The organism is Bacillus sp. JK62 (assembly GCF_053663455.1).
Genome location: NZ_JBSJQA010000002.1, coordinates 56,766 through 112,985, shown reverse-complemented (window position 1 = coordinate 112,985; position 56,220 = coordinate 56,766). Strand labels below are relative to the sequence as shown.

Below are 56,220 nucleotides of genomic sequence, written 5' to 3'. Positions count from 1 at the left end.
CTCCCGCAAAAATTTGAATAAACCGAGTATTTAAAAAATGGACTGCTCTCAACAATTCTAATTCGTTATCTACAGGAAACGGTGTTTTATCTAAGACATTATGAAGTTCTTTTCTCAAATATCCATGGCTCTCATTGAACCATAATTCATTAATCCGTTTAACTATAGGCCATTCATTATCAATTTTATAAAGGAATAAAAGAGTGCTTCGCTTGAAATGTTCTATATTCTCCCCCATAACAAAAACACCATTTTTAAAAAAGGGACTGAAAACGTCACTCTTCGATTCAGTATATATACGTATCTTATCTGTTAAAAGCTCACCTGAAACTTCCACTATAAAATCAGGCAATTGACCTGGATCAAGAGGATTGACATTTTTTAATTTAATAGAATACCCTGCATTTTTCTGGTCTAAATATACATTTCCATATATAGAAATTTTGCAATTTCCACATCTGATTCTAACTGGATATTTATCTAGCCAACCCAGCTGAACCTTTATACGAGTAATACTTTTACATACATTACACTGATAGTCTCCTGTAACAACCATAAACTTCACCACTCTTTAATATATGCCTACCATCTCTCTTAGACAATCAGTTAAACTTTAAACATAAGCGTTTTATTGATTTTTCTTATTTTATGTTTCGATAATGCTTTTTTGGCTTCACATATTATTATCGGTTAAAAACTAATTTATTTGGTACTATTTACGAAAATTGCCGAAAGATTTTTTCGGTGTTCGAATAAAAAAATGATCGTATTCGTATATATTCTTTCTAAACCGATTCCGTACTCAACCGTTACCAGCCAATCTTTTATCCCGGGAATTACCGGGAGCAGTTTACAGAGAAATATAAAAAAGGGACCCCGCTCATCAGCAGTGCCGCTTCCTTTACCATAATACTATATCTAAAACAAAATGGTGTGCCGTTATCCTGCCAAGTTTGTGCCAAAATTAATTCGAGTTGCTACTGTCTTTCATAATGATCGGCGCAAAAATCGCACCAGTAACCTTCAAACATCCATTTACCTTCATGGTTTATACTTATACGTTGTCCACATTTAAAGCACTCCTTGATTTCGTGTTCCGCAAAACAAATCGCACAGGCTCCAGGATCTACTCCTAACCTATTGTCTGCAGCTACCGACTGTTCTGAGCATTCGTCGCATACCCAATCTAAAACTATTTGGGGAGCCCCATTCTTAACTGTATCGTACTCATACCAATAAATGTCGTTTCTGATCATTTCCTTTCTAGCTTCTTCAGCCCTTTCTTGAACTATTACATAATAATCAGTGCCTTCAATATAACTAAAATAAAACTCATGATAATTGGCTAAGACATTTTCTAACTCCACACTAAGTTCTAAATCAATAAAGCGTCCGATGTAATGTAACAGAAACAGCATATTTTCTTCTTTTTCTTGTCCAAATGCAAACTCATAATGAACTGCTGAATCTCTAAGTAGCTTTAAAATGTCGTAAGCACTCTGCTCATCATCAGTTATTGGGTTTTGTAATACTGCTTTTATTCTTCTGTATGCGTTCCCCACGTGAACTGTGGCTCTATAGCCTGTATCATAATCCTCCTTTTTATTATTATTTGATGCAAAAATTGCTTCTTCTCCTTCAACTTGTCGAAGTTTTTCTAATACAAATAAATCTAATGAATTTATTAGATTGATAATAGATTGCTTCATATCTGAAATTGAAAGCCTTTCCTCATATTCCTGTAAATGATGTAATCCGTGCTGTAAATAATCTATTGCATTATCTAGCAAGCCTAGGTTTCCCATTTAAAGAAGCCCCCTAATAAATTATGATTTGAATTATAACATGAGACGTCAGTTCCGAATTACCCATATGTTATATACTGTGCAACTGCCCGAAGCGCCGTCAGCCCTCGCCACCCTTGTTTTCAAGCAATATGACTAAAATGAATTCCACATATGCTTTTTGAAGGGAATCAATAAAAATATGCAAAAAAAAGGCTCATCTTGTTTATGAGATGAGCCTGCTTATATCTTGAATTTCTTCATAGCGTTGTTCATGGCATCCTGATTGATTCCAATGAATCGAAGGGTTGTCCGTCCTGCAGCATGGCAACATCTTTTGTTTGCTTGTAAAAATGGTACCCGAATATTTTCCTCAGCGTGTGCGTACCTATATCATCCAAACCAACGTACTCAGCGGCAGCCACCGACGGGACACCCCGCTCTAATTCCCTGTTCGTTCTGTTATCTAGAATAAAAAAAGCACCCGATCCGGGTGCTTCATACATTAAAATCATCGTCCTTCCTTCTTCAATCACACCATACTCAGCTGCGGTTCAAATAATTCATAGTGAATCGATTCCGGCGGTGTATTGAATTCAGAAATCAGCTTTTTCATTTCTTTAATGAACGACGGTGATCCGCACAGGTAAAAATCAGCATCTTTATCTGTCATCACTTCTTCTAACAGCTGTTTGTCAATCCGGCCTTCCCGAAAACGAATGTTTTCTGAACGGTCTTGTTCGGACGGTTCGCTGTAAATAAAGACGGTGTCAGCGGATGAGTGTTCCGCGGCTTCTTCAGCTTCATGCCGCAGCGCATGATACTCTCCGCTCCTTGCCGCATGGATAAAGAGAACGTTTCGCTGCGGCTGGGTTTTGGCAACCGTCTTTAACATGCTGATCATCGGGGTAATTCCGACACCGGCACTGATCAGAACCAGATTCTTTTTGGAATCAGGGTCTAATACGAAATCCCCGGCCGGAGCGCTGATCTCAATTGAATCCTTTTCGTGTAATTGGTCATGCAGATATGAAGAAACAATTCCGTCTTTTTTCACGGAAATCCGGTAATAATCCTTACCGGATACATCCGACAAACTGTACTGGCGGATATGCGTATAACCCGTGTCCGGAATGTATACTTTTACACTGATATACTGTCCCGCTTTGAATTCGGGGAGAACTTGTCCGTCTTCCGGTTTTAAATAAAACGACGTTATCTCTTTGCTTTCTTTTACCTTTTTATCAATTTTAAACGCCTTATCGTCTTTCCAGCCGCCTTTTTGCGTTTCCGCTTGTTCATACATGTCCTTCTCAATTCCGATAAAAGCGTCTGCAATGACGCCGTATGCTTTTTCCCATGCCTGAATGACCTCAGGAGCAGCCCCGTCTTTTAGCACATCCTTTATCGCGATTAACAAGTACTTTCCAACGATTGGATAATGCTCGGGCTTAACACCGATACTCCGGTGCTTATGGCTGATTTGTTTGACGACGGGGACTATGTTTTCCAGCCGGTCAATATTGGCTGCGGCCGCAATCACAGCATTCGACAAGGCCGTACGCTGTGTTTTTTTCTTTTGATTCGTCTGATTAAAGATATTCAGCAGCTCAGGGTGATGCTGAAACAGCAGGTCATAAAATCGGCCTGTGATTTCTTCACCATGCTCTTCTAAGACCGGCACTGTGCTTTTAATGATTTCAATCGTTTTTTCATCGAGCATTCTGAAATCCCCCTAAAGATGTATGCATCTCGATTGACCTGAGAAAAGAATCGTTTTTGAATTCTTTTTTATAGATTTCCCCGTTCAAAAAGGGTTAGCCATTCCAATTTGAGACGGCTTCAGGAAAAACCAGAAAAACGAAATTGCAGCTGAAAAATTGTGGACTTGCCATGGTGTACTTGTCCGATGCAAAATCCTCCTTTTCAGCATTTAATAAAGTACGGGAGGTGAGATGAATGGGTAAAAAATCGAAAGTGTATTACTGTGACCCTAAGTATATTGTGACTGACAAGTATACTGACAAAGAAGTGGTTTACGTCCATCCCATCAAACACATTAACAGAGAACATATCCGTTATGTTCCCCGCCACGTTTATCAGGAAGAAACAATTCACGAAGTCATTGATCCGGGCGATCCGGGGAAATGCGGGTGTAAAAAGGATAAAAAAAGACGCAAAAAGTAATTGGTTCGATTTCTTGCCTTATCTCAAGTTAAACACGTAAGTTTCAGCAGACCTCCGTACCTTTTGGCTCCTCTTTTTCAGAGGGGTCTTTTTTTCATGCCGTATCTTCAAGCAAATACGTTGTGAGGCGGCAATCCGCCTGATATTCTTGTCATATACAAATTCACAGGAGGCATGATGTATGAGCAAAAAAATCGCAGTTCTGATGACAGATCAATTTGAGGATATTGAATATACAAGCCCGGCGGAAGCATTTAAAGAAGCGGGACACAGTGTGGTGACAATAGATTTGGAAGCAGGGAAAGAAGTGACGGGCAAGCACGGTGAGAAAGTAAAGATCGATCAAGCGATCTCAGACGCAGACCCAAAGGAATTCGATGCGTTATTGATTCCCGGAGGCTTTTCACCGGATCTTCTGCGCGGAGATGACCGCCCGGGTGAATTCACTAAAGCATTCGTGGAAAATCAGAAACCCGTTTTCGCGATCTGCCACGGCCCGCAGCTGCTGATTGATACCGACCTTCTTAAAGGAAAAGATATCACTGGATTCCGCAGCATCCGCAAAGACTTAATCAATGCCGGCGCACATTATAAAGATGAAGAAGTCGTCGTGAGCCATAACATCGTAACGAGCAGAACGCCTGACGATTTGGAAGCCTTTAATCGTGAATCATTGAACCTGCTGAAATAAGCGAATAAAAATGCACAGACCCGTTCAGTCTGTGCATTTTTTTATGGATTTATAAAGAAACACCAATCGTTAGACCTATTCTCTTCCCCATCCATAATAAGTAAAATAAAGAGTGGGTTTTTCAACACTCGACGGGAGGTTCACTGATGTGGATGATCATTTTGCTGCTTATCATTTTAATCGGTTTTACCGGTAATATCGTCTCGCTTTTGAGAGCGCAAAAACACGCATCTCAAAGAATAATCGAGCTTTTAGAAAAGCAAGGCCGAAAATAATCTGTTAGCGCTGTGTTACCCATAATAGTAATAATAATTCCGGCAGATTTCCTGAAATATGATTTGATGCCCTTTCTCGTTCGGATGAAGACCTTCTGACATGCACATGCTTCGGAAAGCGGGATTATACGGGTCGATGAGATCTGTATCAAACAGGTCGGCATACGGTACAGAGAGGAGTGTGCAGGCTTCTTTTTGGGCTTTCACATAGTCAGCCAGCTTCAGGCCCAGTTTATTTTTATCAGTATCACGGCGGACGATTTTTCCTTTTGATATTTTTGCTTGTCTCGTTGGGGTCACCACAATGATGCTCGCGCCTTTATTTCCGCTTCGCAGCTGCTGAATCACTTGACAGAAGCCTCCGTAAAATGTGGTGATATCCTTTTCATCTGTGCCGATGGGAATGTGGTTGCACCAATCATCATCTGTTCCCTGGACAATAATGACATCATGTCCCTTTGTTTTAAGCGCTTGCTGATAAATGTTATCGCTTCCGTTGTTGCTCATATTAACGCCGCTGACAGAGAGATTGGTTATTTCAGCGTCTGTCCGGTCTTTCAGAATGTCACCAAAGCCGTATTCCGCACGCAGCCCCCGGGCGACGCTGTCACCTAAGATCGCGATCTTTGAAGCCTTCCGCAGCCTGCTTATGCTGATGAAGTCAACGCTGATATGCCCGCTGTCCGTGATATGCAAAAGCTTGCTGCTTATGTTTTGCGAAGAGACTGTCTTTCCTTCAGAGTTATAAAAGTCCTCATTCAGCTTCATTCGGCGTCATCCCTTCCTTTTTATCCTCCGGCATCTTTTTTTGACACGAAAAACGGACACGAACAAACAGCGCCATGTTGTCAGTTCAGTGTCCGCAGATGATGATACCGGATCTTTTATGCAGTTCTCTTGCCATTATAGCAGATCTCCGTTACTTGTAATAGAGTCTGCAGTCAGCATTTAAAACAGCGCTTGCGGGTACGTTTTTGATGGGACCGTCTGCTGCGTGAACGGTGTGTCCGGTGATGGCTCCGTCTTCTGCTGCGGGAGCGGTGTGTCCGGTGATGGCTCCGTCTTCTGCTGCGGGAGCGGTGTGTCCGGTGATGACTCCGTCTTCTGCTGCGTGAACGGTGTGTCCGTTTTCTGCTGCGGGAACGGCCCGAACATTTTTTGGAAACCGGTTCTTGGTATAAATACTCCCCTAAACCTTCTCTTTCCGCAACGGCAACTCCATGTTCAATTTCTTTAACAGAAATAGCGTTCAATTCTGTTCACCTCCCTTTTTCTTTACAACATAACGTATGAAATGTATCCCTCACGTGTATAAGCTTCTCTCTCATATGAGCGAGAAATGGACATTTATACAACAAAAAGACCCGTGGGAACGGGCCTTTTGCAGGCATTTTGCCGGGAACAAACGCAAACATAAGATCGATTTATTTCTTCCTCTCGCTCTCCGGCTCGGGGTGAATCATTACCTGTGCTTGTTTGAATTCATCCGTAATATCTCTTTCAATGCGGTCACACAGGTCGTGCACGTCTTTAATCGTCACGTGAGAGGCTACGACCAGGTGAAAATCAATATACTCTTGCGGGCCGGAGCGTCTTGTACGAAAATCGTGAATTTCAATAAATTCCTGTTGAAATGTTTCGATAATTTTTAAAATTGTTTTTTCTTCCTCTTCCGACAAACGGGTATCAATCAGCGGCGGGAATGCTTCTTTCATTAATTTAAACGCTTCATATATGATATACACCGCCAGCACCATACCTATAATGGGATCAAGTATGTACCACTCCGTTAAGGTAACGACCAAAAGGCTTGCCGCTACGCCTAATGATGTGTACACGTCAGTCAGTAAATGCAGGGCATTTGATTTCATTGCCACGGAATTAACCTTTTCGGCTTCTCTTTTTACGAACTTCGAAACGATCAAATTAATGAGAGCCCCAGCAAGCATCACAACAATTCCCAATACGGGCAGATGAACCGGCGCCGGGTTCACCAGTTTTTGAATGCATTCATATATCATCCAAATCCCTGCCGCAAAAATCAGAATCGTCTCGATGGTCCCCGACAGATTCTCGACTTTTCCATGACCGTACGGATGCCCTGTATCAGCCGGCTTTTTTGAAATCCTGACGGAGATAAAGGCGATGAAGGCGGCGATCAAATCTAAAAAAGAATGAATGGCTTCAGAAAGTATCGCGACAGATCCGGTTATTATCCCCACCACTATTTTGAGCATGACGACCAGGGAATTGCTTATAACCGATAAAAAAGCGATTTTAGAGGTGTTTTCCACCGTGATCCTCCTCTTTTTGACTTCTTGTATTTATCGTATCAAACGGCATTCGTGTGGGTCTACGGCAACGTTTTTCACAAAAGCCATACATGTAACTCATCATAAACTAAGTTGGAAAGCGACAAAACAGGCGAACCTTTCTTTCAGCACTCAAGTCCCATTGACAAGATATAACCGCTTACATTATAGTAGTTTCATGAATAACCACTACGGAGGATGTTTATGGACGATGTTCTGAAAGAATTACAGAAGTTTGGATTTTCTCAATATGAATGTAAAGCATATATCGGCTTGTTGAAACACTCGCCTGTTACCGGATATGAAATCAGCAAAAGGTCAGGCGTCCCCCGCTCAATGATCTATGAGGTATTGGGGAAATTAGTTGATAAAGGCGCTGTCCATATTGTACCGTCTGATCCGGTTACATATGCCCCGCTGGCCGGAAAGGAATTAATCGACCGGCTCCGGCACGATTTCGAGAGCTCATTCGGCTACCTTGAGGAAAAGTTATTGGCGCTGGAAAGCGAGCAGGAGATGAATGTCATCCGCCGCATCAGCACGAATGATCATGTCATCAATGAGATGAAGGATATGATTGAAAAAGCCGAGGAAGAGTTGTGGCTGTCTGTCTGGGAACAGCAGATTCCCTTTATTCAAGAAGCCGCTAATAAACGCGCCGCCGAACAATTGCCCGTCTTTTCGATTGTGTTCGGCCCTCCGGAAGTGAAGCTCGGAAATACGACAAATCATAATATGTCTCCTGAAGTGGCGGAGAAACGGATGGGCGGAAGATTAACGATAGCTGCCCGAGATAATAAAGAAGTCTTAATCGCCAATTTTTCTCCGCAGACGAATGCCTGGGCCATTAAATCAGAAGATCCCGCTCTCGTTCTCGTGGCCATGGAATATATGAGGCACGATCTGATGTTCGCAGAGCTTGTGAAAGAAGTCGGGGCTGAAAAAGTTGAAGGCCTGATGAAACAAAACCATTCGTTATTTCATGTCGTCACCGGAAATCGGTTCATATAAATGTGAACCGTATTTTCTTTGATTTTTTCATTAGTCGTTATCATTATAATCTCTATGAAAGGAGTATAAAAAATGATTAACACAGAAGTGCAAAAAACCGCCGTTTCCCGGGAAATGAACGATACGTTTTTACAGGGGGTGCGGGATTGTGTGCCTACGCTGCTGGGCTATATGAGCATCGGTTTTGCTTTCGGCATCGTCGGCGTTGCCTCTCATCTAAGCATTCTTGAAATCTGTTTGTTATCCTTGTGTGTCTATGCCGGCGCCGCCCAATTTATTATTTGCTCGCTCCTTGTTTCCGGGAGTCCGATTTCCGCCATTATTTTAACGACGTTTATCGTCAATCTGCGGCACCTTCTGCTGAGCCTGACCATCGCGCCGTATTTCACGAAATACTCTCTGGCGAAAAATATCGGCTTCGGGGCTCTGCTTACTGACGAATCTTTCGGAGTAGCGGTGAACAAAGCGGCTCAGAACGGCAGGTTACACGATAAGTGGATGAACGGCCTCAATATAACCGCTTACATGTGCTGGGTTATTTCCTGCGTGATGGGCGGGCTTCTCGGGCAATGGATATCTGATCCTTACGCGCTCGGCCTGGACTTTGCTTTGCCCGCTATGTTCGCGGCGCTGCTTGTGCTGCAATTGCAGTCATCCGCTTCGGAAAAGCTGAAGCACAGCCTCTCCTTAATTCTCTATATGATCATTTTTATGGTCTTGTTATCGTATTTCGTCCCGTCACACATCGCGGTCATCGTCTCAACCGTGATTGTGGCAACGATCGGGGTGGTGACGGACAAATGAGCATCAGCACACAAATGATCTGGATTATACTCGGCTGCATGATTGTTACACTTGTGCCGCGCATTGTTCCGTTTATATTTGTCCGGAACATTCAGATGCCTGAATTGGCTTTAAAATGGCTCTCCTTTATTCCGCTTTGCATTTTGACTGCTCTGGTAACGGAAAGCATGATTGTGAAAACAAACAGCGCTTTGACCTTTGATTGGAAAGCAATGATCGTTCTCATCCCGACATTGCTTTGTGCGATGCTGACAAAAAGCTTATCCATCACGGTCATCACAGGAGTCGTGCTGATGGCCGCCGTCAGGCTGATATGGTGACAATCAAAAGCCTCCATTCCGCAGAATGGAGGCTTTACCTTTATGATATCGGATTTTCTTCTTCCGTCTCTGATTCCTCGGCTTCGGCTTCGGCGTTTATGCTTTGCTGCTGTTCCCAATGATCCCGTTGCAATCTTTCTTTGGCGATGGTAAACATAAAATTCACGGCGCAGCACCCCTTCCCTGTTTTGCTTATACCATGTACTGTACTCATTTCCCCGTGCAGTATTCACAAAACATAAAAAAGCAGCCTGCCGCATGGAGCGGCCGGACTGCTTTTTATTTTTAGTACGTGATCAGGAAGTATTTTTTCTTTCCGCGGCGCAGTACGGTAAATTGATCTTCAATGCGGTCTTCCGCAGTCAGAAGATGCCCGATGTCCGTCTGGCGCTCGCCGTTAATGTAAACAGCTCCGTTTTGAATGTCTTCGCGGGCCTGCCGTTTTGAAGGCGATAATTTAGATTCCACTAGCACGTCTACTAAAGACAGTTCTTCAGAGCGGTCTTTTTCAAACGAAGGTACATCTTTAAATCCTACCTTGACGTCTTGAGCAGAAAGCTCTTTAATATTGCCGCTGAACAGCGCCTGGGAGATATGAACGGCCTGCTCAAGCGCTTCGCGGCCGTGTACAAGAACCGTCACCTCTTCAGCGAGACGTTTCTGCGCTTCTCTTTTCTCAGGAGCCGTCTCCGTTTTTTCAGCATAAGCTTCAATTTCCTCTTTTGACAAGAAAGTAAAGTATTTTAAGTATTTGACGACGTCGCGGTCATCTGTATTGATCCAGAACTGGTAGAATTCGTACGGCGATGTTTTTTCTTTATCAAGCCAAATGGCGCCGCCTTCCGTTTTGCCGAATTTCGTGCCGTCAGCTTTTGTGACGAGCGGAATGGTAAGACCGAAAGCTTTCGCCCCTTCTTCTTCTGATTTTCTGATCAGTTCAAGACCGGCCGTGATGTTGCCCCACTGGTCACTGCCTCCGATTTGGAGTTTGCAGTTCTTTTCTCTGTACAGATTCAGAAAATCGTAGGATTGCAGGATCATGTAGCTGAATTCCGTGTAAGAAATTCCGGTTTCAATTCTTGAGCTTACAGTATCTTTCGCAAGCATGTAGTTAATTCCGAAGTTCTTTCCGACGTCGCGGAGAAATTCAATGATGCTCAGCTTTCCGATCCAATCAAAGTTGTTCGCTATGACAGCGGGATTTTCTCCCGCCTCGAAATCTAAAAATCGGGAAAGCTGATTTTTAATTTTTTGCGACCATTCGACAACGATATCCTGAGTATTTAACGTACGCTCCGCTTTTTTGCCGCTCGGATCGCCGATCAGTCCCGTCGCGCCGCCTACAAGCGCAATCGGATGGTGGCCTGCAAGCTGGAAACGGCGCAGTGTCAATATCGGCAGAAGGTGTCCGATGTGCAGGCTGTCAGCCGTCGGGTCAAACCCTGAGTATAAACGGATTTTTTCTTCGTTCAGCTGTTTATTCAGTCCTTCTTCATCCGTCATTTGCTGGATTAAGCCGCGGAATGATAAATCCTCTAATAAGTTAGTCATTTTGTCTGCTCCTTTGTTTATGAAAATAAAAAACGCCCCTTCGTTTAAAACGAAGGGACGATATAATCGCGGTACCACCCTACTAATAAAAGCATAAAAAAGCTTTTATCACTCTTTTTGATAACGGACCGTGTCCGTTCTTTCACTACTGAAAGCCTTGGAATGACTTTGTTCGCAAAAGCGGTTCATGAGTGTATTCGGCATATCTTATGTGCTGATTTTCACCGGCCATCAGCTCTCTGGAACAATCAGATATCCTACTTGTCTCAATCAAAACCTTTTCGTATGAAGCTTACTCATTTTTAACATAAATAAAATACGATGTCAACGCCGTCTTTAATCTTCCATTGTGGACAGGTCGCCTGCCGGCAGGTTCAGCTCCCACGCCTTCAGCACACGTCTCATGATTTTTCCGCTCCGTGTTTTCGGAAGTTTATCTTTGAATTCAATTTCCCGCGGTGCGGCATGCGCGGCAAGCCCCTGTTTTACAAAGAGGCGAATGTCCTCCTTCAGCTGATCGGATGGCTCATGCCCTTCTCTGAGCGCGATAAACGCTTTAATAATTTCTCCCCGGACAGGGTCCGGCTTTCCGATGACCCCGGCTTCGGCAATCGCCGGATGTTCAACAAGTTTGCTTTCGACTTCAAACGGGCCGACGCGCTCGCCGGATGTCATAATGACATCATCGACTCTGCCTTGGAACCAGAAATAACCGTCTTCATCCATATAAGCAGAATCTCCGGAAACATACCAGCCGCCCGGCATGAAATAAGAATCATATTTCTCTTTGTTGTTCCAAATGGAATCCATCATCGACGGCCAGCCCTTTTTAATGGCGAGATTTCCCATCCGATACGGCGGAAGCTCATTTCCCTGATTGTCAACGATCGCCGCTTCCACTCCCGGAATCGGTTTCCCCATTGAACCCGGCTTGATCTCCATGCAAGGATAATTGCAGATGAGCTGTCCGCCCGTTTCTGTCATCCACCACGTGTCGTGGATGCGCTTGCCGAATACTTTATGTCCCCACTTGATGACCTCGGGGTTCAGAGGTTCTCCGACACTCAGGACGTGACGGAGTGAAGTAAGGTCAAATTTGGATGCCATTTCATCTCCGGCGCCCATAAGCATTCTGAAAGCCGTCGGAGCGCTGTACCAGACGCTGACACCGAGCTTCTCGATCGTGCCGTACCAGTTTTCCGGACTGAATCTGCCGCCGACGATCACGTTCGCCGCTCCGTTCAGCCAGGGCGCAAATATCCCGTACACCGTCCCGGTCACCCAGCCCGGGTCCGCAGTGCACCAGTAAATATCGTCTTCTTTAAGATCAAGCACCCACTTGCCGGTCTGGTATTGCTGAATCATGGCTTCATGAACGTGGAGCACACCTTTGGGCGTTCCGGTAGATCCTGATGTGTAGTGAAGCAGGTAGCCGTCTCTTCTGTCCATCCATTCAATATCAAGTCTCGTGCTTTCTCCCTCAGCCGCTTTATCATAATGGATGATTTTATCTCCCGCTTCTTTGCTGCCGCCGACAATGAAAATATGCTCGAGGTCGGGCAGGCTGTCCGCCGGAATCCGTTCGGCCAGTTCAGGTGTCGTCACGACAACCTTTGCCTGGCTGTTCAACAGGCGGTCTTTGACGGCGCCTTCCATAAACGCTTCAAATAAAGGGCCGGCGATCGCACCGATTTTAATTGCGCCGAGCATGATAAAGTAAAGCTCCGGCGAACGCGGCATGAAAATAAAAACGCGGTCCCCTTTTTCCACGTTTCCATACCGTCTCAGTACATTTCCCGCCCGATTCGATTCCTCCATCATTTCTTTAAATGTGTATTTTTCATCCCGGTTTGCGTCCTTGTAATACAGCGCTACTTTGTTTTTTCGAAATGATTCGGCATGACGGTCAATCGCTTCGTACGCCGCATTCAGCTTCCCCGTCTGATGCCAGGAAAACTCCGCTTCGACCTCTTTCCAATCGAAGCTGCGGTACGTTTCCTCATAATTTCGCAGATGATAATTCCCCTTTTCCGCCGGCAACGCTTTCAAATTCATGCAACATCCCCCTTTGCTTATCTATAGACTAATTATAGTAGATGTTCACAGTTTTCTCAATTTTTAAAATATAAATTACAACACTATTGAAAACGCTTTATATTTTGTTATGCTTAAGAGAGATGTGTTTTTATTAAGAACCGACAGGCGGTGAATCAGTGAAACATCATAAAACGTACCATTCTTCATCAATTCAGACAGCAGCCGGCCCTCTATTGGTAGAAGGGCCCGTTCCTCCAAAGGACCTAGCACAGTATGAGTTTCATGAAGGCCTGACAGCCTTTCGCCTTCCTCATGAACAGCACAAAGCGTTAATCGAGATCGCCGGGCTTCCTGAAGGTCGGATCATTATCGCCAGGGACGGACAGACGATTATCGGCTATGTGACGTATTTATATCCTGATCCGCTTGAACGGTGGTCTGACGGAAATATGGAAGACCTCCTTGAACTCGGTGCGATCGAGGTCGCTCCCGGCTACAGGGGCTGTTCTGTCGGAAAAACGTTGCTGACAGTCAGCATGATGGATGAACAGATGGAACGGTACATCATCATGACGACGGAATATTACTGGCATTGGGATTTAAAAGGAATGAAAAAAGATGTGTGGGAATACAGAAAGATCATGGAAAAGATGATGAATGCCGGGGGTCTTGTCTGGTTTGCAACGGATGAACCGGAAATCAGCTCTCATCCTGCCAATTGTCTGATGGCCCGCATCGGCAGGCACGTCAGTCAGGAGTCAATTGAACAGTTCGACAGGCTTCGTTTTTATCAGCGATTTATGTATTGACTGACATACAAAGGGGATAAAAAGATGATTGCAGAACAAATCATGAAACGGGACGTCATCACCGTCTCAAAACACGACTCCATTGAAACAGCCGTCCGTAAAATGAAGGTATATCATATCCGCCATCTCCCTGTCATCGACGACGAGCTGCACGTCACCGGTATTGTCACAGACAGAGACATTAAACAGGCCGGCCCCGGCAGCTTTGAACAAAAGGAACGCGGCGCGTTTCTGACAAACAAAGTGGAGACCATTATGAAGCGGGATGTCATCTGCGCCCATCCGCTTGACTTTGTGGAAGAAATATCCGCCTCCTTTTATGAGCACGGCATCGGCTGTCTGCCGATTACGGTAAACCATAAGCTGACGGGCATTTTAACGAAAACCGACGTGCTCCGGACTTTCGTCAGCCTGACAGGCGCGGCCCAGCCGGGATCCCAGGTGGAAATCCTGGTGACGGATATGACAAAAAGCCTTGCTGATCTCAGCTGCATGTGCCGTGATCTTCAGCTTCAAATCCTGAGTGTGCTCGTCTATCCCCATGATTCCGCCGGGTCGAACATTCTCGTCTTCCGGGTGAAGACGATGAATCCGCTCCCTTTTATCCGTGCCGTTCATGAAGCCGGATACAATGTCTTATGGCCGAAGCATTTGAGGGATCAGCCATGAAAGACAGCGTTTTTGTTTACTCGCCTTCTTATCAGACGTATCAATTTCATCAGGATCATCCGTTCAATCAGCAGCGCGTGCTTTTAACATACGATCTGCTTCAGGCGGCGGACGCGTTTGACGAAGGAGACATCGTCATTCCGCGCACGGCCTCTAAAGAAGAGCTGGCTCTCGTTCATACAGAGGATTATATACAGGCGGTGGAACTTGCGGGTGCGGGCCGGCTCCCTGCCGCAGAAGGAGAAAGCTACGGTCTCGGAACGGAAGACACCCCCGTTTTTGCCGGCATGCATGAAGCTGCGTCGCTTCTGGTGGGCGGCACCTTAACGGCGGCTGATTACGTCATGACGGGACAAGCTAGGCACGCCTGCAATTTAGGAGGCGGCCTTCACCACGGCTTCCGCGGCAGGGCGTCAGGCTTTTGTATCTATAATGACAGCGCCGTGGCCATCCAATACATCCAGAAGAACTACGGGGCAAAAGTGTTATACATTGATACAGACGCCCACCACGGCGACGGCGTTCAATTTACGTTTTACGACAGGTCTGATGTCTGCACTGTTTCTTTTCACGAGACCGGGCGTTATTTATTTCCCGGGACGGGGCAGGTACTGGAAAAAGGAAGCGGGCAAGGCTACGGCTATTCTTTTAACATTCCGCTGGACGCTTTCACAGAGGACGATTCCTTTCTCCACGCTTACAAAACGGCCGCCTCAGAAATCGCGGCTTTTTTTAAGCCGGATGTCATACTTACCCAAAACGGTGCGGACGCCCATTATTACGACCCGTTGACACACCTGTCCAATACAATCTCCATTTATCAGGAGATCCCGCGGCTCGCTCATTCATTAGCCCATCAATATTGCAGCGGCAGATGGATCGCGGTCGGCGGCGGCGGATACGATATTTGGAGAGTCGTCCCGAGAGCATGGAGCCGCATTTGGCTTGAGATGAAAGGGATTGATCCCGGGGAGCGCATACCGCAGAAATGGATTGATAAATGGCAGAAGCACTCCCCCTGCACGTTGCCCGCTTTTTGGAGTGATCCTGAACAATTATATCCTCCGATTCCCCGTAAAGAAGAAATTTCAGAAAAAAATGCCCAAACCGTGGAAAAAGCTCTTTTTGCCATCCGGTCTGAGCAGCGGTATAAAACAAAATAAAAAACGACCTTATGAGGAGGTCGTTTTTTTGATCACAATTTCTACACGGCGGTTTTCTTTCATATGTCCGGGACTTTTGTTGTCCTTCACAGGTTTCGTATCCGCATACCCGGCAGAGATAAACCGTTTGGCGGAAAAGTCTTCATTCGCGGTAAAATACCGGATCACACTCGCCGCTCTTGCAGACGACAGCTCCCAGTTCGACGGGAATTGATAGGTGGAAATCCGGCGGCTGTCCGTATGGCCTTCTACCTGTATGTCATTCGGAATTGTTTTTAAAAGCACCGCGATCTGATGCAGAACCGGCTCGGCGTTTTTCAGCACATCCGCTTTTCCCGTCTGAAACAGAACGGCCTCCTGCAGCACAAGAACCACTCCGCGCTCATCGCGCTTCGCCGTCAATTTGGAACTCAAATGATGCGCTTTTATGTATGTCTTCACGTTTTGTAACAGCAAATCCTGTTCTTTATTTTCGTTTGCTTTGTCTGATGACGCCGGTTCACCCCCGCCGCCGTTTGTATGAATCGATGAAACGGCAGATTGAAATTTTTCCGCGTCTATTTGCGACATCGAAAAAAGCAAGATAAAGAACACGAGAATGAGCGTGATCAAGTCAGCGAACGTCACCATCCATCTTGGTGAACCGCCGGAATGTTCCGGTTTGTTTCTTCTTTCAAAACGCTCTTTTCTAAGCTTCATGGACAGCGCCCTTTTTCTTGTTCGCAGGCTGTCCTTTACGCCAGTCTTCTCTTGAGCTGAAGACGACGAGCTGACTTTCGAGGTTGCGGGGATTTTTGCCCGATTGGATGCCGACAACCCCTTCGATCATGACCTGTTTGATGAAAATTTCACTTTCCGTTTTTTCTTCAAGTTTTGCCGCGATTGGAATAAACACCAAATTGGCAAGCAGCGCTCCGTACAGCGTCGTCAATAGCGCAACGGCCATGTTCGGTCCGAGGGTATGCGGGTCATTTAAATTTTTGAGCATAAGAACGAGTCCGACGAGCGTCCCGATCATTCCCCAGGCGGGTGCGAAATCACCGGCTTTTTCAAAAACGCGTCTTCCTTTTCTGTGTCTTTCTTCCATTGCGGCGATCTCAGAATCCATCACCAGCCGGATCGTTTCCTCGTCCCAGCCGTCAATCGCAAGCAAAAGCCCTTTTTTTAAAAACGGATCCTTGATCTCCCGCGCCTGGTCATCCAGAGACAGCAGCCCCTGCCTGCGCGCCTGCTCCGAAAGGCTGACAAATACTCTGACAAGCTCTTTCACATTGTCATCCTGACGGGAGAATACCTGTTTCAGAACAGAAGGGGTTTTCTTTAAATCCCTCGGCGGAAAGCTGATAAAGACCGCCGCGGCAAGGCCGCCTGTGACGATTAAAAAAGAAGTCAGATCCAAAAATGAACTGATTCCCGCCAGTCCCGTCCCTGACAGAATACCGATTGCGACAATAATACAGCCTAACATAAAGCCAACGGGCGTCAGATAATCAAAACGTTTCATATCTTCTCCTTACTCAAGTAAAAAAGCAAGATTCCACCCCTCAGAGTGAAGCTTGCTTTTCCGTTTTTTTATGACTTGGTTGATTGTCTTAATTCGATGCGGTGAGGCAATTCGACGATATGCTCTTCAACCGGCTCTTTGTTCATCAGTTTTGTCAAAAGTCTCATCGCCACGGCGCCGATGTCGTACGTAGGCTGCACGACTGTTGAAAGCTGAGGGCGGACCATCAGGCTCAATCTCGTATTGTCAAAACCGATAATATCAAGATCATCAGGTATCGAAAGACCTTGATCTTGGGCCGCATGGATAATGCCGAGGGCCATTTCATCCGTCGCAGAAAGAATCGCCGTCGGTTTCCGGTCAAGGCCCATCAAGCTTTGAAGCGCCTCCATACCGGAATCATAAGTGTAATCGCCTTCCGCTACGAATTGCTCGTTAAACGGAATCGCCGCTTCTTCAAGCGCCCGTTTGTACCCTTGCAGTTTTTTCGAGCGGTTGATCGGCTCTTGCATCGGTCCGGAGACGAAAGCAATATCGCGATGCCCTTTATCAATGAAAAGCTTAACGGCATCATAAATCGCCTGTTCATAATCAATGGCGACAGAAGGCGTCTCGCCCTGTTCTTCCACTGATGCCGCCAAGACGATCGGCACAGGAGAGCGCTTAAATTCTTCGACATGCTCGTCCGTAATGTTGCCGCCCATAAATACGATACCGTCCACTTGTTTGCCGAGCATCGTATTTAACAGATGCAGTTCTTTCTCAAGATTTTGATCCGAGTTGCTTAAAATAATATTATATTTGTACATCGTCGCGATATCTTCAATTCCACGCGCAAGTTCCGAGTAGAAAATGCTTGAGATATCAGGGATGATGACGCCGACCGTTGTCGTTTTTTTGCTTGCAAGCCCTCTTGCCACCGCGTTCGGACGGTAGCCGAGCCGGTCAATGGCTTCCAATACTTTTTTTCTGGTCGTCGGTTTTACATTCGGGTTGCCGTTCACGACGCGGGAAACAGTCGCCATACTGACATTTGCTTCTCTGGCCACATCGTATATCGTAATGTTGCTCACTGAAACCACTCCTTTTACTGGATACACTTATCCTTATCTATAGCATAAACACTTTATGTAAAGAAATGTCGTACGATTTCGCATTCTGTCGTTTATGATTGTAAGCGTAAGTCAGTAGTGTACATTATTTTTCATTATTCATCAAATTTAAATATCTCTCATGAAATTATACACGTTTTTCCCAGTGATGAAAACGTTCACTTTCATTTTATAATTAAATAAAATGAAGATACGAAAAAAAGCCGCGCGAGGCGGCCTTTAAAGAGCAGAACGTTGTATTATGCTTTTACTTTCAGCATCGGCTTTAATTCGTTCAGCCATTTCTCGAATTCAGGGATATCCATCTGCTGCGCAGAGTCTGACAGGGCAACGGAAGGATCAGGGTGAACTTCGGCCATCACGCCGTCAGCGCCGATCGCAAGCGCCGCTTTTGCTGTCGGAAGCAGGAGATCGCGGCGGCCTGTTGAGTGTGTGACGTCAACAAACACCGGCAAGTGAGTTTCCTGTTTCAAAATCGGCACGGCAGAAATGTCGAGCGTGTTTCTCGTTGCCGTTTCGTACGTTCTGATTCCGCGTTCACAAAGAATGATTTGGTCGTTTCCTTGTGACATGATGTATTCAGCTGCATTGATAAATTCTGAAATTGTTGCGGCAAGACCGCGTTTTAACAATACCGGCTTTTTAACGGAGCCGGCGGCTTTCAGCAATTCAAAGTTTTGCATGTTCCGCGCGCCGATCTGAATGACGTCAATGTAATCAATCGCTTGCTCAATGTGGGCGGGCGTTACGATTTCACTGATCACCGCGAGGTCATATTCATCAGCGACGCGTTTGAGAATTTGCAGGCCTTCTACACCGAGACCTTGGAAATCATACGGACTTGTGCGGGGTTTAAACGCGCCCCCGCGCAGGATTTTAATGCCTTGTTTTTTCGCTGCGGCCGCGACTTCGGCAACCTGCTCATAGCTTTCTACGGCACAAGGTCCGACGATGAATCTCTGATCGCCGTCACCGATTTTTTCGCCTTTAATGTCAACGATCGTATCTTCTGCTTTTTTCTTCCGGGAGACGAGCAACGCTTTGCTGTGATCCTCTTCTTGAAGTTCAAGTCCGGCTTTGAAAATTTCTTTGAAAATATGCTGGATCGTTGAGTTTTCAAATGGGCCGTCATTGCTTTCAATAATGCGGTTAAGCATTGTACGCTCTCTGACAGGGTCAAATCGGTTGACACCCTGTGCTTCCTTTGCTTTACCGATTTCTTTTACAACGGCTCCGCGTTCATTGATTAATTTAAGGATTTCTAAGTTTAGTGCGTCTGCCTGCTGTCTTAGGCTCTCTAATTCCTTGTTGCTCATCTTTTTCATCCCTTCTATGCTATGTTTTATTTTAATGGTTAACATGCATCTTACTACAGTTATGCGAAAATAGGAATATGAAATAATAAATTTTTTCACATTCGACTTTATCACCAAAACGCTTTTAAGCTTTTATGCGTTGAAGCAGTATATATTGATATCCTACATGATCCGGCTGAAATGATCAATAGTTTTTTTCAAAAAAAAACCGCCGGTATCAACCGGCGGCCAGCAATTATGAAAGGTGCTGCTCTATTGCGTTTTTTGTGATTTGTGAATGAGACGCGTGCCATTTCACTTCGCCGTTTGTAATGACGAATACTTGCGGGCTTTCATGTTTCACGCCGTATGTCTCGGCGATATAGTTTGAAAGCGGCCGGCTGTCCTGCACATGCAGGTAATAAGAAGGTACTTCTGAATGCTCCGATGCAAAGACGTCAAACTCCTGAAACGCGGCTTGGCTGATCGGGCAGGTTGTGCTGTGTTTCAAAAACACGAGCGTGTTTTCTTTCTCAGCGGCATTTTTGAACTCTTCTTCAGATGATATCAGCTGTTTTGTCATGTCGGTTATCTCTCCTTATTGAAGGTCAGCGATTTGCCTGACCGGCTTTTTCCCCGGCGTCTTCCGCTTCGGCCTTGATGCTTTGGGCCGTGTCCTGCATTTCGCTTCTCGTCTCTTCGGCTTTCTCGGTTAGTGTGCTCTTAGAACGGTCTTTTAAATCCTTCACTTTATTCATAATCTGGCCTGACTGATCAGCTACCAGCTGGGTGATATTAGATGTTTTGTCCTTGGCGATGCTGACATATTGAGAGCCTTTTTCTTTCGCGTCAGCCGTCATTCTGTCCGTCTTATCCTTTAACGCAGAAGCCTGACTGCCGAGATCGTCGCGCAGCTCCTTACCTGATTTAGGCGCCAGAAACAACGCCGTTGTCGCGCCGATAATTCCCCCGATCAGCGTTCCGATTAAAAAATCCTTACTATTGATTCCATCTTTGCTCATTATGATTCCTCCTTAGTGGATTTTTCTTATGATTAAAGCGATGTTTTTTTCTTTTGCTTCCACTTGTCCCATATTTCCATAGCGGCCTGGCTCCAGGTGACAACCTGACTGATCTTATCCTGATTCTCTCTTACAGAGGCCGTAACGGAACCTGCTGCCTGCTTTATGGATGTATTAAACTGCTGGACGGAAGTTCCCACTTCCTGAACAGCATGGACAACCGTATTTAATTTCTCTGATTTTTCCTGAATGTCTTCCGCGAGACGGTTTGTCTTATGTAACAGCTCGGCTGTCTCTGCGGTAATGCCTTTCATCTGCCCTTCAAGGCCGTCTAAAGTCGAGGCTACGTTTGTTAAAGTCATCTGCACGGACTTTAATGTTTTGGACAGATAGATGACGAGGATGAGAAATGCAACGGCAATGAGTGCGACGCTTAAGTAAAGAATGATGATCATCTAATACCTCCTTATAATGCAGGATATAGTGGTATATACCCAATTCTTAAAATGATAAACATATATGAAAGGTCTGTATGTATACTATTTCTCCGTTTATCGGTAAATCCCTTTTGCAGCACGCGCAAAAAAGCAGTGAGAGCCCCACTGCTTTTTTGTTACGCTATGACGTTTTCATAGGCTCTCATATATTTTTGAATGTCTCCGGCGCCCATGAAGATCAGCACTGCGCCTTCATGCGCTTTCAACACGGATGTGTCATTTTCTTCAATGAGTTCTGCGTTATCGATTTTTTCCTGAAGATCCGTGATCGTGAGCTTGCCGACGTTCTCGCGGGCAGAGCCGAAAATGTCGCACAGATACACGCGGTCGGCCGCGCTTAAGCTTTCTGCGAATTCATCCAGGAATGATTGCGTCCGTGTAAACGTATGCGGCTGAAATACCGCGATGATTTCACGTTCGGGATATTTTTGGCGCGCCGCCTCAATCGTGACTTTGATTTCAGTCGGATGGTGGGCGTAGTCGTCGATCAGTACCTGGCTGCCGATCACTTTTTCATTGAATCTGCGTTTGACGCCGCCGAATGATTCAAGTCCGAGCTTAATCATGTTCACGTCTATCTCTTCATAGTGGCAGAGCGCAATGACCGCTAAGGAATTGAGGACATTGTGATGGCCGTATGCCGGGATGTAGAACGTATCGTAAAACGTATTGCGGACAAAGACGTCAAATGTCGTGCCTTCCGTATTTTTTACGATGTTTCTCGCTTGAAAATCGTTTTCTTCTCCCGTGCCGTAATAAACGACTGGCACATTGGCGTGAATTTTCGGCAGGTACTCGTCATCACCGCAGGCAATGATGCCTTTGTTGACTTGAAGCGCCATGTTTTGGAAAGCATCAAACACATCGTCAATGTTGGCGAAATAATCAGGGTGGTCAAAATCAATATTCGTCATAATCGCATAATCAGGCTGATAGCTTAAGAAATGACGGCGGTACTCGCAAGCTTCAAATACAAAGTATTCGCTGCTTTCATTTCCTCTGCCCGTCCCGTCCCCGATAAGAAACGAAGTCGGCTTCGCCTGCTGCATCACGTGTGCCAAGAGGCCCGTTGTGGACGTCTTGCCGTGTGCGCCCGTTACCGCGACACTTGTGTATTTTTTCATATATTCAGCTAAAAATTTATGATATCTGATGACAGGAATCCCTTCATCGAGCGCCTTTGCGATTTCCGGATGAGAATCAGGAAATGCGTTTCCGGCGATTACCGTTAAGCCGGGTTTGATGTTATCGGCGCTGAACGGATAGATCGGGATATTTCTTTTTTCAAGGGCAGCCTGAGTGAAAATCTGCTTCTCGATATCCGATCCCTGCACCTGATACCCTGTATCATGCAGGATTTGAGCAAGCGGGCTCATACCTGTCCCTTTTATTCCAACAAAATGATAAACAGTCATAATCGTACCTCCAACAAACGTCTATCTGTTCCCCAGTATATGACGCTCATTTCATTTTGCGACCGCAGCGGGCGAAAAGCCCGCACAGCGGCGCTTCCATTTATTTTTACGTTATCGTCAGTATCTGTAACTTTCTTTTTGATTAAACCTGCCGCATGATATTTCAGCGCGTGACAGTGATGCAGTTTTGATGGTCCATCCACTATCATACCATGTTTGTGAGAAAAATGAACGATATTCTTATTCTTGAGAAATGTCAGCGGCCGTAATCAGCACTTCACGCGGTTTGCTGCCCTTCGCTTCTGAGATCATGCCTTCGGCTTCCATCATGTCAATCAGCCTCGCGGCGCGGTTATAACCGATTCTGAACCTTCTTTGAAGGCTTGAGGTGCTGGCGCTGTTTTGCTCCACGACGAATTGGCACGCCTCAGGAAACAGTTCGTCTTCTTCCTTAAGGGCGGTTCCCTGCCTGATCAGTTCTTCCTGTTCAAACAAATAAGAAGGCGGCAGCTGCTTTCTGACATGAGAGACGACGCGGTCAATCTCTCTGTCGGATACAAAGTTGCCCTGCAGGCGCACCGGTTTTCCGGTACCGTTTTCCCAGTACAGCATGTCGCCTTTTCCGAGCAGCTTTTCCGCTCCCGCCATGTCGATGATCGTTCTGGAATCTACCTGGCTTGAGACGGAGAATGCAATCCTCGTCGGTATGTTCGCCTTGATCATTCCGGTAATGACATCGACAGACGGACGCTGTGTCGCGACAAGCAGATGAATGCCGCAGGCTCTCGCTTTCTGCGCGATTCTGGCAATGCTTTCTTCCACATCGTTCGGCGCGACCATCATTAAATCGGCAAGCTCATCAATGACCACTACGAGGTACGGGAGCTTTTCGCCTGTCTTATGATCGGCCGTTAATTCATTAAAGCGGCCGATATCTCTCACACCCGAATGGGCAAACAGTTCATACCGCCGTTCCATCTCTTCCACAACCCATTTTAACGCGGCGGTCGCGGCTTTGGCGTCCGTGATGACGGGGCTGACCAAATGCGGAATTTGGTTATAAGGCGCAAGCTCGACCATTTTCGGATCAATCAGAAGCATTTTGACATCACTCGGATCCGCCTTATAAAGCAGACTGACCAAAATGGTATTGATGCAGACGCTTTTTCCCGATCCTGTCGCACCCGCTATCAACCCGTGCGGCATCTTTTTCAAATCAATGACGACCGGGTTTCCGGAAATATCGACACCGAGCGCGGCTGTAAGCGGAGACGGATTCGTCCTGAAAGCGGCGCTTCTGATCATCTGCCTTAAATCGACGACTTTGCTTACGCGGTTCGGAACTTCAATGCCGATCGTGTTTTTACCGGGGATCGGCGCCTCAATCCGAATATCCTTGGCAGACAGGCTCAGTTTAATATCATCTGCTAAGTTTGTAATTTTGTTTACTTTCACTCCGGGCTCAGGATGCACTTCAAAACGTGTGACGGACGGGCCTTGTGTGACATGAACGACTTGGGCGCGCACATTAAAGTTTTTCAGCGTAACGTTTAGAAGCTCGCGCTGTTCTTCAATCCACGATTGGTCGTCATGTCTTTGCGCCGGCGGTACGTCCAGAAGCGACAGATTCGGAAAGACATAGCTCGCTCCGCCCTCTGGCGTCTTCGTCTGCTTGTGTTTATCGCTTTTAAGCATCATGACGTTAAACGGAACATTGCGCTCTTTCGGCCGCTCCGCTTTTCTCACAGTCTGAGGCTGTCCGGGATGCTCCGTTTTTTCCTCGGCAGGCCGGGACGGGGCATCAGCCGTCTCAATGCTTACAGGTTCAGGCGCGGGGTCTGAATGCCGGTCTGCTTCATTGTACTCAGGCTGAGAGTCTGCTTCCTGTTTCGCGTCGGTTTCAGCTGATTCGGGCTTGTCTTCAGACTGCGGCTGAACTTCCTCATCGTATCCGGGTTCTGTGTATGTATACACCGGTTCTTCTGCGGTTTCAAAAGGCGGTGCTTTTTCCGGCTCAGGCTCCTGATATTCCTCTGTGTTTTCAGCCGTTCGGGATGCTTCATACTCAGGCTCTTTAATAGGCTGCGGTCGGGTTTGTTCATGCTCTTGTTCTTCTGTAAAGCCGGCAGGCTCCGCGCTTTCGGTGTGCTCCCGCTCTTCAGCCTGCTGTGGTTCTGGTGCTGCAAACACTTGCTCTTTTGCATTCTCAGCCTCGGTGTGAAGCTCCTCTTTTTTAACGGCCTGGATTTCTTCCGTTTCTTGTTTCGCAAACGGGTCTGGCCGGTCATTCGTCTGTTTTGTTATGCCGGATGTTGTGAAGACGGGCTCTTTTTCCGTTTCCTGACCGGATTTTGGCGGAACAAATTGCTCCTCTGACAGCAATGTTACGTTCTCTTCACGCCGCTTTTCGGAAATAGGCGCTTTTTTTATGCTGTGCTGAGATTGAAAGCCGTAAACCGGTGAAGGAATGGATGACGGTTTAAAGGGCTTTTTCACGGCATCAGGCTCTTTATGTGTATGCTGTTTCCGCTCGGTTTGCTCCTTCCCGGCGGCATAACCCCGGGACGGCTGGCGGCGTTCGTGCCTTTCCCGCTGTCTTTGGTTTTGCTCCGTTCGCTTATAGCCGTCCGGAACGACCGGGAAGCGGAAATTCCCTTTCGGATATTCGTAATATATTTTAGGATCTTCCATGCGCGTTAATTTGCCTTCTGGCTGATCCGGTATGTGCTGTTTCGGGATTTGGGCATGCGTGTTCGGTTCACGTTCATGCTCTTCTTCTTTTTCACCTAAAAATAAGTCAAAAAATTTATTCAGCCAACTCATGTTTAATCACTCTCTAACTCCCTTTTTAGTAGTCTGGGACGATATTTAGTATACCATTGCCGGGCGGCTCAGAAAAGATTAAGCTCCCAACTGAAGAAAGCCGTTAAGCAGGCCTGCTTAACGGCTTTCTCTCACATCATTCGATTCTGTGCGCTTATTTATGGGAGTTAGAATTGAAATGCTTCGCCGGCCTCGCGGCTGTCTTCAAGAACAAGAATCCCTTTTTCCGCCGGCGCATCCGGCAAAGCGAGTTCTTTCGCGGAGCAGATCATGCCGCTTGACGGAACGCCTCTTAATTCAGCGTCTTTAATCACAAGTCCGCTCGGCATTACCGCGCCGACTTTAGCGACGACGACTTTTTGCCCTTTGTCCACGTTCGGCGCGCCGCAAACGATTTGAAGGGTTTCCTCTCCGACATTCACTTGGCAGATATTCAGTTTATCCGCATTCGGATGTTTTTCTTTCGATTCAACGTGACCGACAACAAATTTCGGAGAAAGGTCAACCGTCAGCGTTTCTGAAACGCCGTTTCTGTTCAGTATTTCATTCACATCCTGAACGAATGTCTCAGACAAAGCGACGGGGCCGTTGTCCTCAATCTGTAAGTAAGAAGACACGTTAAAAATGTTAAAGCCCGTCGTTTCTTTTGTTTCTTTGTTAAAGATTCTGACGACATCGCCTTCTCTTTCATAGCCGATTTCTTCGCGTGCTGCATCTTTAAGAGAGATCAGAAGCGTATCTCCCACACCTTCTTTATTGTAAAAAGCGTTCATAAGAAAAATCCTTTCTAATCCTTTTTCGGCCGGCTTTTCGCCATGATAAACACAGGTTCCAGTCTGCCTTCATTATACAGAAATGAAAGGGCCGTAATCGGCACTGTGCCGCTTGCAAAGAAGCTCATGGACATTTGCCCTAAAATATCATACCCCGATTCATTTCGAATGTCAGCAAGTATTAATACATCTTGATGCGGGACGGAAATCGCCAATTCGCCTTCGGCGGCCTGCTTGTATTCATGAAGAATTGAATCATTGAGAATCCGGCTGGCGTCATAGCCGTCATTCGCCCTGAAAAAATAAAAATAATTGTCCGCAACCGTATCCTGTTTCACGACCGAAGGAAGAGAGCGGAGATTGAATGACGCCGTCTCCCTGATGCGTTCTTTTGTCCAGCTTTCTTTCTCGAGCATACGGCTGTCTATTAAGCGGTACGTCTTGCCGAGGTCAAGCGCGTAGTAGATTCTCGTTTCGGCCGTATGGTCATCATACACGAGCGGAATGCCGTCGCTCGTTTGATCGGGAAATGACGTAGAGCGGATGACCGGATAGATTCCGGCTTCCTTTCCGGACATCTCCTGTCCGCTGCCTTCCATCGCCTCCATCGCTTCTGACACATAGTAGACGATTTCGTCGATCGCTTCTTCTTTTTTTGTCTCCCATTTCGCAATGATCGGCGGGAGCTCCAATGTGATGCCTTTTTTGGTCGTTTGATCCTCAACACGGAGGGTGTCTTTTTCTCTGTCAAAAAAGAAGGATCGGTTCTCGTGCTGCAGGCGCTGTTTTAATAAATCCGCCAGCTTCCTTGACGTCATTTTCAAAGCCCGTGGCCTCCTTTATGCTTTAGCAAGGGAATCGGTTAAAAATTGCTCAATTTCTTCTTTTGTTTTACGGTCTTTGCTGACGAAGCGGTTCACTTCTTTTCCTCCGTTAAACACAACAAAGCTCGGAATGCCGTAAATTTCCCATTCCGCGCATGTATCAATAAATTGATCGCGGTCTACGTAGTAATAAGTGAATTCAGGAAAGTCCGCTTCCAGCTCAGGGAGAAACGGCTCCACAAAGCGGCAGTCCGGGCACCAATCCGCTGAAAACATAAATACCGCCCAATCGTCTTGTACCGCTTTTTGCAATTCTTCCGTGCTTTCAATCTTTTTCATTGTCATTCCTCCATCTGGATTATGAGTTTTTTATATGCTGATGTTTGTCCAATTGGATCATACCAGACTGTTTACGGCAAAACCAACTATATGCAATATCATTATCATATTTCATTTGCATTATCAAGCAAGTTTCGTTTACCATTTTGCTTGTAGCCGTACGAAATTCTGAATATGTACATAAGGAGGGGCAAAAGGTGCAGTTTGTCGTGTATTTAGCCGGTGAAATCCACAGTGATTGGCGGGATGAAATCAAACAAAAAGCAAAAGCGCTGAACCTGCCGATTACGTTTGTCGGTCCGATGGAAAACCATGAACGCTCAGACAATATCGGAGAAGAGATTATGGGCGTGCAGCCCGATTCTGTTTTAAAAGACGCCAGAGCTTCTGATATCAACAATTTCCGTACAGAGGTGCTGATGGAAAAAGCCGATTTTGTGATCGCCCTGTTTGGCGAGAAATATAAACAGTGGAATACCGCGATGGATGCTTCTTATGCCGTCGCAAAAGGAAAGCCGCTCATTCTCATCCGCCCGAAAGAACTTCATCATCCGCTGAAAGAGCTTTCCGGAAAAGCGAATATCACGGTCGAAACCGTAAATCAAGCGATGAAAGCACTCTCTTATTTATTTGAAACAAAATAAGCAGGCCGCCTTTATGCGGTCCTGCTTACCTATTTACAATAGAATGGTATCAAATCTTACTTTTCAGACTTTTTTCTCGAATCCAAAAGAATTTGTCCGCAATAAATTATTCCCACAGCCCTCTTTTTCTTCACTTCATTCATGAATTATTTTACTCAACCTCAAACTAACTATATATTGTTTTCTTTATATGTAAGGAAGGAGAGCGAAATCTGCGCAATAACGGATACATATGCTGCTCGTTGAAATTGATTAAAACCAAAAAGTGGGATACTGCCGATTATTTCGCAAGTTATTAATAATAACTGCTGCCGCAACAATAATTACAGATCCCACAAAAACCGGAAAAGCTAAATAGCTCCAAGCATACGCCCCTTGAATAACTACAATAGGGTCCGCTCCAGCAGGTGGATGAGTAGTCTTTGTAACCGCCATAAAAAATATAGCTAGCCCCACTCCTAAAGCCAATGTCCAGGGATGAGAACCAAGAAGATTATATATAACAAGTCCAGTCAATGTCGAGATGAAGTGTCCGCCAATAATATTTCTAGGTTGTGATAAAGGGGCATTCCACGCTCCGAAAGCCAGTACACAACTTGCCCCAAAAGGCGCCATCAGCCACAGAGATCCAGTTTTATAGGTTATCAATGACAAGATTAAAATTGTTATAAAACCACCTAATAAGCCTGTTGAAGCATCTTTAACATTTACTTTTAAAGGACTTTTTCCTCCTCCTTTCATTTTTTTGAAATAATAGCCTTTTTTACTTTGTGGATTTTCTGCTGTTTGCTCAATCTTCAATATAACCCCTCCTTTTCACTAAGTTTAAAACAATTAAAATAACCTGTCAATTTAATTTTAAAGGGTTATAAATCTGAAATTACAATCCTTCTCTCTTTCAAAGATTGTTCTTCTATTCAAAAATGATCTTTTAAGAACGCTTGAAATATCATTTTCCTGTTTGTTACTTTAACCTTTTTTTATAATTCAACTGGGTTTTAGCTGCAAATTGGTTGTTTTATGAGCGACATTTTAATTTTCCGTAAAAGCCGTTAAGTTACTTATTGATTGTTTTTTCTAAAAAAGACAAACAACCTTACTCAAAAGAATATTGAAATAAGGCTGTTCATTAACTTTTTATTTATATGTGATTATTCAAAATTAAAGTAAAGTGCAAGATGATTTCGACAATACAATAAAGAAAATTTGTTCTATGTTTTTTTAAGATGACGGGAAACCTTTTCTCTGTTACCACATATCTTCATTGAACACCATTTTCTCCTTCCAGTGTTATCAATGAATAATAAAACACATTCCTCATTAGCACATCGCTTAATTAAATTAATCTTTTTTGTATATATTAGCGATAAGCCATCATAAGCAATGAGCGAAATAATTGCATCATCAATATTTCCAATTGGAATACGAGCAAGTTTAGTATCGAGAATCTTATATGTAAATGGAGCCAATTCAATCTTTTTTTCTAAAAAAGTGATAAAAGATTCTCCAGGTTCTTCACCATCTGCAATTTTCTCAAAATTTTCTCTTAGTGTTGATCGTAACTCAAGTATTTTTTCAACCATCACAGTAGTCAGTTCATCTTGTGCTTTTTTTAATGTTAATTGATTGAAAAAAGGGGTTACTTTACTCATTAACCTTAACCATTCTAAAAGATCCTCTTTTGACTTTAACAAATTATGACGTTTACCATAACTGACCACCTCAGTATTAACCAGATCAAGAGGAAGATTGTTAGAGATGAGAGGAAATTTTATGTTTGTCTTTTTTGTCATAATCATACCTCCTTGCAGAACAAATAAAAAATGCAAATGTCACTCGACTTTGTGAAATCGCTGCTCATCTCAATGCTTGCAGCATGTTTTTGATTTAAAAACGTTTATCATTGCAATAAAGATTCGTGGTTGTTTATTTGGATTGGAACCATTTTGATAATAATATTGAAAAATAATATGTGTTACCTAATTCTATTTTCAATACGCTTTAATGAACTGTCTCGATCACGCGGCTTAAAACAGAATGTAAAAACAGCAGTCAATAAGTATTCAAAGGGACTTATTGACTGCTTATTTTTTTACACATTTTCTCTGATCGTTTCGACCGTCTGTTTGTCACTCGCCATGACCAGCTTAATGAGCATTTCTTTCGCCGCGGCATAATCATCGACATGGATGATAGCGGCATTTGTATGAATGTATCTTGAACAAATGCCGATGACGGCAGACGGAACCCCGCTGTTTGATATGTGGACCCGTCCGGCGTCCGTTCCCCCGCCTGAAGCGAAATATTGATAAGGGATATTGTGCGTTTCCGCCATATCAAGGACGAACTCTCTCATCCCGCGGTGCATGACCGTCGTTCTGTCGAGAATGCGGAGCAGCACCCCCTCGCCGAGACGGCCGAACAGCTCCTTATCGCCGCTCATATCATTTGCCGGGCTGGCATCAAGCGCGAAGAAGAGATCAGGCTGAATCATGTTGGCCGCTGTCTGCGCCCCTCTCAAGCCGACTTCCTCCTGAACGGTGGCCCCGGCGTACAGATTGTTCGGCAGGTCTTTTCCGTGCAGCTCTTTTAATAGTTCAATGCTTAACCCGCAGCCATAGCGGTTATCCCACGCTTTGGACAATATTTTCTTCTCGTTGGCCATCGGGGTGAACGGGCAGACCGGCACGACCTGCTGTCCCGGTCTGATCCCCATTTTGACCGCGTCCTCTCTGTCATCGGCACCGATATCAATCATCATATTTTTGATCTCCATCGGCTTTGCGCGCTGGGCATCCGTTAAAATGTGGGGCGGGATGCTTGAGATGACGCCGATAATCGGTCCGTTATCCGTCTGCACCTCGACGCGCTGGGCAAGCAGCACCTGGCTCCACCAGCCGCCGAGCGTCTGAAATCTCAGCATGCCGTTATCCGTAATCTGTGTTACCATAAACCCGACTTCGTCCATATGCCCGGCTACCATAACGGTCGGCGCATCTTCAGCGCCGCGCCTTACTCCGAAAACACTTCCGAGTCTGTCCTGCACGATGTCATCCGCATATTTCGCAAGCTCCCGTTTCATAAAGGAGCGGACCTGATGTTCATTTCCCGGTGCGCCGGGAAGCTGCGTCAGCGTCCGGAAAAGCGTTTTCGTTTCCTCATTCATATTTTCCCCTCATTTCTATGTAATGCTTTTATTTTATTAGAAAAACAACCGTTTTCCAAGCGCTCAGATTGAATGGGCTGTAAAACCGCCGCTTTACTTAACACCGTCTGGCATCTTCTGTATAATAAAAACTACGACATAATTGGAGGTGCTTCATATTGAAATTACGTCATTTTCTCTTAGGTGCAGGAGTCGGATTATGCGCTGCCATCGCAGTGAAAAAGTATGCGATGAAACCTTATATCTCTTCAGAAAAAGCGCTCCGTATCGTGAAAGCGGCTTTTAAACAGCGCGGGCCGATAGACGGATCATGGATTTACACAGAGCCCGAGCCCTACCAGGTAAACGGAGAAACCATCCAGGTATACAAAACCGGCGTGACACGTTCGGCATTCGGCGAACTGGAGCAATATGAAGTTATGGTCAATGCAAAAACAGGCCAGATTGTCGATGTCATTGATTCTGTCGCCTCATAATTCGGACAAGCAAAAAATAAAGCCCAAAACCATCAGCGTTTTGGGCTTTATTCGGTTACATCGGCCGAATTCGTTTATATACGGGGTTCCACATCGCGTCCTGCACCGCTTGGATCAGATCCTCGGGTTCCGTTTCCGCTACACCGTCCTGAATCGCAGCTTTAGCTACGGCTACCGCCACTGTTGCCGATACCGTCCTGAGATCCTCCACTTTCGGAAGCATCGGCGCTCCCGGCTTGCCGACGTCCACCATACCGGCGATGGCATTCGCGCAGGCAACGAACATATTGTCCGTAATGAGCCTTGCTTTTGTCACAATCGTGCCGAGCCCGAGTCCCGGGAATACGAGCGCGTTGTTCGCCTGTCCGATATGGTAGGTAACGCCGTTATACGCAACAGGCGGAAACGGACTTCCCGTTGTGACAAGCGCGCGGCCTTCCGTCCATTTAATTAAATCTTCAGGTTTTGCTTCTGATAATGTCGTCGGATTTGACATCGGCAAAATAGCCGGCCGTTTGACATGTGAGGCCATTTCTTTGACGATTTCTTCCGTAAATGCGCCTGAGACGGTGGATGTGCCGATCAGGATCGTCGGCTTGGCCTGTCGCACCGTCTCCGCCAGATCAATTGATCCGCCTTCACCGCTGCGGCCGTACTCTTTCACTTCATCAGCAGGGCGGGCGTACGGAACCTGAAAATCACGCAAGTCCTTCATATCATCCGTTAACAATCCGTTTCTGTCGATACACCAAAAGCGGCTGTATGATTCTTCTTCGCTTAATCCGTCATGCACCATAGCTTCGCGCAGCTGCTCAGCAATTCCGATACCGGCCGTTCCCGCGCCGAAGACGACGACTTTATGCTCTTTTAAAGGCACTTTTGATGCTTTCGCACACGCTAAAACAGCTGCAAGCGACACCGCGCCCGTTCCTTGAATGTCATCGTTAAACGTACAGACTTTATCTTTATACCGTTTTAATATGCCGCGGGCGTTAGCCGTACCGAAATCCTCCCAATGAAGCAGCGCATTCGGGAATGTTTCCCGGGCAAGCGAGACATACTCATCAATAAAGCGGTCATATTTCTCGCCGCGCACTCTTGAATGCTGGTTTCCGACGTACAGCGGGTCATTTAAGAGGCTTTCTTGATTTGTCCCGGCATCTAATACGACCGCAAGCACTCGTGACGGATCAATTCCGGCCGCCGCCGTATACACCGCGAGTTTTCCGACAGAAATGGCGATGCCGCCGACGCCCCAGTCACCGATTCCCAGAATACCCTCCGCATCTGTGGCAACGATTAAGTCAATGTTTTCATTTTTTCCGAACTGCTGAAATGCGGCGCGCATTCCTTCAGGGTCATCTATTGACAAATACAGACCGCGGGGTTTTCTGTACTCGTGGCTGTAACGCTGGATCGCGGTGCCGACGGTCGGCGTATATACGATCGGCAGCATTTCGCCTAAATGATCATTTAACAGCCTGTAAAATAATGTTTCATTCCGATCATGGAGAGCGGTCAAGTAGACATTTTTGCTCAGCTCATCAGGCTGCGAACTGAATTGTTCGTAGGCCCGCCTCGCCTGCTCTTCGATTGTCAATACTTTCGGCGGCAGAAATCCCTCGAGCCCGAGTTCCTTTCTTTCCTCCTGTGTAAAGGCCACCCCTTTATTTAAAAAAGGCGTAGAAAGCACTTCTAATCCGCGCAGAGTTGTTTTGATTTCTCCATCTTTCGTCACTTGAAATTGATTCACCTGTCTCTTCCTTTCAAAGCAATTTGTCTTAGGTTTGCTTTTATTCCCGAAATTCATACAGGTAAATCATCGATCCGCCTATTTTTTCTCCCGTCTGACAGATGCAGCCACTTGGCCGTCTTCTCCCCATTTTACCGCTCTGTAAATCGCGTCGTGATAGAAAATCAGCCAGGCGTCTTTTTCTGCCGCGAACGTCTGCCATTTCTGCTTTTGCGGAATGGAGGTCATCGGATAATCATCATAGGCCAGCACCCATAACGGATTTTTATGCGCATTCGTCGGCATCAGGTCGGCAAAATGCACAGCAGTCTCCCCGCCGTCTTCTAAGACGATGACGCTGTGGCCGTCGCTGTGGCCGCCGGTGTGGTGCATCGTAATGCCTTCTGTCAGCTGATACTTGTTCTCAAAGGTTTCGACCTGATCTTGTACCGCCTCCCAATTTTCTCTCCAATATGTATTTTTCGATCTGATATTAGGGTTTCTCATTTCGCGCCACTCTGTTGCAGAAGTGATAATGCGGGCATTCGGGAAAACAGAGACAAGCTCCTCTCCGCTGTATTCCGTCAAGCCGCATGCATGGTCAAAATGAAGATGGGTCATCGCCGCAATATGAATGTCCTCACAGGAAAGCCCGAGTTCACGAAGAGAGTGTTTTAAATTGGATTCCTGTGTTACACCGTAATTCCTTTTTTGTTTATCAGAAAATTTCCCTCTGCCGATACCCGCGTCAACCAATAGATTCAGGCCGTTTTTTCTGATCAGAATCGGGTCTGTTCTTAATTCAATCTGGTTTTTGTCATTTACGGGGTATTTTCTCGACCATAAAGGCTTCGGGACAACGCCGAACATCGCTCCGCCGTCCATATGCGTTACACCGCCGTCCAGCCATGTTAATGAAATATTCCCAATATTCAATGTCTCCATCTTGATCCCTCCTGATGTAATGGTAGCAAATGGCGGCATAAAAAAACAGACTCCCGCATCAGAGTCTGTCTTTTGTTCTCCATTCAACTTCGGCCCGGTAAATCGGCTGGCCGAGCGCGGAGAATTTTTCTTCGTATTCTGTCATAATATTGCCCTTCGGATCGCTGTTGTGCAGATCAAGACTGACTTCCGTCAGAAGCAGGCCGTATTCGGAAAAGCTTTTCAGAGAGTATTCGAATAAACCGCGGTTATCGGTTTTGAAATGAATCTCACCTGTTTCGCCCATCACTTCTTCGTATTTTTTCAAGAACGTTTTAAATGTTAAACGGCGCTTTTCGTGACGGTTTTTCGGCCACGGGTCAGAAAAGTTTAAATATACGCGCTTGATTTCTCCCCGTTCAAATACGTCATTCAGTGTTTCCGCGTCTATATTTAACAAACGGACATTGTGAGCCCCGCTGTCCTTTACTTTTTGGACGGCAGTGACGATGACGCTTTTAAACAGCTCAATTCCGATATAGTTGATATCCGGATTCTGCTTGGCCATTCCAGAAATGAACTGCCCTTTTCCCGTACCGACTTCAATATGGATCGGGTTGTCATTGCCAAAGACCGTGTTCCACCGCCCTTTATACTGGGCCGGATCACTGATGGCGATGTCAGCGTTTTCTGCCAGAAAATCATTCGCCCAAGGTTTATGGCGCATTCTCATATGATTGACACCTCTATCTATAATTTCGAGTAACAACATACCATGAAACATAAAGAGCCGCAAGCGCCTTTTAAAGGCGCCGGCTGCATAAAAAAAGAGGCTCCCCCGGTCCGGAACACTCATGTGATGCATAAAACCGCACCGCTTTGCACAATGTATGACACAGAAAGGATGTGTATATGAATCATGGGCTTAACAAGCGAACATCAGGTCCGGTTATTAAAGGACATATTGGCCGACCATCAATTGGATTGCTGCGGCACGGTTGCCGAGTATGAACAGCTGGAGCGCGTCATCAAATCATTGATGGCCAACACCGGGCTTGATTCAAATATAAAAAACGTGCTCGAGGATGTCTACCGCTACAGCCAGTCCGGCATCACGGCCGATTCCATCGACACGCATATTCAGGAGCACCAAAACCATTTGTCCCAATGGGTGGAGCAGATGGATTCGTACTCCTGACTACTTGACAATCCGCTTCATCAGGGCATGAAGCTCTTCCATGGCATCATGATACGCTTTGTCGTTTCCTTTTGATTTGTGCCAGGCGATGAAGGTGATGGTCTCCGATAACATGTACCACGCCATCCGCAGCCGAAGCCCTTCCGTGAGCTTCATGCCGTACATCCCAAGCCAGCTGTCCCACGCTGGCTCTTCGACGTAATGATACAATAAAGGGCCGAGATCCATGGCCGGATCGGCTATCATGGCGCCGTCCCAATCTATTAAATACAGCTGGTTGTCTTCTGACAGAAGCCAGTTATTATGATTCACATCACAATGGCAAACGACTTTTTCACCGAATTGCACCTGATCCACATGAGCTTCCAAATAAGCAAGGCCTTCCTGAATAAGCGGCGAAAATTGCCGCACAGCAAAGACGGCCTGCTTCAGCTGCGACAAAAGGGCGCCCGGATCAAGCGGTTCTTTTCCCAATCTTTTCAGCATGTCGAGCAAAGCTTTTGATGTGTGGATTTTGCGGAGCAGCTCAGCCACCGGGCGTCCGCTCATATCCTTTGCCTTCAGCTCCCTGCCCGCCATCCAATGCTGAGCCGTAATGACGTCTCCGTTTTCCATCCGTTTTGTCCAAACCAGCTTCGGAACAATGCCTTCGGCGGATAACACGGCTAAAAAGGGCGAGCTATTACGTTTTAAAAAAAGCTGTTGGCCGTTATGTTTCGCATAATATGCATCTCCTGTAGCTCCTCCGGCGGGGAAGATCTCCCAATCGCTACCTAGTAATTGTCCCAACCAGTTCATATCAATGTTCAACCCATCATTTCTTAAAATATTTTAGAATAGGCCTCCAGCCTTTCTCTATTGGCGGAGCGGCCTGTCATAAACAATTTCATGAGAATAAAAAAGACAGCTATTGAGAGTCTCATATGCTAATCAATAGCCGTCCTATAAATTTTAGCGCTACAGCACAAACTTCGTCAAGCAAAACTAGCAAGAACACCTGTGAATTCTGAAGATTTATGCCGCGAACCGCTCTTTTCCGTGAAACATTTGACGGGTTTCATTTGTTTATTATGTTTTTATTTTCAACGGCGCGCCGCCCGGCATAAGCCGAAACGGTGTCGTTCCGATCAGCTCGCCGTCAGCGTGAAACGGAATTTTCCCATCTGTTTCAAAAACGAATTCCTTCCCCTTTATCATCGTCACTCCGTCCATTTTGATATGCCGGCCGAAGCTCATCGCCCATAAAAAACGATACAGCGAAAAAAAGGACAGGTTTTCTGCAATGACAATATCAAAATGGTTTTGACGGGGATTTGCTGAAGGCGCCGCTTTCATGCCGCCTCCGTAATAAGGGTGATTAGCCGCAATGACAAACCAGACATTGCGGAATTCACGCTTCTGGCCGTCTGCCGTGCAAACAAATCTGAACGGCTGAAACCCCGAGGCCGTATGTAAATGCGCGAGCGGGTAAATCACAAAGCCGAGACGCAAAAACCGAAGAACGCGCGAAAACGGAAAATTCGCGGCTGCCTTCAAAACTGAGGCATCGAAGCCGACAGACAGGTGGTTAATAAAATAAAGTGATTGCGCTTTGTCATGAAAAAAGTTGATGTTTCCCGCAAAAAATTTCCGTGTAAGCGGGCGGTGCAGACTTTTGATTTCTTGGAGGAGCGCCGACTTCTTAATGCCGAGCCCTTTGGAAAAGTCATTGTACGAACCGGCGGGGACAAAGGTCAGCTCAATCTGATCCGTTCCTTTCAGTCCGTTAATGACTTCATGCATCGTCCCGTCACCGCCGATGACGAACAGCCGCTTAAGCTTATGATCCTGCATCATTGAAATCTGCCTCGCCAGCACCTCCGCATGTCCGGGATGCCCGGTCAAAAAAGAGCGGTGGCTGACCCCGCGCCTGGTCAGCTCTTTTTGAACTGATTTCCAGACACGCCGGCCCCGCCCGCCTCCTGAGACCGGATTAATAATAAAAAACCATTGACTCATCGTTTGTTTTCACCTGCTTCATAGATGAAGAGACAGCCGGCAAACGTCCGCTTTAATCAAGCCATTCCTGTCTCCGGCTTGAATCGCTCAACCCGTAAGACAAAAGAGCCTTCGCCGCCTTCAGCTGGTGGTGCTTGATCGGCGCCGTATTTTTCTGCTGCTTTTCCAGCCACCCTGCGGCAGTCCGTTTATCAGCTATTTCCAGCCCGTACGGCGGCTCCGGGTAATCAATATAAGACGTTCTGCTGAGCAAAAGCTTCCGCACGGGAATGTCGGCCTGCTTTTCTTTTATGATTTGCGAAACGACCGATCCCGTCCGTTGCAGGCTGAGAGACGGATTCAATACTTGGCGCGTGCTGCCGGAGCCTCTTTCTTCCCAAAAACGGTGTTTTGATCCGATATATACACTGTCCTCTTCCGCTTCCATAAAAGCGGCGCAGAAAATCTCCAGCGGCGAGATAATGATGATGCTCAGTTCGACGGACGCCTGCTGAATTTGCAGAACCGGATGATACATCACAAAATAGGAATCGGGCAGCTTTTGAGCCAGCATTTTTAACATCCTGTCCCTTTTGACCGCCTGCGAAAGCTCAGACTTTTGAGAAAGCGTGGAGCTCGCCCATTTTAATTGAAAGTCATACAGCTGATCTTTGAAAAAAGGCGCGAGCTCAGACTTTTGAGACGGAAGATTCCCGAACAGCGCCTCCTCTCCCTCCGGCTCATCAAACCATTGGTGCCTCTTTTCATTTATATCGGCCGTATTTTCTTCTTTTCTCTTTTTTAAGGAAAATTTTTTCCTGGCCGGCGCTTGATCGGTTTCCTCGCCGGCAGCCGTTTCCGTTTCTTCCGTTATCCGGTCAAACGCTTCAAGAAGCGCCTCCCAGCGTTCTTTCTTCAGCCGGATAAACTGGTTCATATAATGGTATGGATCAAGTTCATATCTGGATATGCAGTCGTGAATTTTGATGATCTGTGCCATGTGATTTCTCCACTCCGAATATTTGTTTATGTCAATTGAAACTGTGCGATTTCTTCGTATTTAGGCGACCGGTCAAGATGGGTCTGAAACAGGGAAAACCGGCTGACGGCACTTTGCACCCTGCCGCTTTCAAACGGCATATCGTCAGGAAACGGCCGGTCTCCCGCCCACTTCCGCGCCATCGTCATATGAGGGTGATACGGCCGTTTTTCCACTTGAAAACCGGCTTTCAAAACAGCCTGTTTTGTTTTTTCCCGCAAATCAAAGAGCAGTTCATTCCGTTCGGGCTCAAGGTGAAGCACTCTCGGCTGTCTGCGGTCGCCGAAAATATCCAGATGCTGAAACTGTACGGTAAACGGCTGCGCTGCCGACGCAGCATCTGCGAGCAGAGACGATAATTTCGCAAGCCGTTCTTCATCCGCGGCTCCGAGAAAAATGAGTGTAATATGATAGTCATGCGGGTGCACCCATTTTTTGAATGATAACGCCGGCTCCTTTTTGGCTGCTTCCCAAATCGGTTCAGCAATATCAGCCGGAATCGGAATGCCGATAAAATAATGCGGCAATGAAGCTTTCATACGAGGATCTCCCCCTCTTTGGTTATGGTGTTATTATAAAACGGATAAGCGGAGAGGAGAACCCTGTCCGCTCATTATGATAGGATATTATGTACCGAACGTTTTATACAGAAAGGAATGAGCCGGCCTTGAAAATCGCAAACAGCACGGCGGAGCTGATCGGCGGCACACCGATCGTAAAGCTCAATCGCCTTCAGCCAGAACATGCAGCACAGGTCTATTTAAAATTAGAATCGTTTAACCCGAGCGGCAGTGTCAAAGACAGAGCGGCTTTCAATATGATCATTGAAGCGGAAAACAGCGGGCATTTAAAACCCGGCTCTGTCATCATCGAACCGACAAGCGGCAACACAGGCATCGGCCTGGCGATGAACGCGGCGGCGCGCGGCTACAAGGCAATCCTCGTCATGCCTGACACGATGACGAAAGAACGCATCAACCTCCTGAAAGCGTACGGCGCGGAGGTTGTGTTAACACCGGGGGCGGAAAGAATGCCCGGCAGCATCAAAAAAGCGAAAGAACTCGCCGAACAGATTCCGGGAAGTTTTATCCCGATGCAATTCGATAACGGCGCAAATTCAGATGCCCACCGAAAAACGACAGCCATTGAAATCTATCAGGCCGTTCAGCAGCTCAACAGACCGCTCGGTGCTTTTGTGGCAACGGCGGGAACGGGCGGAACCATTACCGGAACCGGAGAAACGCTGAAAGAGCTTTTCCCGGATATGATTGTTCATGTCGCCGAGCCTGCGGGATCTCCCGTCCTGTCTGGCGGAAAACCCGGCGCTCATAAGCTTGTCGGGACAAGCCCCGGATTTATTCCCGGCATACTGAATCAGGACGTTTACGATGAAATCATGAAAATATCTGATGAAGATGCGTATACGACAACACGGCGTCTGGCCCGGGAAGAAGGCATACTCGTCGGCCCGTCTTCAGGCGCCGCCTGCTTTGCCGCCATTGAAACCGCCAAACGCCTCCCTTCCGAACAGATCGTCATCTGTATGACGGCCGATACGGGAGAACGTTATTTATCAACGGATTTATGGTCATTTGAATGATAAAAAGGGATGCCGCTTTCGGCGTCCCTTTTTATTATCACTTGGCAAGCTCATAAATGGCTTCGGCATATAAAGCCGTTGACCTGAGAAGGTCATCGATTTCAATGTACTCATCCTTTTGATGCGCGCTGTCAGGCCGGCCGGGGAACAGCGGCCCGAACGCGACGCCCGCCGAAAGGGATCTCGCATACGTTCCTCCGCCGATTGAAATCAGATCCGCTTTCTTTCCCGTTTGTCCTTCGTAAACCTTTTGAAGCGTCTTTACGAGCGGATGATCAGCAGAAACGTGGTGCGGTTTGCTGTCTTTAAATTCTTCAAGCCGGAATTCTTCAGCAGACGTAAAAGCATCACGGATGACTTTGCTGTCTGAAGTGACGGGATAACGGATGTTGATGCCGAGTTCTCCTTCCTCACCCTTTCTGTATGTAAAGGTGCCGACATTCAATGTCAGCTCTCCGCTGATGTCATCCCTGCAATCAATTTTCAGCTTTTTGCCTCGTGTATCATTTGAAAAATAGTCACTGATGGTTTTGACAAAGTGCTTTCCGGCTCCATCCAGCTCTGTTCCGTTAAGGCATTCAGCAAGCTTTAAGCCGGCATTGACACCATTATCCGGTTCCATCGCGTGGCATGATTTTCCGTACACCCGAAGCGTCAGTTTTCCATTTTCCGAAACTGCTTCACCTTGTGTTTTTGACTGCTCAAGCCATTTGCTGAAATACGCGTGCACGGCATCAAGACCGTTCCCTTCAATAACCGCTTCAGCCGCATCCGGCACCATGTTCAAACGCAGTCCTGAACGGAATGACAGAAGCACGTTTTTTGCGTCTTTGTCAGAAGCGCTTTTTACAATGCGCAGTGACGCATCTATAATTCCTTTTTCCGCGTTAATGATCGGAAAATCTGCGTCAGGAGCAAAGCCGATGTCAGGCATTTTTTCGTGTTTGAAGTAGTGATCCACGCATCTCCAATCACTTTCTTCATCCGTTCCGATGATGATTCTCACGCGTTTGGATAAAGGGAGCTGCATGTCTTTGACGATTTTCAGCGCATAAAACGCCGCCATTGTCGGCCCTTTATCATCAATGGCGCCTCTGGCATATATCCGGCCGTCCCTGATATCGGCTGAAAACGGATCGCTCGTCCAGCCGTCTCCGGGCGGAACGACATCGACGTGGCACAAAACGCCGACGATTTCGTCACCCGTTCCCCATTCAATATGGCCCGCATAGCCGTCAAGATTCTTTACGGTGAAGCCTTCTTTTTTACCGAATTCCAGCAGTGACGTCAGGCTGGCATTGACGCCTTCTCCAAACGGCCGGCCGGGACCGGCTGTTGATTCGTCCATTACGCTGTTGATCTGCAAAAACTTCTGCGTGTCACGGATCAGATCTTCTTTGTTTCTGATGACTTCAACTTCCCAGTTCATCACAAATCCCCTTTCTTGATAAAGACTTGCAAAATGTCGATAAAACGAATAATATAGATGATGTTTTGAAAAAATGTTCGTCATTGGAGGTACTTATGTTTCATCTCGACAAGCATCAAACGACAATAAAAAGAGAAATTACCGCGGGATTGACCACCTTTTTCACAATGGTGTATATCATTGTCGTCAATCCGGTGATCCTTTCCAATGCGGGAATTCCGTTTGACCAGGTGTTCACCGCGACGATTATCGCTTCCATTGTCGGAACTTTATGGATGGCTCTCGCTGCGAATTTTCCGATCGCCATTGCCCCCGGCATGGGCTTAAACGCGTATCTCGCCTTTCACGTTGTCGGCACAGGCAGCGGCATTACGTATCAGACGGCTTTCAGCGCCGTTTTTATCGCGGGAGTCATCTTTATTATTTTATCGTTAACGCCTTTAAGAAAACAACTTATAGAAGCGATTCCGGACAATTTAAAATACGGAATTACGACCGGCATCGGCTTATTTATCGCTTTTATCGGCTTACGCCAATCCGGAATCATCACGGCTGATAAATCTAATCTGGTCGCACTCGGCGATCTTCATTCGCCCGCCGTCATTTTAACGCTTATCGGACTTATCATCAGTATCGTGCTGATGGTGCTGAATGTAAACGGGGCTCTGTTCATCGGAATGGCGCTGACCGCCGTCATTGCCTTTTTGACCGGACAGATCCATTTTGCGAAAGGGTTCGTTTCATTCCCGCGCCTGCCGGAGGGTCTTTTGATCACAAATCCGTTCGGGGCCCTCGGGGATGTCGTGCATCACGGTCTGTACGCCGTTGTGTTTTCTTTTCTTCTCGTTACGATTTTTGACACGACCGGCACCATGATCGGTGTCGCCGAACAAGCGGGATTGATCAAAAACAATCAGCTGCCGAATGCCAGAAGAGCGCTGTTGGCTGATTCGACAGCTACGACGGTCGGAAGCATCTTCGGCACCAGCCCGACGACCGCGTTCGTTGAATCTTCAGCAGGTGTGGCCGCCGGCGGAAGAACGGGTCTGACGGCGCTGACGATTGCCGTTATGTTTGCCGTTTCCATGTTTTTCAGCCCGCTTGTCAGCGTCTTATCGGAAGTGTCCGCGATTACGTCACCGGCTCTGATTATTGTCGGCAGCCTGATGATGGGTGCTGTGTCGAATATCCGCTGGAATGAGCTTGACGAAGCGTTCCCGGCCTTTCTCGTCATTTTGGCGATGCCTTTAACGTCCAGTATTTCAACCGGAATCGCACTCGGCTTCATTTCATATCCGCTTGTTAAAGCAGCTAAGAAAAAATGGCGCGAAATCCATCCTTTAGTCATCATCTTTGCGGTGCTGTTTTTTATTCAGCTTTTTATTTTGAACGGACATTAAGAAAAATCCCTTTCCTTTTCGGAAAGGGATTTTTACATATAAAGAACGGAAAGAAGCGCGGCAATGAGACACCAGGCGGAACAGATAATTTGAATGACGGTTAATGCGCTGTTTCGCGCCCGGAAATAGTCATCGCTGTCTCTCTTGATACCGCTTAAAACCGGTTTATCCGTGATCCGGTCAAATAAAAGTGACGCGGCATAGCGGCTGACGATCGCAAATAAAATAAGGACTGCCGGCTTCACTAAGAGCGGAAGAACGAGAATAAGAGCCGTAAAAGCCGCGGTTAAAAGGTAAAGCTGCCGGAGATACCCGCCGTTTCGGATCAGCACTTTAAAGAACAATTCTTTCCACGCCGTATACGCCGACCGTTTTGTAAAGATGTGCTTTGAGCCGGGATATAAAAACGGCTTGTTCCGCCCTTTATTTTTACCATTCGGGAGCTGCACATCATGGCTGAGCATCAAAACAGAGGCCGCAAATGAAAGCTTCCGCCTGTTCTCCTCAAGCACTTCTTCCTCAAAGGCTGATAATGTCTCCGTCCCTTTCCAAATCAAAAAAGCGGAACAGATGAACAATATACATCCCGCCGGCCAAAGCCAATACCATTCGGCGGCATAGACGATCATAAAAAACGCACCCGCCATCAGAACCATCACTTTCAGCCAGCCCGCCGCCTGATTCCCGAATGTCCGCCTGCTGTTTTTTCTGTGCCGGTGCACCGCTAATATCGCGGTATGGAAGCCGAACAGACAGCAAAACATACCTGAATATGCCGGTAAGGTACAGTCACCGTACTGGCGCCATAAGGGAAATAATAATACGGCAAGCGCACCCCATTTGATAAGGGAAAGGAACATCGAATACAAAAGCGCGTACCGTTTCAGCTTTTGCATCAGATGTTTTGCATGCACCAAAAACACGTGATCCGCTTCCAGCAAAAAGGTATGAATAAAACCCGTGCACAACAGCAGGGCACTGAATACATACAGCCAGCCCCATCCTAATACTCCTGCCGCTCCACTAAGAAGCCCCCTGCCGTTCAGCCATTCAGCATATTGATAAACGGCAAATGCGGCAGCGGGAAGAACGATATACAGCGCGACCGTCCAATCAATGACCGTCTGAAACACCTTCCATTGATACCGCCAATAATGAAACAGCCTTTGAAAAAACAAAGCCCGCCCGGTCATCGCTGACTGCTCCGAACCGCTGAATAAAAGCAATCCAGCAGTGAACGGCTCCCCGTTTTTTCCTGAAGCTCCTCTAATGTGCCTTGAAGAAGCAGAGCGCCCTGATCCAGCAAATAAAATCGGTCGCAGATTTTTTCCGCCGTATCCAGAACATGCGTGCACATCAAAATCCCCGCGCCCCTTTCTTTCTCAGCAATCAGCATGTCGGTAAACAGCTTTGTTGAGATCGGATCAAGTCCGATAAAAGGCTCATCAATGATGTAAATATCCGGCTTCGCCAAAAATGCCTGTATGAGCATCAGCTTTTGCTGCATCCCTTTTGAAAAACCGGAAGGCAAATCATGTTTTACAGACGTCAGCGAAAACTCTTCAAGCAGCCGCCCTGCCCGCTCACGGCACTCTTCCCCTTCTATTCCCCGCAATGATCCGGTCAGCTCGAGGTGCTCCCAAAGCGTCAGTTCATCGTAAAAACTCGGCCGCTCCGGTATGTAAGCATAAGACGAATCATTCCACTCAATACCGCCTTCAATATCCCGGGACAGCCCGAGAACCGCCTTTATCACTGTACTTTTCCCCGCGCCGTTCGCTCCGATTAAACCGGAAATTTCACCAGCGTTGACTGACAGAGATACATTCGAAATCACCTTCGGCCTGTCAGCATAACCGGCGCAGACAATGTTTGCATTCAATAATTCTCCCAAACTTCTCACTCCCCCGTTTTCATACGGACATGTATAAAAAAAGTTTCAGTTTCCATAATAATAAAAGCGGGCCGGACATAGTAATGCACCAAGGCTGTACCCATTTGAAAAAATTACCTGCGCTTATTCCTAGATTCATGTCGTCCATATCGTGTATAATGGAGGCAGTTAAAAGAGAAAAAACAGAATGTCATCCTTTGTTGCTTATTCGTACGAAGTTTTAGAGTCGAAAGTTGTGGTATATCAAGTCCATCCGATCTTATGATAGGGAGTGGTTTTTTGAAACCTTCAACAAATCGTATGCTGACTCGGATTAAATCAGTTTACATGTTCATCCAGGAAAAAGGCCTTGTGACAACACAGGAACTGGTTGATGAATTCGGCATTACACCTAGAACCATTCAGCGAGACTTAAATGTGTTAGCATACAATGATCTTGTTCATAGTCCTAGCCGAGGCAAGTGGGAGACAACACGAAAAAAAGTGAAAATTACATCTTAAGCGAACAATTACATAAGGCCCTTTTCGGCCTGACATGCTGCAAGGCAAAGCAGCGTCTTTGCCTTGTTTTTTGTTCCTCTATATAAAAAGCCCAAAACAAATCTGTTTTGGGCTTTTCTGATATCGATTACACTTCTGCGCCTCTCAGCGTTTCGAGCTCCTCTTCAGTCAGCTCGCGGAATTCTCCCGGTTTAAGATCCGGGTCAAGTGAAACAGCCCCCATCGAAAGCCGCTTCAAATAAGCCACTTCATTTCCGACAGCCTTTGCCATCAGCTTCACCTGATGATATTTGCCTTCTGTAATGGTCAAGTGTATCACCGTTTCATCCGGGCTTTCTGTAATAATTTCAACGGCTGCCGGCTTCGTCTTATAGCCTCCTTCAATGACGACGCCTCTTTCCAGATGAACGATGTCTTCCGGTGACAGAGGTGAAATTAACCGGACCTCATATGTTTTAGGCACATGCTTTTTCGGAGAAAGGAGGCGATGAGCGAGCTGCCCGTCATTGGTCAGAAGCAAAAAGCCTTCCGTATCCTTATCAAGACGTCCCGCCGGAAACGGTTCAAATCGCTGTTCTTCAGGCGTCAGCAGATCAACCACCGTTTGCTGGCGGCTGTCTTCTGTAGCGGACAGCACTCCTTGCGGCTTATTCATCATGACATAAATAAATTCACGATAGTCTGCCGGCTCTCCGTATACCGTGATGTCCTGTTTTTCCGGATCGACATGGGTTTTCACATCTTTCGCCGGCTCTCCGTCAATCATGACAGCCCCGGCCTTGACGATTTTTTTCACATCTTTTCTTGAGCCGAATCCGCTGTTGGCAAGCAGCTTATCAAGTCTCATCCTGATCCTCTCCTTTAAAAAGAAAAGCCCGCGATAAGCGGACTATTTATTATTTCTCAATGGGCGGAATGCCTGCCTCTCCTCAAAACGCGGGGCAGACGGTTTCCAAACATTTTCTGTAAAAATCCGATTCGGTATGCGGCAAACATGTACACCGCACCGCCGACAGCGGCGCAGACAAAGACGACAATCGCCGCATGCACCTGGCCGCTTTGGTATGTTACAAAGAAGCTGAGCAGCCATTGAGTCAGCTTGACCGCGACTCCCATCACGACGGACAGGACTGCGATTAAAATGACCCGTTTTATAAGTACCGTATACGAATAGCCCGCATGGCGCTTAATCATGATAAAACCGTACAGAAGAGAAGCGATATAACCGAGCGCCGTTGCCAAGATGGCCCCGTCTCCCTGAAACAGCTTGATCAGCGGCACGTTCAGCACCACTTTTATAATGACGCCGATGAAAAGGCTCACGACAGCAAATTTCTGCTTATTAATCCCTTGCAGGATCGCGGCGTTTACGGTAAACAGAGAAAACAGAATCGCGACAGGCGCGTACCAGAACAATATATCCTGTCCGATATCCGGGCGAAGACTTTCAGAGCCGTAGAAGAACGTATAGGCCGGACCCGATAACACGGACATCCCGACAACGGCGGGAATAACCAAAAACAGAATGATTTGCATCGTCTGGTTAATCTGCTGGTTCAAAAGCTTATAATTCCTGCTCGTAAACGATTCAGTAATCGTCGGAATCAGCGTCAGACCGAAAGCGGTCGCCAGAGAAACCGGGATCATCACAAGCTTCGGCACATAAAGGGTGACAATCGCAAGCATGTCCTGGCTGATATCCTTATGGCCCGCCGCAATCATCGCTTTATTAAACGTATTCGTATCGATATATGAATACAAAGGAATCGCCAGTCCGACAAATACGTAAGGAGCGGCATAACTGAAAAGCTCAATGAACATTTTTTTATAACTTAAGTTCGCAGACGGGACGAGATTCGGCTTCATCGCCAGAAGATCGCCCTTCCGCTTATTCCAGTAAATATAAAGGACGACAAGCCCTCCGAATGATCCGATCAGCGCCGCGAAAGTCGCGTATCCGACTGCGATGACAAGGCCGCCGTTGATCACTCTTAAAATCAAATACGTTGCGCCCAATAAAAAGATGATCCGGGCAAGCTGCTCCACAACCTGTGAAACGGCTGTGGGCCCCATCATCTGATGACCTTGGAAAAAACCGCGCACAAGACTCATAATCGGCACGACCAAAAGTGCCAGACTGACCATCCGGATGACATAAACGACGTGGTCAATCGTAAGTCCGTTGTTACTCGTGCCGCCGAGAGATGTTTCCGCAAAAAACGGCGCCGAAATATAAAGAATTGAAAAAGCGATCATCCCGGTTACGAGCATAACCGACATTCCCGCTCTCAGCATCCGCCTGCTCGTCTCATAGTCTCCTTTGGAGTTATATTTCGAGACAAATTTTGAAACCGCGGCGGGAAATCCCATCGTGGCAATGTTTAAAAACAGTGTATATTGATTATATCCGTATTGAAACAAAGCTCCGCCCGTCGCTCCGACCATCGCTCCGAACGGGATCAGATAAATCATCCCTAAAATCCGCGATATATAGGTTCCGAGCGTCAGCACGAACGTGCCCCTTAACAATTTGCTTGACATGTTTCCTCATCACCATTTTCTACGAAGATTCAACTTTTCTATTTTAACACAACTGGGCAATTAGACGGTAATAATTACAGCGGGAAACTTTTTGGGAAAGCTCTTTAAAAAACAAAATACGTTTAAGGAATCCCTTTCTTTCGCTATAATAGCAGAAAGCGGACTTTTCCGCCTATTATACGTGAAAAAGAAAGTTGTTGATGAAATATGAAACATTATGACGTCATTGTGATCGGCGGCGGCCCGTCCGGTTTAATGGCTGCGATTGCGGCAGGCGAAGAAGGGGCGGACGTATTATTAATCGATAAAGGAAACAAGCTGGGACGGAAGCTGGCGATTTCCGGCGGCGGGCGCTGCAACGTGACCAACCGCCTCCCCGTTGAAGAAATCATTAAACACATCCCCGGCAACGGCCGCTTTTTATACAGCGCGTTTTCCGAATTTAATAATGAAGATATCATCGCCTTTTTTGAAAAACTCGGCATTCAGCTGAAAGAAGAAGACCACGGGCGCATGTTCCCGGTGACGGACAAAGCGCAAAGCGTTGTCGATGCGCTTTTGAATCGATTAAAACAACTGAATGTCACCATCCGCACAAATGAAAAAATCAAAGAGGTGCGGTACGAGAACGGCAGGACAGCGGGCATTACGACAAACAATGACGAACACATTAACGCAGACGCCGTCATTATCGCGGTCGGCGGAAAATCAGTCCCGCATACCGGCAGCACCGGAGACGGCTATGCATGGGCGGAAGCGGCCGGTCATACCGTGACCGAACTCTTTCCGACGGAAGTGCCGGTTACGTCGTCAGAACCGTTTATTAAACAAAAAACACTTCAGGGGCTGTCCCTTAGAAACGCGGCCGTCAGCGTCCTGAATAAAAAAGGCAAACCTATTGTCACACACGTGATGGACATGCTGTTTACCCATTTCGGCTTGTCAGGCCCCGCCATTCTCCGCTGCAGCCAGTTTGTCGTCAAAGAACTGAAAAAGCAGCCCGATGTCAAACTACGCATCGATCTGTTTCCCGGCATCAACGAGGAAGAGTTATTTCAAAAGATGCACAAGGAACTGAAAGACGCACCGAAAAAAGCGCTCAAAAACGCGCTGAAGCCGTGGATGCAGGAACGGTATCTGCTTTTTCTTCTGGAACGGAACGGTCTTGATCCGCAGACAAGCTTTACGGAACTGCCGAAGGATCAATTCAGGGCTTTTGTCAAAGACTGCAAACAATTTACGGTTGCCGCTGACGGAACGCTTTCTTTGGACAAAGCGTTTGTCACAGGCGGAGGTGTTTCCGTAAAAGAGATTGAGCCGAAACAAATGGCGTCTAAAAAAATGGAAGGCTTATATTTTTGCGGAGAAATACTCGACATTCACGGCTATACCGGGGGCTACAATATCACTTCAGCCTTTGTCACGGGGCGTCTCGCCGGTTTGAATGCAGGACGTTTCTCACGCTCGCTGTAAATGGTTTAAAGCGCATTTACCTGAGCGTCCCCGTTGATAATTGACCAAAAACATGATACAGTTTTCTGCGTTTTGTTTCACCTGATTGAGGGAACAGGAAGAAAGGAATGATCTGCAATCGTGCGACCATACTAAAAAGTGGCGTATTGAAAAAAATAGTCAGAGGGTGAGAACGTTTGAAGAAGAACATCTCCAGTGTTTTTTGGATTGTGATTGTCATCACAGCCGCTGCGGTTTTATGGGGGGCCATTTCTCCTGACAGCCTGCAGCAAGTCACTGATACGGCACAAAAATTTATTACGGATTCTTTCGGCTGGTATTATCTGCTGGTCGTTTCTATATTTGTCGGTTTCTGTCTCTTTCTCATTGTGAGTCCGATCGGCACAATAAAACTCGGAAAACCCGGGGAAAAACCGGAATTCGGCTTATTATCATGGTTTGCCATGCTTTTCAGCGCGGGCATGGGAATCGGTTTGGTATTTTACGGGGCTGCGGAACCGATCAGCCATTACGCCATCAGCTCTCCCTCAGGTGAAACAGAAACACCACAAGCATTTCGTGATGCGCTCCGGTACACGTTTTTCCACTGGGGGCTGCACGCTTGGGCCATCTATGCGGTCGTCGCTTTATGTATCGCATATTTTCAATTCCGAAAAGACGCGCCCGGTTTGATCAGCAGCACACTGACACCGCTTTTGGGCGATAAAGTAAACGGGCCGATCGGCAAAGCAATTGACTGTATCGCGGTGTTTGCGACCGTTGTCGGTGTGGCGACAAGCTTAGGGCTCGGAGCGACTCAGATCAACGGCGGCCTGCATTATTTATTCGGCATTCCGAAAACATTTTCCATTCAGCTGATCCTGATCGCTGTCGTGACCGTGTTATTTTTGATTTCTGCGTGGAGCGGAATCGGCAAAGGGATTAAATACTTAAGCAATACCAACATGGCGCTCGCGGCTATTTTAATGATCTTTATGCTCATTGCAGGCCCGACGGTGCTGATTATGAACTCATTTACCGATTCTATCGGCCAATACATCCAAAATATCGTGCAGATGAGCTTTCGCTTGTCTCCGAATGATCCCCAAAAACGCGAATGGATTAACAGCTGGACCATTTTCTATTGGGCCTGGTGGATATCCTGGTCGCCGTTTGTCGGCATTTTCATCGCCCGTGTATCAAGGGGCCGGACGATCCGGGAATTTTTAATCGGGGTGTTGGTGACACCTTGTATATTGGCTTTCTTATGGTTTGCGATTTTCGGTGTATCCGCGATGGATCTTCAGCAGAAAGGCGTATTCAATGTCGCGGGAATGTCAACGGATACGATGCTGTTCGGCGCACTCAGCCACTATCCGCTGACAATGGTGACATCCGTATTAACGCTTGTTCTGATCGCTGTATTCTTTATTACATCAGCGGATTCAGCGACATTTGTGCTTGGAATGCAAACGTCTTACGGCTCTTTGGACCCGTCAAACCGGGTGAAAATCATCTGGGGCGTCATCCAGTCCGCCGTGGCAGCTGTATTATTATATTCCGGCGGTCTGGCCGCACTGCAAAACACGGCCATTCTCGCCGCGGTTCCGTTTTCAGTCGTGATCCTTCTGATGATCGTGTCTCTGTACAAGTCATTAGCGAGCGAAAGAAAAGGAATCAAACAAGCGGAGAAATACCAAAAACCGAGAAGTCCCCGCGTCAAAAAAGCATAATGCACAAAGAAGCCCGGCATTTCATCCGGGCTTTTTTATTTTCGGTATAAAATGAGAGCGGAAAAACAATAAAGCTGCTCACCTTCAGGATCACAGGCCGCCGCTACCGTATATTTAATATCAACGAGCTGTTCATCAGAAATCCCCTTTAAAAATGTATTGACTTCAGTCTGCAGATCCTTTTCATGCTCCTCATCAAAAACAGCTATCTTCAGCACATCACCCTCTCCTTTCTCTATCAATTTATTCCGGTTCAATTGAAATATGATAGAGAAAAACAGATTTTCTTTTTTACTTATTTTTACTAAAAGTAACCAAAAATAGTTGTTGAAAACGCTTACTCTCATATGATAATATCATTTTAACAATAACCAGGTCATTTCTATTTAGTAAATATTTAGTAAAAAGGAGATGCGAAATGGTCCGTCTCAAAGATATTGCCTTACAGGCATCTGTATCCAGCGCGACAGTATCGAGAATTTTGAATAAGGATGACTCTTTGGCCGTGACTGATGAAACAAGAGAAAAAGTTCTGAGGATCGCCGATGAGCTGGGCTATCAGCCGTCGGCAAAAAAACGGAAGAACCGCAGCCGCAGCGATTCAGCGCCACTGATCGGCGTTGTCAGCTGCCTGTCACCGGAAGAAGAACGGCAGGATCCTTATTTTTCAGCGATCCGAAAAGGCATTGAGGAAGAATGCTTTCGGCAAAAAGTTTTTATCACATCTTCTATCCATCTCGGTTCTTTTCAAGAGCATATGTTTCACGAACTGGACGGCGTGATCGTAATCGGCAGCCTGCAAGACGAGGCGCTTACGAATATCAGCGCCGCTTGCAGGCACGCGGTATTTGTTAACGGCACCCCCGATCCCGCCCGCTACGATTCCGTCAGCGTGGATTTTTATGCCGCAGCACAGAAGGCGATCGAACATCTTCTGTCGCTCGGTTACCAGCGGCTCGGTTATATCGGCGGCCGGGAGCGGGAGCATACCGTCATAGACGGTGTAAACAGCAATAAAACGATTGAGGATAAGCGTCTGACCGCTTTCTTACAAATGGCCGGCGCCGGGCCGGAGCATGTACTGATCGGCGAATACAGCATGCACGAAGGGTTCCGGCTGATGAATGAAGCCATCAAAGGCGGAAGTCTCCCCGATGCCTTTTTTATCGCAAGTGATTCGATGGCTGTCGGCGCTTTAAAAGCCTTGCAGGAAGCCGGCCTTCAAGTCCCGCGCGATACGGCAATTGTCAGCTTCAACGGAATTGATGAGGCAGAATACGCCAGCACGCCGTTATCAACGGTAAAAGTATACACGGAAGAGATGGGCCGGACGGGTGTCAAATTGCTTCTCGACCGTTTAAATGGCAGAACCGTCCCGCTGGCCGTGACGCTCCCCACTTCATTGATTGTCAGACAAAGCTGCGGCTCACAAGAAAGGAGGTGACATGTCCCGCAGCGTTTATATCATATTTAAAGGAGGAAAAGATGAAACGCTTACTGGCTTTGTTTCTTTCTTTTACTTGCATGATACTTCCCGGCTGCTCGGCAGAACGGAGCGGCGCCGGAGAAAAGCAGAAAACATTGACAGTCTATTCCACAATATCCTCAGACAGCGAACGCGCCGTATTCAGAAAGTTGGCTGATTCATTCCAAAAAGAACATCCGGACATTCAAGTAAACGTTCATTTCCCAGGCAATGACTACGAAAATATGATGAGGGTCAGAATGGCGGCCGGTGACATGCCCGATCTTTTCGACACACACGGCTGGGCCAAAATCCGCTACGGAGAATATACCGCCGACCTCAGCGGCATGTCTTGGACGAAGCGGCTCGATCCGAATTTAAACAGCATGCTCAAAGACGCCAAAGGCAGAATATACGCTTTCCCTCTGAATCAGGCAAAGGACGGACTGGCCTACAACCGCACGCTGTTGGAAAAATACGGAATCAAGCTGCCGGAAACAATGGATAATTTTATGAAAGCACTGAGACAGATTAAAGAAAAAAGCGGCGGAACAGTCACCCCCTTTTGGTTTGCCGGCTATGAGAAAAGCTCATTTGCCCAATATTACGATCAATTCGCCGCACCGCTTCTCATCACAGATCCCGCACACCGTTTTAAAAAACAGCTGTTAAACGGAACCTTCCGCTGGACACACTTCACCTATTTATCTGACAAACTGAAAGAGATGCAAAAGGAAAACCTGCTCAATATAGATGCCGTGACGGCAAAACGGTCCCAGCTCATTGAACTGATGGCGCAAAACAAAATCGCCTTTACGCTGCAGGGCGGCACCCTCGGCCAAGACGTCGCTCAAATCAATCCTAAGGTAAAAGTCGGCATCATACCGACCCCGGCCGTCCACAAGGGAGACGCGCCGGTTTGGATCGGAGGCGAACGTTACACGCTGGCGGCATTCAAGGATTCCCCGCGGCTTGAAGAAGCGAAACAGTTCATCGCATTTATGGCCCGTCCCGAGCATGCGAAATCAATTGCCGAAGCGACCTCGCTTCCGGCCGGATTAGTGAATGTGCAAACGGACATTTTCTACGCAAATGACTATAAGCGCTATCAGCATATTAAGGTGCAGCCTTATTTTGACCGCCTTTATTTGCCGAACGGAATGTGGGATGTGATGGGGACAGCCGGGCAGGAGCTGATGGCCGATATCTTAACCCCCGCGGAAATTTCGGCGAAACTCGGCAGGGAATATAAGCGGCTCCGGCTTCAATCTGATTCACAAGGAGCTGAAAAAGAATGAGTGATCTTGCAAGAGAACCCCAAGGATTTCAACATCAAAAGCCGGTAAAACCCGCGTCACTGTGGTGGATGTACGTTCCCGCTCTTGCCACGGTTTTTATTTTCATGATTTTTCCGTTTGTCAAAGGCGCTTTTATCACATTTACAAACTGGAACGGCTTCTCACAGACGTATCAATGGGTGGGGGTCACTCAATATAAAAGGCTTTTTACAGATCCGGACACGTGGCTTGTTGTGAAAAACACTTTGCTTTACGGCATCGGAAGCACTTTTTTTCAGAATATGCTCGGACTTTTATATGCGCTGCTTTTGAATCAGAGCTTAAAAATGAAGGCGCTCACAAGAACGATCGTCTACCTGCCCGTCATTATCAGTCCGCTGATTATGGGATACATTTGGTATTTTATTTTCTCATATGACGGGGGTGCGCTGAATGATGTACTGGGCGCACTGGGAATCGGTCCTGTCAACGCCTTGGCAAGCCCTGCGGCAAACCCTTGGATTATCGTCATGATTAACACGTATCAATACGCAGGCATTGCGATGATTGTATATTTGGCGGGGCTGCAAAGCATTCCGAAAGATTATTACGAAGCCGCAAAAATGGATGGCGCGGGAGGTCTTCAGCCGTTTTTCACCATCACCCTGCCATTATTGATGCCGGCTGTCACCATCAACATGGTCATCAATATCATCGGCGGGCTGAAGCTGTTTGATGTCATTTTCGCGCTGACCGCAGGCGGGCCGGGCAATTCCTCTCAATCGATGTCGACGTTTATGTATGATTTATATTTTAAACGGCAGGATGCGGGATATGCCGCCGCCCAAGGCGTGTTTATGTCCGTTATTATCCTTGTCATCAGCTTTTCGGCTCTCGTGTATTTCAAGCGAAAGGAGACGGAAATGTCATGAAAACAGCCCGAATGCGAATCTTTACGCTATTGGCTGCCGTTATATCGTGCTTTCATATTGTCCCCTTTTATATTTTGCTGACCACGTCATTAAAAGCAAAAGGAGACTACAGTTCAAAATGGTCGCTGCCATCCGCCTTTTCATTTCAGAATTTTCGTGAAGCATGGGAGCGTGCCTCTCTCGGGCAATCCTTTCTGAACACGATCATCATTACAGCCGTTTCCGCCGCCTTGCTAATTTTCATGGGTTCGCTTGCCGCATACCCGCTCGCTAGAAGAAATACAAAGCTGAACAAAATCGTCTTCGGCCTTTTGATTTCCATCATGATTATCCCGCCTTTGACTTCCATGGTTCCTTTATACAAAATGGTCGCTGATGCGGGGCTGGTCAATACGCATGCCGCAGCCATTCTCATTAATACGGCTGCATATATGCCGCTGACCGTTTTCTTATATTCAGGGTTTATCCGCTCTTCCATTCCGAAAGAACTTGAGGAAGCCGCCAGGATGGACGGCGCGGGATTGATCAGGACTTTTTATACGATCGTGTTTCCTTTGTTGAAACCGATTACCGCAACGGTCTGCATTATTTCCTGCGTGTTTATCTGGAACGATTACCAATTTGCGATTTTCTTTTTACAAGATCAAAAGGTGCAGACATTGACCGTGGCCATGGCGGGATTCTTCGGCGAAAACGCGAACAATCTTCACTTAGTCGCCGCAGCCGCAATTATGGCGATGCTGCCGATGGTCGTATTGTTTTTGGCACTTCAAAAATATTTTATCTCAGGGCTGTCCTCCGGGGCGGTCAAAGGCTGAGAAGAAAAGGGAGGAATTTCTGTTGAAGAAAATTACGTTTATCGGAGCGGGGAGCACGATTTTCGCAAAAAATGTATTGGGGGACTGTTTACTGACTGAAGCATTAAACGGATTTGAATTCGCGCTTTATGATATTGACGCTGTACGGCTGAAAGAATCTCAGCTCATGCTGGAAAACATGAGAGACCGCTACAATACGAGTATATCCATCATCTCTTACGATGACCGAAAACAGGCGCTTACACACGCCGGCTATGTGATAAACGCCATTCAGGTCGGAGGCTATAAACCCGCGACGGTCATTGACTTTGACATCCCGAAACGGTACGGTCTCCGCCAGACGATTGCCGATACCGTCGGAATAGGCGGCATTTTCCGTTCCCTTCGCACCATCCCCGTTTTATTTGACATCGCAAAAGACATGGAAGAGGTCTGCCCGGATGCGTGGCTGTTAAACTATACAAATCCGATGGCCTCTCTGACCGGAGCGATGCTCAGACATACAAATGTCAAAACGGTCGGCCTGTGCCACAGCGTCCAGGTCTGTACCAAAGATCTGTTTGACTCACTCGGCATGGATCACGAAGGTACGGAAGAACGCATTGCCGGCATCAACCATATGGCTTGGCTTTTGGAGATTAAAAAAGACGGAATTGATTTATATCCGGAAATTAAAAGACGGGCACGCGAAAAACAAAAGACGAAACATAAGGACATGGTGCGGTTTGAGCTGATGGATAAATTCGGCTGCTACGTAACGGAATCATCTGAGCATAATGCCGAATATCACCCGTATTTTATAAAA

At 46.7% G+C, this 56,220-nt stretch carries 59 protein-coding genes, 2 pseudogenes and 1 other annotated feature (2 of these 62 running past the window's edge); of the genes and pseudogenes, 22 read left to right on the top strand and 39 right to left on the bottom strand.

Annotated elements, in window-relative coordinates:
- From ACWJJ4_RS05725 to hmpA, 4 genes and pseudogenes are all read right to left on the bottom strand, one after another.
- Window positions 1–556, bottom strand: partial view of a metal-binding protein gene (locus ACWJJ4_RS05725; RefSeq protein WP_095324133.1) — the 5' end (the start) only. 845 nt of this gene lie to the left of the window's left edge; only the first 556 of its 1,401 coding nucleotides appear in the window; its start codon is at window positions 554–556; the stop codon falls past the left edge of the window.
- A 421-nt stretch (window positions 557–977) separates the two neighbouring features.
- Window positions 978–1,805, bottom strand: coding sequence for a hypothetical protein (locus tag ACWJJ4_RS05720; protein ID WP_454021499.1), 828 nt, complete (start codon window positions 1,803–1,805; stop codon window positions 978–980).
- 222 nt (window positions 1,806–2,027) lie between these two features.
- Window positions 2,028–2,206 (bottom strand): annotated as a pseudogene (locus ACWJJ4_RS05715) (site-specific integrase); the annotation flags it as partial.
- Between the two features lie 110 nt (window positions 2,207–2,316).
- Complete coding sequence (gene hmpA, locus ACWJJ4_RS05710; RefSeq protein ID WP_252206599.1) at window positions 2,317–3,507, bottom strand: NO-inducible flavohemoprotein; 1,191 nt, start codon at window positions 3,505–3,507, stop codon at window positions 2,317–2,319.
- Window positions 3,508–3,743: 236 nt separating this feature from the next.
- On the opposite strand from hmpA, the gene ACWJJ4_RS05705 reads away from it, so the two are divergent.
- From ACWJJ4_RS05705 to ACWJJ4_RS05695, 3 genes are all read left to right on the top strand, one after another.
- Window positions 3,744–3,971: a hypothetical protein gene (locus ACWJJ4_RS05705; RefSeq protein WP_003152402.1), complete on the top strand. Its 228-nt coding sequence runs from the start codon at window positions 3,744–3,746 to the stop codon at window positions 3,969–3,971.
- A gap of 181 nt (window positions 3,972–4,152) precedes the next feature.
- Window positions 4,153–4,662, top strand: a complete 510-nt coding sequence (locus ACWJJ4_RS05700) for a type 1 glutamine amidotransferase domain-containing protein (RefSeq protein ID WP_025285115.1) — start codon at window positions 4,153–4,155, stop codon at window positions 4,660–4,662.
- A gap of 146 nt (window positions 4,663–4,808) precedes the next feature.
- Window positions 4,809–4,937 carry a hypothetical protein gene (locus ACWJJ4_RS05695; RefSeq protein WP_255219918.1) on the top strand — a complete coding sequence of 43 codons (129 nt, stop codon included), beginning with the start codon at window positions 4,809–4,811 and terminating at the stop codon, window positions 4,935–4,937.
- A gap of 15 nt (window positions 4,938–4,952) precedes the next feature.
- Here ACWJJ4_RS05695 and ACWJJ4_RS05690 read toward each other — a convergent pair whose 3' ends face one another.
- The 4 genes and pseudogenes from ACWJJ4_RS05690 to ACWJJ4_RS05675 form a co-directional block, all read right to left on the bottom strand.
- Window positions 4,953–5,705, bottom strand: coding sequence for an SGNH/GDSL hydrolase family protein (locus tag ACWJJ4_RS05690; protein WP_029973317.1), 753 nt, complete (start codon window positions 5,703–5,705; stop codon window positions 4,953–4,955).
- A 180-nt stretch (window positions 5,706–5,885) separates the two neighbouring features.
- A complete protein-coding gene (locus tag ACWJJ4_RS05685; RefSeq protein WP_454021498.1) occupies window positions 5,886–6,092 on the bottom strand; it encodes a hypothetical protein in 207 nt (68 codons plus the stop codon).
- Between the two features lie 47 nt (window positions 6,093–6,139).
- A pseudogene (locus ACWJJ4_RS05680) lies at window positions 6,140–6,190 on the bottom strand (hypothetical protein); the annotation flags it as partial.
- A 171-nt stretch (window positions 6,191–6,361) separates the two neighbouring features.
- A complete protein-coding gene (locus ACWJJ4_RS05675) occupies window positions 6,362–7,231 on the bottom strand; it encodes a cation diffusion facilitator family transporter (protein ID WP_070082220.1) in 870 nt (289 codons plus the stop codon).
- Window positions 7,232–7,453: 222 nt separating this feature from the next.
- Here ACWJJ4_RS05675 and ACWJJ4_RS05670 point away from each other — a divergent pair, with 222 nt between their 5' ends.
- The 3 genes from ACWJJ4_RS05670 (at window position 7,454) to ACWJJ4_RS05660 (ending at window position 9,384) form a co-directional block, all read left to right on the top strand.
- Window positions 7,454–8,260, top strand: coding sequence for a TrmB family transcriptional regulator (locus ACWJJ4_RS05670; protein ID WP_025285117.1), 807 nt, complete (start codon window positions 7,454–7,456; stop codon window positions 8,258–8,260).
- A 72-nt stretch (window positions 8,261–8,332) separates the two neighbouring features.
- Window positions 8,333–9,064 (top strand): AzlC family ABC transporter permease, encoded by a 732-nt coding sequence (locus ACWJJ4_RS05665; RefSeq protein WP_077722711.1) that lies wholly within the window; start codon window positions 8,333–8,335, stop codon window positions 9,062–9,064.
- Window positions 9,061–9,384, top strand: a complete 324-nt coding sequence (locus ACWJJ4_RS05660; RefSeq protein ID WP_003152394.1) for an AzlD domain-containing protein — start codon at window positions 9,061–9,063, stop codon at window positions 9,382–9,384. The genes ACWJJ4_RS05665 and ACWJJ4_RS05660 overlap by 4 nt, the downstream gene beginning before the upstream one ends.
- Before the next feature lie 40 nt (window positions 9,385–9,424).
- Here the strand turns inward: ACWJJ4_RS05660 and sr7p are convergent, their stop codons facing one another.
- The 3 genes from sr7p to acsA all read right to left on the bottom strand — a co-directional run bounded on the left by sr7p (window position 9,425) and on the right by acsA (window position 12,990).
- Window positions 9,425–9,550: a small protein SR7P gene (gene sr7p / locus ACWJJ4_RS05655; RefSeq protein ID WP_255219922.1), complete on the bottom strand. Its 126-nt coding sequence runs from the start codon at window positions 9,548–9,550 to the stop codon at window positions 9,425–9,427.
- 119 nt (window positions 9,551–9,669) lie between these two features.
- Complete coding sequence (gene tyrS, locus ACWJJ4_RS05650) at window positions 9,670–10,935, bottom strand: tyrosine--tRNA ligase (protein WP_007613147.1); 1,266 nt, start codon at window positions 10,933–10,935, stop codon at window positions 9,670–9,672.
- 50 nt (window positions 10,936–10,985) lie between these two features.
- Window positions 10,986–11,218 (bottom strand) — a binding site (T-box leader).
- A 53-nt stretch (window positions 11,219–11,271) separates the two neighbouring features.
- On the bottom strand, window positions 11,272–12,990 hold the full coding sequence (acsA, locus tag ACWJJ4_RS05645) for an acetate--CoA ligase (protein WP_014418650.1): 1,719 nt from the start codon (window positions 12,988–12,990) through the stop codon (window positions 11,272–11,274).
- 158 nt (window positions 12,991–13,148) lie between these two features.
- Here acsA and ACWJJ4_RS05640 point away from each other — a divergent pair, with 158 nt between their 5' ends.
- The 3 genes from ACWJJ4_RS05640 to ACWJJ4_RS05630 are packed head-to-tail and all read left to right on the top strand — an operon-like array spanning window position 13,149 to window position 15,613.
- Entirely contained in the window at window positions 13,149–13,781 is a 633-nt protein-coding gene (locus ACWJJ4_RS05640) for a GNAT family N-acetyltransferase (RefSeq protein ID WP_003152390.1), read from the top strand.
- A gap of 24 nt (window positions 13,782–13,805) precedes the next feature.
- Window positions 13,806–14,450, top strand: coding sequence for an acetoin utilization AcuB family protein (locus ACWJJ4_RS05635; protein WP_077722714.1), 645 nt, complete (start codon window positions 13,806–13,808; stop codon window positions 14,448–14,450).
- Window positions 14,447–15,613 carry an acetoin utilization protein AcuC gene (locus ACWJJ4_RS05630; protein WP_071391487.1) on the top strand — a complete coding sequence of 389 codons (1,167 nt, stop codon included), beginning with the start codon at window positions 14,447–14,449 and terminating at the stop codon, window positions 15,611–15,613. Before ACWJJ4_RS05635 ends, ACWJJ4_RS05630 begins: the two co-directional genes overlap by 4 nt.
- Window positions 15,614–15,622: 9 nt before the next feature.
- Here the strand turns inward: ACWJJ4_RS05630 and motS are convergent, their stop codons facing one another.
- From motS to ACWJJ4_RS05570, 12 genes are all read right to left on the bottom strand, one after another.
- On the bottom strand, window positions 15,623–16,312 hold the full coding sequence (motS, locus tag ACWJJ4_RS05625) for a flagellar motor protein MotS (RefSeq protein ID WP_070082224.1): 690 nt from the start codon (window positions 16,310–16,312) through the stop codon (window positions 15,623–15,625).
- Window positions 16,302–17,117 carry a flagellar motor protein MotP gene (gene motP, locus ACWJJ4_RS05620; RefSeq protein WP_003152386.1) on the bottom strand — a complete coding sequence of 272 codons (816 nt, stop codon included), beginning with the start codon at window positions 17,115–17,117 and terminating at the stop codon, window positions 16,302–16,304. Before motP ends, motS begins: the two co-directional genes overlap by 11 nt.
- 68 nt (window positions 17,118–17,185) lie before the next feature.
- Window positions 17,186–18,190, bottom strand: a complete 1,005-nt coding sequence (gene ccpA / locus ACWJJ4_RS05615) for a catabolite control protein A (RefSeq protein WP_003152385.1) — start codon at window positions 18,188–18,190, stop codon at window positions 17,186–17,188.
- Window positions 18,191–18,468: 278 nt separating this feature from the next.
- The gene (locus ACWJJ4_RS05610; protein ID WP_003152383.1) at window positions 18,469–19,545 is read right to left on the bottom strand and encodes a bifunctional 3-deoxy-7-phosphoheptulonate synthase/chorismate mutase; all 1,077 of its coding nucleotides are present in this window, start codon (window positions 19,543–19,545) and stop codon (window positions 18,469–18,471) included.
- 235 nt (window positions 19,546–19,780) lie between these two features.
- On the bottom strand, window positions 19,781–20,107 hold the full coding sequence (gene ytxJ, locus ACWJJ4_RS05605; protein ID WP_076851348.1) for a bacillithiol system redox-active protein YtxJ: 327 nt from the start codon (window positions 20,105–20,107) through the stop codon (window positions 19,781–19,783).
- A 25-nt stretch (window positions 20,108–20,132) separates the two neighbouring features.
- On the bottom strand, window positions 20,133–20,546 hold the full coding sequence (locus ACWJJ4_RS05600) for a YtxH domain-containing protein (RefSeq protein ID WP_003152380.1): 414 nt from the start codon (window positions 20,544–20,546) through the stop codon (window positions 20,133–20,135).
- Window positions 20,547–20,578: 32 nt separating this feature from the next.
- A complete protein-coding gene (locus ACWJJ4_RS05595) occupies window positions 20,579–21,001 on the bottom strand; it encodes a DUF948 domain-containing protein (protein ID WP_003152378.1) in 423 nt (140 codons plus the stop codon).
- Window positions 21,002–21,159: 158 nt separating this feature from the next.
- Window positions 21,160–22,458 carry a UDP-N-acetylmuramate--L-alanine ligase gene (gene murC / locus ACWJJ4_RS05590; protein ID WP_003152377.1) on the bottom strand — a complete coding sequence of 433 codons (1,299 nt, stop codon included), beginning with the start codon at window positions 22,456–22,458 and terminating at the stop codon, window positions 21,160–21,162.
- 240 nt (window positions 22,459–22,698) lie between these two features.
- A complete protein-coding gene (locus ACWJJ4_RS05585; RefSeq protein ID WP_454021497.1) occupies window positions 22,699–25,281 on the bottom strand; it encodes a DNA translocase FtsK in 2,583 nt (860 codons plus the stop codon).
- Window positions 25,282–25,448: 167 nt separating this feature from the next.
- Window positions 25,449–26,054 carry a YtpR family tRNA-binding protein gene (ytpR, locus tag ACWJJ4_RS05580; RefSeq protein WP_003152375.1) on the bottom strand — a complete coding sequence of 202 codons (606 nt, stop codon included), beginning with the start codon at window positions 26,052–26,054 and terminating at the stop codon, window positions 25,449–25,451.
- A gap of 14 nt (window positions 26,055–26,068) precedes the next feature.
- Window positions 26,069–26,878 carry a DUF1444 domain-containing protein gene (locus ACWJJ4_RS05575; RefSeq protein ID WP_014305597.1) on the bottom strand — a complete coding sequence of 270 codons (810 nt, stop codon included), beginning with the start codon at window positions 26,876–26,878 and terminating at the stop codon, window positions 26,069–26,071.
- Window positions 26,879–26,893: 15 nt separating this feature from the next.
- Entirely contained in the window at window positions 26,894–27,217 is a 324-nt protein-coding gene (locus ACWJJ4_RS05570) for a thioredoxin family protein (protein ID WP_003152373.1), read from the bottom strand.
- A gap of 197 nt (window positions 27,218–27,414) precedes the next feature.
- Here ACWJJ4_RS05570 and ACWJJ4_RS05565 point away from each other — a divergent pair, with 197 nt between their 5' ends.
- Complete coding sequence (locus ACWJJ4_RS05565) at window positions 27,415–27,861, top strand: YtoQ family protein (RefSeq protein WP_025649736.1); 447 nt, start codon at window positions 27,415–27,417, stop codon at window positions 27,859–27,861.
- A 252-nt stretch (window positions 27,862–28,113) separates the two neighbouring features.
- Here the strand turns inward: ACWJJ4_RS05565 and ACWJJ4_RS05560 are convergent, their stop codons facing one another.
- The 3 genes from ACWJJ4_RS05560 to ACWJJ4_RS05550 form a co-directional block, all read right to left on the bottom strand.
- A complete protein-coding gene (locus ACWJJ4_RS05560) occupies window positions 28,114–28,602 on the bottom strand; it encodes an HPP family protein (RefSeq protein ID WP_026092269.1) in 489 nt (162 codons plus the stop codon).
- 470 nt (window positions 28,603–29,072) lie between these two features.
- Window positions 29,073–29,654 carry a CGNR zinc finger domain-containing protein gene (locus ACWJJ4_RS05555; protein WP_102422696.1) on the bottom strand — a complete coding sequence of 194 codons (582 nt, stop codon included), beginning with the start codon at window positions 29,652–29,654 and terminating at the stop codon, window positions 29,073–29,075.
- Between the two features lie 299 nt (window positions 29,655–29,953).
- Window positions 29,954–31,027: a M42 family metallopeptidase gene (locus ACWJJ4_RS05550; protein ID WP_003152370.1), complete on the bottom strand. Its 1,074-nt coding sequence runs from the start codon at window positions 31,025–31,027 to the stop codon at window positions 29,954–29,956.
- 158 nt (window positions 31,028–31,185) lie between these two features.
- On the opposite strand from ACWJJ4_RS05550, the gene ACWJJ4_RS05545 reads away from it, so the two are divergent.
- Window positions 31,186–31,503 (top strand): PepSY domain-containing protein, encoded by a 318-nt coding sequence (locus tag ACWJJ4_RS05545; protein WP_003152366.1) that lies wholly within the window; start codon window positions 31,186–31,188, stop codon window positions 31,501–31,503.
- A 55-nt stretch (window positions 31,504–31,558) separates the two neighbouring features.
- Here ACWJJ4_RS05545 and ACWJJ4_RS05540 read toward each other — a convergent pair whose 3' ends face one another.
- From ACWJJ4_RS05540 to trmB, 3 genes are all read right to left on the bottom strand, one after another.
- The gene (locus ACWJJ4_RS05540; protein WP_024085698.1) at window positions 31,559–33,256 is read right to left on the bottom strand and encodes an NAD-dependent malic enzyme; all 1,698 of its coding nucleotides are present in this window, start codon (window positions 33,254–33,256) and stop codon (window positions 31,559–31,561) included.
- A gap of 78 nt (window positions 33,257–33,334) precedes the next feature.
- Entirely contained in the window at window positions 33,335–34,180 is an 846-nt protein-coding gene (locus tag ACWJJ4_RS05535) for a YtnP family quorum-quenching lactonase (RefSeq protein ID WP_454021496.1), read from the bottom strand.
- 58 nt (window positions 34,181–34,238) lie between these two features.
- Window positions 34,239–34,892: a tRNA (guanosine(46)-N7)-methyltransferase TrmB gene (gene trmB / locus ACWJJ4_RS05530; protein WP_003152359.1), complete on the bottom strand. Its 654-nt coding sequence runs from the start codon at window positions 34,890–34,892 to the stop codon at window positions 34,239–34,241.
- Window positions 34,893–35,078: 186 nt separating this feature from the next.
- On the opposite strand from trmB, the gene ACWJJ4_RS05525 reads away from it, so the two are divergent.
- Window positions 35,079–35,357 (top strand): YtzH-like family protein, encoded by a 279-nt coding sequence (locus ACWJJ4_RS05525; protein ID WP_003152357.1) that lies wholly within the window; start codon window positions 35,079–35,081, stop codon window positions 35,355–35,357.
- Here the strand turns inward: ACWJJ4_RS05525 and ACWJJ4_RS05520 are convergent, their stop codons facing one another.
- The 4 genes from ACWJJ4_RS05520 to thpR form a co-directional block, all read right to left on the bottom strand.
- Window positions 35,358–36,155: a phosphotransferase family protein gene (locus ACWJJ4_RS05520; RefSeq protein WP_003152355.1), complete on the bottom strand. Its 798-nt coding sequence runs from the start codon at window positions 36,153–36,155 to the stop codon at window positions 35,358–35,360. It abuts the gene before it with no gap.
- A gap of 270 nt (window positions 36,156–36,425) precedes the next feature.
- Complete coding sequence (locus ACWJJ4_RS05515; protein WP_015387838.1) at window positions 36,426–37,355, bottom strand: YegS/Rv2252/BmrU family lipid kinase; 930 nt, start codon at window positions 37,353–37,355, stop codon at window positions 36,426–36,428.
- 52 nt (window positions 37,356–37,407) lie between these two features.
- Window positions 37,408–38,334, bottom strand: coding sequence for a hypothetical protein (locus ACWJJ4_RS05510; RefSeq protein WP_077722718.1), 927 nt, complete (start codon window positions 38,332–38,334; stop codon window positions 37,408–37,410).
- Between the two features lie 26 nt (window positions 38,335–38,360).
- The gene (gene thpR / locus ACWJJ4_RS05505) at window positions 38,361–38,912 is read right to left on the bottom strand and encodes an RNA 2',3'-cyclic phosphodiesterase (protein WP_071391478.1); all 552 of its coding nucleotides are present in this window, start codon (window positions 38,910–38,912) and stop codon (window positions 38,361–38,363) included.
- An 89-nt stretch (window positions 38,913–39,001) separates the two neighbouring features.
- Here thpR and cysK point away from each other — a divergent pair, with 89 nt between their 5' ends.
- Window positions 39,002–39,973, top strand: a complete 972-nt coding sequence (cysK, locus tag ACWJJ4_RS05500; RefSeq protein ID WP_454021495.1) for a cysteine synthase A — start codon at window positions 39,002–39,004, stop codon at window positions 39,971–39,973.
- A 37-nt stretch (window positions 39,974–40,010) separates the two neighbouring features.
- On the opposite strand, the gene pepV is transcribed toward cysK, so the two are convergent.
- Window positions 40,011–41,402, bottom strand: a complete 1,392-nt coding sequence (pepV, locus tag ACWJJ4_RS05495; protein WP_156735666.1) for a dipeptidase PepV — start codon at window positions 41,400–41,402, stop codon at window positions 40,011–40,013.
- Window positions 41,403–41,497: 95 nt separating this feature from the next.
- On the opposite strand from pepV, the gene ACWJJ4_RS05490 reads away from it, so the two are divergent.
- A complete protein-coding gene (locus ACWJJ4_RS05490; RefSeq protein ID WP_146277358.1) occupies window positions 41,498–42,802 on the top strand; it encodes an NCS2 family permease in 1,305 nt (434 codons plus the stop codon).
- A 32-nt stretch (window positions 42,803–42,834) separates the two neighbouring features.
- Here ACWJJ4_RS05490 and ACWJJ4_RS05485 read toward each other — a convergent pair whose 3' ends face one another.
- Complete coding sequence (locus tag ACWJJ4_RS05485) at window positions 42,835–43,995, bottom strand: ABC transporter permease (protein ID WP_454021494.1); 1,161 nt, start codon at window positions 43,993–43,995, stop codon at window positions 42,835–42,837.
- Window positions 43,992–44,696, bottom strand: a complete 705-nt coding sequence (locus ACWJJ4_RS05480) for an ABC transporter ATP-binding protein (protein ID WP_003152339.1) — start codon at window positions 44,694–44,696, stop codon at window positions 43,992–43,994. Before ACWJJ4_RS05480 ends, ACWJJ4_RS05485 begins: the two co-directional genes overlap by 4 nt.
- 279 nt (window positions 44,697–44,975) lie before the next feature.
- On the opposite strand from ACWJJ4_RS05480, the gene ACWJJ4_RS05475 reads away from it, so the two are divergent.
- Complete coding sequence (locus ACWJJ4_RS05475) at window positions 44,976–45,197, top strand: DeoR family transcriptional regulator (RefSeq protein ID WP_003152337.1); 222 nt, start codon at window positions 44,976–44,978, stop codon at window positions 45,195–45,197.
- A gap of 127 nt (window positions 45,198–45,324) precedes the next feature.
- On the opposite strand, the gene ACWJJ4_RS05470 is transcribed toward ACWJJ4_RS05475, so the two are convergent.
- Window positions 45,325–46,044: a pseudouridine synthase gene (locus ACWJJ4_RS05470; protein ID WP_007613195.1), complete on the bottom strand. Its 720-nt coding sequence runs from the start codon at window positions 46,042–46,044 to the stop codon at window positions 45,325–45,327.
- 56 nt (window positions 46,045–46,100) lie between these two features.
- Entirely contained in the window at window positions 46,101–47,738 is a 1,638-nt protein-coding gene (locus ACWJJ4_RS05465; protein ID WP_003152313.1) for a putative polysaccharide biosynthesis protein, read from the bottom strand.
- Between the two features lie 207 nt (window positions 47,739–47,945).
- Here ACWJJ4_RS05465 and ACWJJ4_RS05460 point away from each other — a divergent pair, with 207 nt between their 5' ends.
- Together ACWJJ4_RS05460 and opuD are read left to right on the top strand one after the other, a co-directional pair.
- Window positions 47,946–49,211 (top strand): BaiN/RdsA family NAD(P)/FAD-dependent oxidoreductase, encoded by a 1,266-nt coding sequence (locus ACWJJ4_RS05460; protein ID WP_003152311.1) that lies wholly within the window; start codon window positions 47,946–47,948, stop codon window positions 49,209–49,211.
- 176 nt (window positions 49,212–49,387) lie between these two features.
- Window positions 49,388–50,923: a glycine betaine transporter OpuD gene (gene opuD, locus ACWJJ4_RS05455; protein ID WP_012118228.1), complete on the top strand. Its 1,536-nt coding sequence runs from the start codon at window positions 49,388–49,390 to the stop codon at window positions 50,921–50,923.
- Between the two features lie 35 nt (window positions 50,924–50,958).
- On the opposite strand, the gene ACWJJ4_RS05450 is transcribed toward opuD, so the two are convergent.
- Complete coding sequence (locus tag ACWJJ4_RS05450; protein WP_003152309.1) at window positions 50,959–51,141, bottom strand: sporulation protein Cse60; 183 nt, start codon at window positions 51,139–51,141, stop codon at window positions 50,959–50,961.
- Between the two features lie 200 nt (window positions 51,142–51,341).
- Here ACWJJ4_RS05450 and ACWJJ4_RS05445 point away from each other — a divergent pair, with 200 nt between their 5' ends.
- The 5 genes in view from ACWJJ4_RS05445 to melA are tightly spaced (at most 41 nt apart) and all read left to right on the top strand, a layout consistent with a single transcriptional unit that may run on beyond the window.
- Window positions 51,342–52,367 carry a LacI family DNA-binding transcriptional regulator gene (locus ACWJJ4_RS05445; protein WP_454021493.1) on the top strand — a complete coding sequence of 342 codons (1,026 nt, stop codon included), beginning with the start codon at window positions 51,342–51,344 and terminating at the stop codon, window positions 52,365–52,367.
- A gap of 41 nt (window positions 52,368–52,408) precedes the next feature.
- Window positions 52,409–53,686, top strand: coding sequence for an ABC transporter substrate-binding protein (locus ACWJJ4_RS05440; protein ID WP_454021492.1), 1,278 nt, complete (start codon window positions 52,409–52,411; stop codon window positions 53,684–53,686).
- A complete protein-coding gene (locus tag ACWJJ4_RS05435; RefSeq protein WP_176283485.1) occupies window positions 53,683–54,597 on the top strand; it encodes a carbohydrate ABC transporter permease in 915 nt (304 codons plus the stop codon). The genes ACWJJ4_RS05440 and ACWJJ4_RS05435 overlap by 4 nt, the downstream gene beginning before the upstream one ends.
- Complete coding sequence (locus ACWJJ4_RS05430; RefSeq protein ID WP_278071246.1) at window positions 54,594–55,415, top strand: carbohydrate ABC transporter permease; 822 nt, start codon at window positions 54,594–54,596, stop codon at window positions 55,413–55,415. The genes ACWJJ4_RS05435 and ACWJJ4_RS05430 overlap by 4 nt, the downstream gene beginning before the upstream one ends.
- Before the next feature lie 22 nt (window positions 55,416–55,437).
- A protein-coding gene (melA, locus tag ACWJJ4_RS05425) for an alpha-galactosidase MelA (protein WP_077722724.1) crosses the window boundary here: on the top strand, window positions 55,438–56,220 show its 5' portion. It continues 516 nt past the right edge of the window; the window shows 783 of its 1,299 coding nt (coding positions 1–783); its start codon is at window positions 55,438–55,440; the stop codon falls past the right edge of the window.

Excerpts from the sequence above, each read along its gene's own strand:
- ACWJJ4_RS05665 (WP_077722711.1), top strand. The coding sequence starts at position 8,333 with ATGATTAACACAGAAGTGCAAAAAACCGCCGTTTCCCGGGAAATGAAC.
- ACWJJ4_RS05465 (WP_003152313.1), bottom strand. The coding sequence starts at position 47,738 with ATGTCAAGCAAATTGTTAAGGGGCACGTTCGTGCTGACGCTCGGAACC.
- ACWJJ4_RS05720 (WP_454021499.1), bottom strand. The coding sequence starts at position 1,805 with ATGGGAAACCTAGGCTTGCTAGATAATGCAATAGATTATTTACAGCAC.
- cysK (WP_454021495.1), top strand. The coding sequence starts at position 39,002 with ATGTACCGAACGTTTTATACAGAAAGGAATGAGCCGGCCTTGAAAATC.
- ACWJJ4_RS05690 (WP_029973317.1), bottom strand. The coding sequence starts at position 5,705 with ATGAAGCTGAATGAGGACTTTTATAACTCTGAAGGAAAGACAGTCTCT.
- ACWJJ4_RS05635 (WP_077722714.1), top strand. The coding sequence starts at position 13,806 with ATGATTGCAGAACAAATCATGAAACGGGACGTCATCACCGTCTCAAAA.
- ACWJJ4_RS05460 (WP_003152311.1), top strand. The coding sequence starts at position 47,946 with ATGAAACATTATGACGTCATTGTGATCGGCGGCGGCCCGTCCGGTTTA.
- motS (WP_070082224.1), bottom strand. The coding sequence starts at position 16,312 with ATGAAGCTTAGAAAAGAGCGTTTTGAAAGAAGAAACAAACCGGAACAT.
- ACWJJ4_RS05525 (WP_003152357.1), top strand. The coding sequence starts at position 35,079 with ATGGGCTTAACAAGCGAACATCAGGTCCGGTTATTAAAGGACATATTG.
- ACWJJ4_RS05470 (WP_007613195.1), bottom strand. The coding sequence starts at position 46,044 with ATGAGACTTGATAAGCTGCTTGCCAACAGCGGATTCGGCTCAAGAAAA.
- ACWJJ4_RS05595 (WP_003152378.1), bottom strand. The coding sequence starts at position 21,001 with ATGATCATCATTCTTTACTTAAGCGTCGCACTCATTGCCGTTGCATTT.
- ACWJJ4_RS05550 (WP_003152370.1), bottom strand. The coding sequence starts at position 31,027 with ATGAATGAGGAAACGAAAACGCTTTTCCGGACGCTGACGCAGCTTCCC.
- ACWJJ4_RS05515 (WP_015387838.1), bottom strand. The coding sequence starts at position 37,355 with ATGAGTCAATGGTTTTTTATTATTAATCCGGTCTCAGGAGGCGGGCGG.
- ACWJJ4_RS05490 (WP_146277358.1), top strand. The coding sequence starts at position 41,498 with ATGTTTCATCTCGACAAGCATCAAACGACAATAAAAAGAGAAATTACC.
- ACWJJ4_RS05520 (WP_003152355.1), bottom strand. The coding sequence starts at position 36,155 with ATGAACTGGTTGGGACAATTACTAGGTAGCGATTGGGAGATCTTCCCC.
- tyrS (WP_007613147.1), bottom strand. The coding sequence starts at position 10,935 with ATGACTAACTTATTAGAGGATTTATCATTCCGCGGCTTAATCCAGCAA.
- trmB (WP_003152359.1), bottom strand. The coding sequence starts at position 34,892 with ATGAGAATGCGCCATAAACCTTGGGCGAATGATTTTCTGGCAGAAAAC.
- ACWJJ4_RS05670 (WP_025285117.1), top strand. The coding sequence starts at position 7,454 with ATGGACGATGTTCTGAAAGAATTACAGAAGTTTGGATTTTCTCAATAT.
- ACWJJ4_RS05685 (WP_454021498.1), bottom strand. The coding sequence starts at position 6,092 with ATGTTCGGGCCGTTCCCGCAGCAGAAAACGGACACACCGTTCACGCAG.
- ACWJJ4_RS05535 (WP_454021496.1), bottom strand. The coding sequence starts at position 34,180 with ATGGAGACATTGAATATTGGGAATATTTCATTAACATGGCTGGACGGC.
- ACWJJ4_RS05695 (WP_255219918.1), top strand. The coding sequence starts at position 4,809 with ATGTGGATGATCATTTTGCTGCTTATCATTTTAATCGGTTTTACCGGT.
- ACWJJ4_RS05570 (WP_003152373.1), bottom strand. The coding sequence starts at position 27,217 with ATGAAAAAGATTGAAAGCACGGAAGAATTGCAAAAAGCGGTACAAGAC.
- ACWJJ4_RS05430 (WP_278071246.1), top strand. The coding sequence starts at position 54,594 with ATGAAAACAGCCCGAATGCGAATCTTTACGCTATTGGCTGCCGTTATA.
- ACWJJ4_RS05700 (WP_025285115.1), top strand. The coding sequence starts at position 4,153 with ATGAGCAAAAAAATCGCAGTTCTGATGACAGATCAATTTGAGGATATT.
- murC (WP_003152377.1), bottom strand. The coding sequence starts at position 22,458 with ATGACTGTTTATCATTTTGTTGGAATAAAAGGGACAGGTATGAGCCCG.
- ytxJ (WP_076851348.1), bottom strand. The coding sequence starts at position 20,107 with ATGACAAAACAGCTGATATCATCTGAAGAAGAGTTCAAAAATGCCGCT.
- ACWJJ4_RS05440 (WP_454021492.1), top strand. The coding sequence starts at position 52,409 with ATGAAACGCTTACTGGCTTTGTTTCTTTCTTTTACTTGCATGATACTT.
- ACWJJ4_RS05485 (WP_454021494.1), bottom strand. The coding sequence starts at position 43,995 with ATGACCGGGCGGGCTTTGTTTTTTCAAAGGCTGTTTCATTATTGGCGG.
- ACWJJ4_RS05705 (WP_003152402.1), top strand. The coding sequence starts at position 3,744 with ATGGGTAAAAAATCGAAAGTGTATTACTGTGACCCTAAGTATATTGTG.
- motP (WP_003152386.1), bottom strand. The coding sequence starts at position 17,117 with ATGAAACGTTTTGATTATCTGACGCCCGTTGGCTTTATGTTAGGCTGT.
- ACWJJ4_RS05560 (WP_026092269.1), bottom strand. The coding sequence starts at position 28,602 with ATGAAAGGAGGAGGAAAAAGTCCTTTAAAAGTAAATGTTAAAGATGCT.
- ACWJJ4_RS05445 (WP_454021493.1), top strand. The coding sequence starts at position 51,342 with ATGGTCCGTCTCAAAGATATTGCCTTACAGGCATCTGTATCCAGCGCG.
- acsA (WP_014418650.1), bottom strand. The coding sequence starts at position 12,990 with ATGAATTTGAAAGCGTTGCCGGCGGAAAAGGGGAATTATCATCTGCGA.
- thpR (WP_071391478.1), bottom strand. The coding sequence starts at position 38,912 with ATGAAAGCTTCATTGCCGCATTATTTTATCGGCATTCCGATTCCGGCT.
- ACWJJ4_RS05435 (WP_176283485.1), top strand. The coding sequence starts at position 53,683 with ATGAGTGATCTTGCAAGAGAACCCCAAGGATTTCAACATCAAAAGCCG.
- ytpR (WP_003152375.1), bottom strand. The coding sequence starts at position 26,054 with ATGAACGCTTTTTACAATAAAGAAGGTGTGGGAGATACGCTTCTGATC.
- ACWJJ4_RS05555 (WP_102422696.1), bottom strand. The coding sequence starts at position 29,654 with ATGACAAAAAAGACAAACATAAAATTTCCTCTCATCTCTAACAATCTT.
- ACWJJ4_RS05585 (WP_454021497.1), bottom strand. The coding sequence starts at position 25,281 with ATGAGTTGGCTGAATAAATTTTTTGACTTATTTTTAGGTGAAAAAGAA.
- ACWJJ4_RS05610 (WP_003152383.1), bottom strand. The coding sequence starts at position 19,545 with ATGAGCAACAAGGAATTAGAGAGCCTAAGACAGCAGGCAGACGCACTA.
- ACWJJ4_RS05660 (WP_003152394.1), top strand. The coding sequence starts at position 9,061 with ATGAGCATCAGCACACAAATGATCTGGATTATACTCGGCTGCATGATT.
- ACWJJ4_RS05510 (WP_077722718.1), bottom strand. The coding sequence starts at position 38,334 with ATGGCACAGATCATCAAAATTCACGACTGCATATCCAGATATGAACTT.
- hmpA (WP_252206599.1), bottom strand. The coding sequence starts at position 3,507 with ATGCTCGATGAAAAAACGATTGAAATCATTAAAAGCACAGTGCCGGTC.
- ACWJJ4_RS05630 (WP_071391487.1), top strand. The coding sequence starts at position 14,447 with ATGAAAGACAGCGTTTTTGTTTACTCGCCTTCTTATCAGACGTATCAA.
- ACWJJ4_RS05600 (WP_003152380.1), bottom strand. The coding sequence starts at position 20,546 with ATGAGCAAAGATGGAATCAATAGTAAGGATTTTTTAATCGGAACGCTG.
- pepV (WP_156735666.1), bottom strand. The coding sequence starts at position 41,402 with ATGAACTGGGAAGTTGAAGTCATCAGAAACAAAGAAGATCTGATCCGT.